The following is a 57,671-nucleotide window of genomic DNA, read 5'->3' as shown; positions in this document are numbered from 1 at the left end:
TATACTTATTCATTGGATTCCTTAGGACTTGCTCGTTATCCCTAAGCAGCAATAGGAATGTAAGCAGATGATTATCATTGAAGAACTTATTATTTTTAAAGGTATTTTTATTAGATGAACATAGAAAATTCAAGTATTGATCTATCATCACTTACACCTATGATGCAACAGTACATGTCAGTCAAAATGCAAAATCCGCATTCACTGATGTTTTATCGGATGGGTGATTTTTATGAGCTCTTTTTTGAAGATGCGCATAAAGCAGTAAAACTTTTAGGAATTACACTAACACATCGTGGTAAAGCCAATGGTGAGCCTATTCCTATGGCGGGAGTCCCGTACCATGCAGCTGAAGGCTACTTAGCCCGCCTTGTAAAAAAAGGTGAAACGGTGGTGATCTGCGAGCAAATTGGTGAGGTAACAGGTAAAGGTCCAGTTGAGCGCGGCATTGTTCGTATCATTACCCCGGGGACATTAACGGATGATGCACTAATTGCCTCTCATCAAAGTTCAAATTTAGTCGCGATCTGCTTACAACAAAATCAGATCGGGATTGCTTTACTAGACCTCAGTGCAGGTATTTTCAAAGTTCAGCAAATGGACTATCAGCTGGAACAATTAGCAATCGAACTTTCACGTTTAATGCCGAGCGAAATTTTGATTGATGAAGATCTTATTGATCCGAATATTGTCGAACAAATTAAACGTCAATTAGACTGCCCTGTCACTAAACGTCCAAACGTCGACTTCAATTTAAATAACGCACAAAAAACGCTGTGTGACCAATTTGCAGTTGCCACACTTTCAGGTTTTGGTATTGACCATTTACCTTTGGCGAAAGCTGCCGCAGCGGCTTTGATTCACTATGCAAAAGTGACTCAAAAAACTGCTTTACCACATATCCGCAGCATTCAACTCGAACAAAGTAGTGATTTTGTGGCGCTCGACCCCGTCACTCGTCGTAACTTAGAACTGATTGATCCCCTATTTGAACATGGTACTTCCCTGTTCCAACTAATCAATGATTGCCAAACTGCGATGGGTGGCCGTCTATTAAGTCGTACCTTAATGCAGCCTTTACGAGATACCGCTTTATTGGATGCACGTTTAGATGCATCACAAGCGATGCTGCAAGGCTATCATGAGTCTCCGATCCGCTTAGTTCTCAAAGAAATTGGTGATATTGAACGAGTGCTATCTCGTGTAGCGCTCGGCAGTGCTCGTCCACGAGACCTAGTTCAGTTACGTCAAACTTGTGCACAAATTCCCTATCTTCGACATGCACTTGAACCGATCATTCAGTCACACCAATCTAAGCTGATCGCTCAGTTAAATGATGAAATGGGTGATTTTCACGGCTTACATGAGCGTCTCATGTCTGCCATCGTAGAAAACCCGCCAGTGCTTTTACGTGATGGAAATGTGATTGCCGAGGGTTTCGACACTGAACTTGATGAACTACGTAAAATTCGTGACCATGCGGGACAATTCCTCATTGATCTTGAAATTAAAGAGCGTGAACAAACCGGAATTTCAACCTTAAAAATTGGTTATAACCGAGTTAGTGGCTACTATATTGAACTAACACGCGCTCAAGCTGAGCAAGCGCCTGATCATTATATTCGCCGCCAAACCCTAAAAAATGCGGAACGCTACATTACCCCTGAGCTGAAATCTTTTGAAGATAAAGTGCTTTCGAGTGAGTCACGTGCATTAGCGCGCGAAAAAATGCTCTTTGAGCTATTACTTGATGAGTTACGTGCAGATATTGGCAACTTACAAATGATGAGCGCCGCTATAGCGCAAATTGATTTACTGGCTAATTTTGCCCATCAAGCTCGATTACGAAATTGGTCACGTCCTGAATATAGCCCTGAAGTCGGGATCAAAATCAAAGCCGGTCGTCACCCAGTTGTGGAATCTCTGAGCAAATCAGCATTTACTCCAAATGATACTAGTTTGGACTTTAATCACCGCATGGCGATTATCACAGGGCCAAATATGGGCGGTAAATCGACCTTTATGCGCCAAACTGCTTTAATCAGCTTATTGGCCTACTGTGGTAGCTTTGTCCCTGCCCAATCTGCCATTTTAGGGCCGATCGACCGGATATTTACCCGTATAGGATCTGCAGACGACTTGTCTACTGGTAAATCCACCTTCATGGTGGAAATGACTGAAACCTCTCAGATTCTTCATCATGCAACCAATCAATCACTGGTACTGATGGATGAAGTTGGGCGTGGTACGAGTACCTATGACGGCTTATCTTTGGCCTGGGCATGTGTACTCGATCTCACCCGTCGCATTAAATGTTTATGCCTATTTGCAACACATTATTTTGAGCTAACCGAGTTAGGCAAAGACGCCAATATTGATAACTATCATGTCACTGCCCGTGAGCTAAATGGCAACCTGATCTTACTGCATAAAGTTCAACAAGGTCCTGCGAGTCAAAGTCATGGTCTACAAGTGGCAAAGCTTGCAGGTATTCCTGCGGCAGTGATCAAAGAAGCGCAAAATCGCCTTCGTATATTAGAAACTCAGCAAAAACAGCAACTCAATACGGCAGTACAAACCGATCTATTTTCGGCACTCACAGAGCCTGAAGTCATCGAACGCGTGGTGGAAGTTGAAAAAACATCGCCCGTACTTGATGCCTTAGCAGATATTGATATCGATAACTTAAGTCCACGTGAAGCATTACAACAGCTTTACGCTTTAAAGGATTTACTTAAGATCTAAATTGAGCAGAAGCGATAGATGAGATATGCAAAGAACACCAATGAAGGTGTTCTTTGCATTGACACCATTCAAATGTGTAACTTAGTGAATGTTTGCTATTTACTACTGCGGCTATTCAGCAATAAATTGATAAAAAATTAATGTTCTAAAATGTTTCATGCTTAAAATGCACATAAAAATATTGTTCGATAAACAGATGTAATTTAATTAGTTTTTGAGTATGATTCTCATTCATTGTGAAATTTACATAAATTGTTCAGTTTTTAGTGATTTTAACAGCACTGCATATAATAATTATCAATAAAAGGAATTGTTAGTTACCCTATTTTTTGCCTAAAATACACCATTAGTTTATTAGAACCATATTTTTTAGGTAGCTGTCGCCATGACCTTTGTTGTCACTGAAAACTGTATTAAATGTAAATATCAAGACTGCGTAGAAGTTTGCCCTGTTGACTGTTTCTATGAAGGTCCAAACTTCCTTGTTATTAATCCAGATGAATGTATCGACTGTGCGCTATGTGAACCTGAGTGTCCAGCTAACGCGATTTTCTCTGAAGATGAGTTACCTGAAGGTCAAGAAGTATTTATCGAACTTAATACTGAACTTTCTCAAAAATGGCCGAACATCACTCAAATTGGTGATCAACCTGCCGACCGTGAAGAGTGGAACGGTAAAGCTGATAAATTACAATATCTTGAAAAGTAATTTTACGCTTTCATGAAAAGATCAGCACATGCTGATCTTTTTTTATACTTAAAGCACACATTTCATTGCAAATTATTCAAATTTTCTCAATCAAATTGGATTAAAATAGAACGAGTTTATAAATAATTGATTTCTATAATGAAGCATTTACTCAAGGGATTATTGTCCGTTGCAATATTCCCTCTTGTTTTCATTGGTTGTACAACTACACCACAAAAACAAGGTCACACTATTACAACTCCCGACGGTAAACGTATTTACATACCTCAAGAAAAAGTGACGACCATCAGACAAGCCCCGCCTAAAGTGGTGCCTTATGCCTACAATTCGTGGGTCGCGTCTGTCGATAATTTACGTCGCGTTCGAGACTATGAAGTCTTTTTAGAGAAAAATGGTGTAGGCAATATCATTCCTTCATTTGAGTTGATGCGTACTGCACGTGACTGGCAAAAATGTGGTCGCTCAGAATATATGGTACCTAACCGTGAATTATGGCAAAACCAAATTGCAACCTTACGTGTCTTTAAATATTTAGTAGCTGCCAATATCTTAACGGACTTTGAAGTGACATCGGTTTATCGTGATTTGCCTTTGAACCAGTGTGCCGGTGGTGCAAGTTCATCTCGTCACCTATATAACTCGGCGATTGATTTCCGTATTGGACCTGCGTATCCACAGCCCGAAGACTATAGTTATATTGAAAATACCAAGTTCCGTTTATGCCAATTTTGGTCACAACATGGGCAAAGCCTCAATATGGGCCTAGGTCTATATGCCAGCGGACAAATTCATATTGATACTCAAGGCTACCGTACTTGGGGGCCTGATCACTCAAGTCGTTCATCAATGTGTAATTACTAAAACATTACATTGTCATACCAAGACCTCTTCGGAGGTCTTTTTTGTGCATAAAGTATACAAATACAGAACAATAAATTGCGATGTTAGTGGAAAGGTTTAAAATGCTTGCATCAATCACGAGGTGCGACAACATGCAACAAATGTGGACAGACATTGATGCTTACATCGATTCACATTTAATTCCTGAAGATCCAATACTGACTCAAACACTTCAACATACAGATGAACGTGGCTTTCCAGATCATCTTGCTGTAGCGGCCAATCAAGGCATGCTGCTACAAATGTTAATCCAAATGAACAAGTGTAAACGCGTTTTAGAACTTGGAACTTTTGCAGCCTACAGCACCATGTGGTTAGCACGTGCCTTACCTGAAGATGGTTATATTCTGACCATTGAAGGTCGTGATACACATGCTGCCCTTGGTCAAGAAAATATTGATAATGCAAAGCTTGCACAAACGATTGAACTAAAATGTGGTCGCGCGGCAGATATTTTACGTGCCCTTCCTGAAGATACCGAAGCTTTTGACTTTATTTTTGTCGATGCAGACAAACAGAGCTACCCTGAATATTTAGAATTAAGCCTAAATTTATCTCATTCAGGTACAGTGATTGTTTTAGACAATGTGATTCGTGCAGGTGAGATTCTGAATGCTGAAAACCATAAACCAAGCATTGAAGGTATTCGTGATATGTTCAAAGCTATGCAAAATCATCCGAAAATTTTATCCTGCACGGCACTTCAAACTGTAGGTTGTAAAGGTCATGATGGTTTTGCAATTGCAATCGTTAAATAATCTTAATCGAGGTGTTTTTTAGACATCTTGAGTAAAGGTATAAAAAATAATCAATACAGTATTTTATTTTCAAAACAATTACTTATAAACACTGCACACAGAGTTATCCACAATTTATGAGGATAACTCTGATTGTTTTTAAATCAACTCTGTTCGTTTGCTCAACTTATTTTACAACCAACAGTGGCACACTCGAATTTCTGAAAATACTGGTGGTAATACTGCCCAAGAAGAACTGATGGATTTTACTGTGACTAAACGCCCCGAGTACGATTAACTGAATGCCATGCTCTTGTTGATAGTCCAGAATATTTTCCGAAACATCGCCATAGCGGTATTCCGTCACCACATCGAGCCCCGTATTGGTTAAATAATTTTTTGGATCATCCAAGATTTGTGGGTGATCTCCAACATAGACCAAATGACATTGTAAAAGTTTGAGTAGGTCACTTTGTGCCACACGCTTCATTAACTCAACGCATTTAGGCGAATATTCATAGGCAAAAATAAAACGAGTCGGTGGTTTAAACGTTGGCCCTACAGTCATAACTGTACAACTTGCACCACGTATAAAGTTTTCAACATTACTACCAAGCGGCTTATTGCGCTCTGCTGAACGTTCACCCACGCGACCAATTAAAACAATATCGTCATCTTGCAACACATTAAAACTTTGCTCTAAGAAGTCGCCCTTTTCCTGAATATGGGTGGTTTGAATACCATGCTTATCTTGGATCATTTCAGAAATGTGTTTGAGCAAGTTATTACTATAATCTAACGCTAAATCACTTTGTTTTTGTTCTAACTCCGCGAGTTCTTTCAAGAGCATAGCATTACTTTCAAACCCAATCACTCCACTGATTTCACCTAAGTGATAACTTGCCGGATAGTAATCAAGTATTTGCAGTAAAACCAACTCACGGTGAGTTTGTTTAGCAACCCAAGCAGCAGCATCAGCTAGTGCATTAATGCATGGAGAAGAGTCGATACAGGCGATAACTCGTTTCATGATTAGCCCTCGTTTTATTATTGCTTGGCTATAAAATGTTGTTTGTTATTTTTAACTTATCACAACTCTGTTTCACTGTGCATGCATTTGTGTAAGCATAAAAAATATTTATGACCTATTTGGCGATTATTTATTCGCGATATCGAATGAGTTTTGCAGGATTTCCCGCAATGATTGCGCGCGCTTCGACATTTTTCGTCACCATACTGTTCATGCCGACTACAGCCTGCTCAGCAATGTGAATGCCATCCTTGATTCCAACATGCGCACCTAGCCAAACATCACGCTCTATCTCAATCCCTTGTGATCGTACAGCCTGCTGATAGATCGGTTGATTGACATCCATTCCATGATCAAAAGCGTATAAATGGCAATATGCCGCTATACGAACCTGATCGTGAATTTTGATGCCCACTCGCCCACCATCTAAAATACAGTGATGATTGATAGCCACTTCATTCCCTATTTCTATTGGGCCATGCAGGGTGCAATCTGCAGCGATAAAGCTGTTATCTCCAATGACAATCTTACGTCCCGGTTCAGCAAAAATATGAGCCAATGGCGATATAAAACAATTTTCACCAATTTCCACAGTTTCCATCGATTTGAGATAGTCTTGATATTCGTGTTGCCAAGCTTCAGCCCAACCACGATTTTTCGGTTTGAGTGACCAATACAACCAAGGCATATAATTCAGACGATGCTTATGTTGCTCTCGATATTTCAATAATGGATCTATTTCATTCACCTTCAGCAGCCTCGATGATATGCAATTGTTCACGTCCGCGAGTTATATCCTGAATTTTTAACTGTAGCGGTTGGATTTGATGAATTTGCAATGATGTAAGTACATTTACGCCCTGCGCTGTATAGTCTTCCTGAAATTCAATTTGCTGCTGATTGAGTTCATATTGGAAAATTGCCCATTCATTAAACTGACAACTAAATTGCACTTTTTTCTTCTCAATGAGTTCAATTTTTTCAGCCTGCAACAGACATTGACCGGCACAGCCACCATAGGCGCGTACCAAGCCCCCAGTCCCGAGCTTAATTCCACCATACCAACGATTAACCAAGACCAACACGTTGGTTAGGTCATTCCCTTCTATGGTTGCTAGAATGGGCCGACCTGCTGTGCCTGAAGGCTCACCATCATCATTAAAACGTACGGTATGTCCAATTTTCCATGCCCAACACTGATGTGTTGTTGAGATATCCTTATTGGCTTCGAGAAATTCTTTAACGGCTTGTTCATTTTCCACAGGAACTGCGATGGCTTGAAAACAACTTTTTTTAATGTCTTCTTCATATTCAAACTGTGCGGCGAGTGTAAATGGCATAACGTCTTTAGATCCTGTATCAAAGGACATTATAGCGTTTTTTGAAAGACTTACATCCACAAAAAAGCCTCCAAAACTGGAGGCTTGATTGGCACTGCGTTATTAACGTTCGCGAAGTGCTTCTTTGGCTTTATTGAATGGCTTGATTAAATATTCAAGTACAGTTTTCGAGCCGGTACGGATATCAACTGTCGCCACCATACCCGGAGTGATACTAAAACTTTTACCTTCTTTATTGCTTAATTTATCACTATCTGTACGGATATAAACACGATAATAGAACTGATCTTGTTTCACTTCATCACGTAACGTATCTGGTGAAATGACGGTCACTTTACCTTTTAGACCACCATAGATCGAATAGTCATATGCCGTAATTTTCACTAAGGCTTCTTGACCCGGACGAATAAAAGCAATATCTCGTGGTGAAATACGTGCTTCTACCAAAAGCTGTTCATCCAAAGGTACAATGGTCATCAATTTACCATTTTGCGGAATCACACCGCCCAATGTCATCACATCAATCTCTTTGACCACACCACGAACTGGAGATTTAAAAACGGTACGGCTGAGTGTATCCGATTTGCCTTTCACCACTTGTTGCTGTGATTCAATATCAGTATTGGCTTTCGACAATTCTTCCCGTGATTTCACCAAATATTGGTTACGGACATCATTTAACTGATTTTGTAAGTCATTCGCTGAACGCTTTAAACGAAGTACTTCAACTTCACTTGCTGCACCCTTAGCAACTAAAGGTTCAGTCATGGCCAATTCTTGTTGAACCAATACCAAAGCTTGTTTTAAGCCGGCAACAGATTCTTCCAAGTTTGCACGACGTGAATGATATAAAGCGGTTTCTTCCTTCACTAAAGCTGGAATCTTTTGAACATCTTCAGGAAAGGTTAATGGTGTACCATTCACTTCTGCACGTAAACGTGCTGCTGTCGCACGTGATGCCACAAGTAAAGACTCGGTTTCACCAACATTTGATGCGAAGCGTGTTGGATCAAGTTGCGCAAGGACTTGACCTTGTTCAACAATTTGACCTTCCTTCACATTCAACTTGGTTAAAATCCCTCCCTCAAGCGACTGAACAATTTGTTCTTTCGAAGATGGAATCACTTTACCTGTCCCTGTAGAGACTTCTTCTAATTTAAACAACCAAGCCCAAACTAAAAGGATTGCCAGACCAATCGTAATAATCCAAATGATTAAACTCGATTTCGGTAATGGTGGCTCTTTAAAGCTGACTTTGGTCGAGCGTTGTATTTCTTGTTTATTTTCACTCATGATTTAAGCCCCAGCTACTTTTTTCTGAGCATTCTGATTCAGAATTTGATCACGAGGCCCATCCATGACAATTTTACCTTCATTCACCACAATAATGCGGTCAACCAACTCAAGTACCGCACGGCGATGTGTTGCCACCACCATAGTTCGGTTTTGTAAATAACCTTTTAAATGATCGATCAACTGCTTCTCAGATACGTCATCAATGGCTGCTGTAGGTTCATCAAGCAATAGAATATTGGGTTGACGAATCAATAAGCGTGCAAGCAACAAAGCTTGGCGTTGACCGCCAGAGAAGCCTACACCACCTTCTAAAATGATATGGTCTAGCCCTTCTTTTTTCTCTTGAACAAAGTGAATTGCACCCGTAATTTTCAGTACTTCAATCAATTGATCATCCGTAGCCAACGGAGCACCCAAGGTCAAGTTTTCACGAATCGTACCATAAAATAACTGTGCATTTTGGTTCAATAGCCCCATATCACGGCGTACATCTGCGGGGTCAATTAAAGACAGCTCAATCCCATCTAATTTAACTTTGCCTTGTACTGGCGTTTGCATACCCGATAACAATTGGAGTAGCGTCGACTTACCAGCACCGTTACGGCCCAAAATTGCGATTTTTTCTCCAGCCTTAATTTCCAGTTTTGGAATTAAAAGACTTGGACGTGGGTCATCTTCACCATACTTAAATGACACACCATTGAGTTCATAATGACCATTAATTGATGGTCGATGAATAAGATGAGAATAATCCGGTTGATCGACAGGTTTCTTCATGAGCTCATCCAGACCGGCTTTTGCCACTTTAGCCTGTTGTAAACGACCTAATACCCCTGCCAGTGCAGAAATCGGTGCCAACATTCGTGAAGACAAAATCGAACAAGCCACCAAAGCACCTGTGGTCATTTCACCTTTCATCACAGCAAAACAGCCGACAAGTACAACAATTGCAAACGTTAGACCCTGAATTTTTTGCGTCCATGCCGACATTAAGCCCACGATTTTACGTTGACGCATGCTGACATCAGCAGACACTTCATTCATGTGGTTCCATTGGTTTTGGAAACGTGATTCAGCACGAAGTAATTTGATATCTTCCATACCTTGCACAGATTCAACCAATAAGGCATTACGAATCGAAGACTCGCGCATACCCATTTGTGCAAGTTTAGCCAATGGTTTTTGCGCCAAAATCCCTGGAATAATCATCAAAGGAACCACCAACAGCATAACCCAAAATAGATTGCCGCCAATTAACCAGAAGATGAACAGGAACAAGAAAAAAAACGGTAAGTCGGCAATCGCAGTAACAGTCGTCGAGGTGACCATCTCACGCACGCCTTCTAATTCACGAATTTGTGAAATAAAAGTACCCGTTGATTTTGAGCGTTCGCTATTTTTAATTCTTAATGCATGACCAAACACACGATCTGAAATTTTCAAATCGGCACGTTTACCAATAATATCCGACAAATAAATTCGTGAAACACGTAATGCAAACTCAAATATCGCTGCAATTAACACCCCACCCGCGAGTACCCATAAGGTCGGCACAGATTGAGATGGAATGACACGGTCGTACACATTCATTGAGAATAAAATGGTGGCTAGGGCCAAGATATTTGCCATTAATGAAGCAAACATAATGTCTATATAACGTTTCCAGTCTTTTAAAACGATCGACCAGAACCAATTTTTTTCAAACGGCTTGATGTATTCATCAACACGTGCATCGGGTACAGATGACTCTGGGCGCAGAATATATATATTGCGAACGCCATGGCTCAATCGCTCAATAGAGAAGACTTGAGATAAACCTTCATCTCCGCTCAATTGGACACTGGCATTACCGTCTACGTCGATGCGTTCTACCACACCCACTTCACCACTGATAAACTCAACCAATACAGGTAAGCGCCATGGATTGAGCAGATTTATGTCGTATTTGTTTTTACGAACACTTAATCCAATTTGGCGTGCCATAACTGCGACCAGTTCATCGGCATTTTTGTGTTGATCCCAATCCAACTGCAACCGTATACGTTCTTCAGAGGGTTCAATTCGATAATGCTTTGCAATATTCAGAACCGCTTGCAGCCACGGTTGATAATTTATTGTATTACTCATGGCTGAACTTCAAACCCCTGAATAGATATATTATTAAGTTCATAAATATTTCGTGAACGCCCTGTCACTTGGATGTACTGTGCAAGTGCAGAGTAAATATCATATTGCGATGTCACAATTTCTTGTGCGGCACTATGTATGGCTTGCTCTGCATTCAGTAGATCGACAACCGTTCGAGTTCCTAATTTATATTGTTCTTGATACAGCTCTTTGGTTCTTACCGTTGTTTCACGGCGCTGCACCAATATCGACATTTGACGCTTTTTATTTTCGATTTGTTCACGAATCATTCGGACTTGATCAATCACATCCAAATACACTGTATTTACTTGTGCTTTTGCTGCTTCTTCTGCATAGCTTGCGGCACGTGTTTGCGCTGCAATTGCACCACCTTGGTAAAAATTACTGGTGGCTTCCAACATGATTGAATTATATAAACCATCATCTTCATCATTATTTGGATTACGGCCATTCACCGCCTGACTCAGACTGCCTTTGACATTGAGTGTTGGATAAGCACTTAATTTTGACTGTTGCTTTTGCAATTTGGCAATTTCAACCCCAGCCTGTGCTTTCATCATGCTCGGAATCATCTTGAAGTCCGGATCCTCATATAAAGCCGCTGCAGTTAAGATCCGATCAGGTATCACCCAATTGATCTGACTTACATCAAAACCTAACAAGGTACGAAGTCGCTGTTGGTACTGTCGAAGTTGAGTTTCTTGCACAATTAAATTTGATTCCGCAGCTTCTAAATTTGACTTGGCTTGAATAGGGTCTGCTTGACTACTGATCCCTGCGGTTGCACGTAAATTAGCAATCTCAGCAATCCGACTCACACCGGCAATTTGTTGCTGCGCAATTTTAGCCACTTCTTGATATCGTTTAATGTTGATAATTGCATTTGCAACATCAAAAGAAACTTCATCTAAATTTACAAGTACATTAGCCTGCTCTTGTAACATTTTTGCTTCTTCAATGCCTACTGCACTTTTGGTTTTACCAAAGTCATATAACATCTGCGTCGCATTTAAAGATACCAACTGACGTCCACGCTCGCCTTTAGTCAGATCTGCAGTGCTCAATCCACCTGAAATTTGGGGATAATATGCAGCATTCGCAAGGTCAATATTGGCGTTTTGCGATGCAACTGTAGCAATACTTTGCGTGATTTCTGGACGTCTTTGGACGGCGATATGTATCGCATCAATAAAACTTAGATTCTTCGCTACCGTGTTTGGATTATAGCTGCCTTGTTGCGTTCGACCATAAGCAACGGCTGGCATTTCTTGGACACGTGAGGTATCTAAATTATATTTACTGAGTTCTGTGATGTTAATTTTTTCGGCAGAAGGTTTCGGCTTATTAGGTAAAAAAATCTTATCTAATGTCTTTTGAATGGTACTTTGTGCAGTGCTAGTATCTGCTGCATACACTGAACCAATGGAAAAAGGTAATAATAATATACAAAAGAAATTGCACTTATTTTTACGCGGACGCCCAACTTCTGGACCATTCATCTTTCGTAATCGCATGATTTTTGCAGGTCGTATTTTTAGTTTAAAGTAGACTGAATTCTTGTTAATTTTTTAGATTAATCGCTCAGTTTTTGTCATTTCAGACAATAACATAAACCCGCTGAATGAAACTAGCGCCATTCAACGGGAAATTTCTTATTTTATTCAATTAAACAGTAAAATCATCACCAAGATAAACTTTACGTACCGTTTCATCTGCAAGCACTTCTTCTGGAGTACCTTCTGCAATCACTGAACCTTCGCTCACGATATAAGCATGCTCACAAATCGCAAGGGTTTCACGCACATTATGGTCTGTAATTAATACGCCAATACCACGATTTTTCAATGTTCGGATAATGTCTTTGATATCACCCACTGAAATAGGATCAACCCCTGCAAAAGGTTCATCGAGCAACATAAATTTAGGGTCTGCCGCTAACGCACGCGCGATTTCCGCACGACGACGCTCACCACCCGACACACTCATACCAAGAGAATCTTTGATGTGTGTGATTTTAAAGTCAGCAAGCAATTCCGTTAGACGTTGCTGACGTTGTTGCTTATTTAGATCTTTACGGGTTTCTAAAATCGACATGATATTTTCAGAAATCGTTAATTTTCTAAAGATAGATGCTTCTTGAGGTAGATAACCAATACCTTTACGTGCGCGCTCATGCATTGCCAAGTCAGACAAATCAAGATCATCTAAATGAATCTCACCTTTATCCATACGCACTAGACCAACAACCATATAGAAGCTTGTGGTTTTACCTGCACCATTTGGACCAAGTAAACCCACAATTTGACCACTTTGCATGCTAAAGGACACATCCTTTACCACCCAACGCTTACTGTAGTTTTTGGCTAAATGCTTAATACATAAAGTTTGAACTTGCGAGGTCTGCTCCATTAATCACGTGCTCCTGGGAAGGACTTAGTGCTTGACGGCGGAATCACGATTTGTACACGACCTGAAGAAGATCCAGATTTATTTGGCGTACCTTCAGCAACGATATCGCCTTTATTCATACTGTATTTCAAGCTATTACCACGAATACTTGCACCATCTTGTTGCAACAAAGCACCACCCGTCATGGTGATAATACCTGTTTCAGCATTGTAGACGATTTTCTGTGCTTGGCCTTTCGCATAGCCTTTGGCAGGGTCAGTTTTTTGTTGGAAATGTGCTGGCCCACCCGTTGCTGTAATCGTACTGATCTCTTTTTTGCTGTTTAAGTTCGCAACGATTGAGTTTGCCTGAAGCTTCATCGAACCCTGTTCAATGATGACATTACCGGTATACGTCGTAATCCCAGTTTTTTCATTAAACGTTGCACGATCGGCAACCAATGAAATCGGTTGATTACGGTCGGAAGGCAAAGCAAAAGCTGCAACTGAACATAACGCCAGTGAACCGAGTAGCGCTGTACGTTTTAGGAAAGTTTTTGCAGTTTTTCGATTAAAATTATGGTTCATACTTTCCTCGAATATTAAAAAATTCGTATTGACCGTCGTTTAAATTTGCTTTTAAACCTTGGCTGACAAATTCGGCTTGTGGTGAAATCACCGTTACAGTCTTGTCCGTTTCTATTTCACGCTGTTTTGGAAAAGCAGTTAGTTCCTCAGTACGAAACTCCATTTGCCCTTCACGCATCAATTTTGTCGCAACCACATTGTCACTCAGTACGACTTTTTGGTTATCGTCCATACCATTGGCTTGTTTGGCAAAGAACGTGGCATCGACAGCACCATCTTGATAGGTCGATGCTTTCAGATTGACCAAATGAGAAGTTTGCTTTTGCAAATCCTGCTCAAGTCGATCGACTTGCGCACGAATATGCAATTTTCCCTGCTCATCAGTCTGCGTCAGGTTAATGTTTTCAGCTGAGTAAGTCATACTTTTCGAAGAGTCCGCCTGAAGCTTATTACCCTTTCCACCGAAATAGTAAAAACCACCGCTTACTGCAGCAATGACCACAGCTGTCACGTATAAAACTTTAGTATCCATAAGCGGAGATTCAATCCAGTGACTGCATCAATTTATTAATAAGGTGCACTTGCATATTTTTCAAGTAGTTCCTGGTATACACCTTTAGAAACTAAAAGCATATCGCAGATTTCACGAACAGCACCACGTCCACCCATCGCCTGCGTAACAAGATCTGCACGGCGACGTACTTCTAAATGTCCATTTGGTACGGTCACTTTCATCCCCGCAATAGCGAAGGCTGAAAGATCGGGCCAGTCATCGCCCATATATAGGCAATCTGAAGGATCAATACCAAACTGTGCGCAGGCTTCAGTCAAGGCAACGCCTTTATCTTCACGACCTTGAAAAACCAAGTCCACACCTAAGTCAGACATGCGTTTTTCAACAATATTACTTTTACGGCCAGTAATAATGATGACTTTGATACCCGCTTTTTGCACCAACTTCATGCCTAAGCCATCACGAATATCAAAAGATTTGATTTCATCGCCGCTATTGGTCAACGTTACAAATCCATCACTTAAAATTCCATCTACATCCAGTACCAGTGCTTCTATGTGACGCGCTTGTTCTAGCAATACATACGATGCCATTTTCTTAATTTACCCCAGCCTGAATCAGATCATGCATGCTGATAATCCCAATCACTTTATTGACATCATCAACAACTACAAATTGTGTAATTTTCTTTTCGTTCATACGTTCTAAAGCATGTACCGCGCGTTCTTCTTGTGAAATGGTCAAAGGATTTTTAATCATCACTTCTGAGACTTTCATATTCACGTCAAAGCCTTGCTGTTTATCAATCAAACGACGTAAGTCACCGTCGGTAAATATACCCAATAAGGTATCGTTTTCATCGACAATCGTGGTAAGACCCAAACGTTTATTTGAAATTTCATACAGAACTTTATTCATTGGTGTCTCTGGCGACACTTTTGGTAAGTCTTCACCTGTATGCATAAGATGCTTTACATGCAATAACAAACGTTTACCCAACGCTCCAGCAGGATGAGAACGTGCGAAATCATCTGAGGTAAAGCCACGTGCATCCAATAATGCAACTGCAAGGGCATCACCTAAGGCTAATGTTGCAGTGGTACTTGAGGTCGGCGCTAGACCCAAGGGGCAAGCTTCTTGAATATTACCCAAGGTCAATGCGACATCGGCATTTTGTGGCATTGGGCCTTTATTGTCGCCACTCATGGTAATTAGAGGAATGCCCAAATGTTTGATCAATGGCATCAGCATCATAATTTCATCACTCTTACCTGAGTTTGAAATTGCAATGAGCACATCACCTTTAACCAACATGCCCAAATCACCATGTCCAGCTTCACCCGGATGCATGAAGAAAGATGGCGTACCTGTCGAGGCAAACGTAGCGGCCATTTTACGACCGATATGACCCGATTTACCCATACCAGTAATCACTAAACGCCCTTTGCACTGTAAAATGATTTCGCAGGCTTGGCTAAAACGATCATCTATTTGCGTCGCCAATACTTGTAAAGCATGCTCTTCAATACGCAAAGTTTCTAATGCGACTTTCTGAAAATCGACTTGATTCGGCATATTTGGTGGATTCAAAGTTGTTATACCTTAAGCCGTGAGAGGTGCGCTCTCACTTTCAAAATAAAAAATTTTCACAATTTTATCATATCTATGCAAATAGCACGTTTCCAAATGTATAAGAATTCATGAATTATGCAGAAAAGATGCATTTCTTCATTTTTATCTTACGGACAGATAAATCAAATTCAGTATTCGAATTAGATTCAGCCCGAACCCAATGAGCCTTCTACGCTATTTTTAGCAACGCAAAGACATCAATCATTAAAAAATATCTGCTTTTTTGGGTTTTAACTTTATGAAAAAAAATGCTTAGGTTAAGATGAGCCATCTTTTGGTAGAAACAATTTGAAGAGCTATGCAACCTTTTGTTCTATATAACTCAGAGCAACGTAAAAAAGTAGAATTTGTACCTCGTAAAGAAGGTCATATCGATATGTATGTCTGTGGAATGACCGTGTATGACTACTGTCATATTGGTCATGCTCGAGTTATGGTTGCATTCGACTACATTATCCGTTTCCTGCGCAGTCAGGGCTGGAACGTTAAATACGTTCGCAACATTACCGATATTGACGACAAAATCATTGCCCGTGCCAATGAAAATGGCGAAAGCATTACTGCTTTAACCGATCGCTTTATCAAGGCCATGAACGAAGATGCTGCCAATTTAGGTTGTGCAGCACCTGATGAAGCACCACGTGCAACAGACTATATCGATCAAATGCAGAATATGATTGGTAACTTAGTCAACAAAGGTACAGCATATCCATCTGCAAATGGCGATGTTTATTTTGAAGTTGAAAAGTTTGCCAAATATGGTCGTCTTTCGGGTCGTAAACTTGACGATATGCAGGCTGGTGCTTCTGAACGCGTTGATGTAGAAGTAGAAAAGAAACATCCTTTTGACTTCGTGCTTTGGAAACATGCCAAAGAAAATGAACCTTCTTGGGCTTCGCCTTGGGGCAATGGCCGTCCGGGCTGGCATATTGAATGTTCAGCGATGTCGACCTGCTGCTTAGGCAACCATTTTGATATTCATGGTGGCGGTTCAGACTTAACTTTCCCGCATCATGAAAATGAAATTGCGCAATCTGAGGCATCTACTGGCGAACAGTATGTTAATTACTGGATGCACGTCGGCTTTATTAATGTCGATGGCGAAAAAATGTCGAAGTCTTTAGGTAACTTCTTCACTATTCGTGATGTGATGGATAAATTCCACCCTGAAGTGATTCGCTTCTTTATTGTGTCATCACATTACCGTAGCCCAGTAAACTTCTCTGACACTGCTTTAAAAGAAGCGAAAAATACCCTTTCCCGTTTCTATCATTCATTTAAAGCTTATCAGCAAGTCTATGGTGAAAAAACCGTAGAAACTTTGGATGATGATTTAGTTGAGCGCTTTAATGCCGCTATGCGTGATGATTTCAACACCGCAGAAGCAATTGCGGTATTGTTTGAAGTCAACAAAGAATTGAACCGTGCCGTAAAAGATGAAAATGCTGAACAAGCGGCTGTGTATTATTCGACATTGCGTCACTTAACCAATATTTTAGGTTTGGTTCAGCATAATGTTGATGAATTCTTAAAATCAGATATTGGTCAGGAAGCTCTAGGTCTCTCTGAAGAGCAAATTGAAGATTTAATTCAACAACGTAAAGATGCGAAAAAGGCCAAAGAATTTGCCAAAGCAGATGAAATTCGTCAATCTTTATTAGATCAAGGTGTTGTCCTTGAAGATACTCGTCAAGGTACTATTTGGCGCCGTGCTGATTAATTAAGCAAACAGAAGCATAGAGAGTTGACAGTTGTGTGAAATTCTCTATAATTCACCTCATTGCGGGAATAGCTCAGTTGGTAGAGCATAACCTTGCCAAGGTTGGGGTCGGGAGTTCGAGTCTCCTTTCCCGCTCCAGAATACGAAAAACCCTCATCGAAAGATGAGGGTTTTTTTATGTCTCAATTTTTCTTCAACGGCTTATTTTTAGATTTATTTACTCATGTTATGCACATAAAAGTAATTTCGCATTTAGGGATTGAATAAAGAGATTAGCCTTCGGCTGGAGGTACTCTTACGAAACGTTGTTTTTCATTCGGCAAAATGAGATGCGAAGCTTCGCAAGGAAACCATCTTGCGGTGCAATGCACCTCACCAACAAAACTCGTTCACTACCGTCAAATTATTCAACGTATCGCAAAAACATTTTTGATTAGAAGTCGTCCTGTCTCAAACAATTGCGCATGACATTACCGCGTATCTTTATTATTTGAAGCAAAGTACGCTTCTGATGTTACTGCGTCACCTCAGTTATTTATTATATTGTAGCGACGTTTATAGGCCTTAATTTTCCCCAACGAATAAGGCTTCCCCTATTGCCACACGACCTTTCACCTACCTGTTAAAAAATAATCTGATGAAATGCTCATCTCGCCAATTTTCCTCAATTTTTCTCCATAATTTTCCGTTATTCTTTGCCAAAATTACATTTGGACAACCAAATAATGCACGGCGCGCACACTACACTCAAACTGACCAGCTTAAGTTACGCATTACTTACGATCTCAACATCAATTTGGGCCGCAGATACTGTTCAAAATCCGCAAGAATCTGTAGCAGTTCAGCAAATGGAAGCTTTAACATTTGAAGTTCCGACAGCAAGCACTAAGCCCAAAGACCCAGATATCAGTGCTGTCGCAAAAACCATTGTAAGCCGTGATGAAATGTTGAAATTTGGCGATCAGTCAATCAATGATGCGCTGCGTCGTGCTGCAGGGTTTCAACTCCCCGGTGCTGGTGGTGGTCCACGTGGTGGTGCAGGTGCTGGCGGCATGCGTTTTCGTGGTGGTGGCGCACCCGTGTTCTTAATCAATGGTGAACCTGTACAGGGTGGTCCTCGCGGCGGCATGTCAGTTGTTGATAGCATTACACCCGAAATGATCGAACGCCTTGAAATCACAAAACAACCGAGCGTCGCTCAAGGCTCGGTTGCATCATCTGCAGTCATCAATATTATTTTAAAAGAACCATTGAATGGCACGCGCTTGAGTGGATCTGTACGTGCTGGTTATGGCCTAACCAAATCAAATACACGTGAAGAAGAACGTACAAATTTAAACTTTCAAATGGATGGCCGCTCGGACCCTTGGATCTATAGTTTATCTGGGAGCCAAATGTGGAATGATTCAGATACACTCACCCGTACACAAGATGCAACAGGAACGAAAACCCAGAAACGCATCACCAATCGTACTTCACAGATGTTAACTCCTCGTGTTGAATATCAGCTTGATGATCAACAAAAACTGGTCGCTGAAATGTTTTATCGCAACAATGAAAGCGAAGGTTCAAGTGGCTCCCAAGTCCAAAAAGATAAAAATGACAGCATTCGTCTCAACACACGGTATGAGCGTAAAGACCAAGGAAATTCAGACAAAATTCGCTTATCTATCGAACAGCAAAATGAAACTGAATTGACAGAATTTAGAGATTCTCAATCGTATATTGACGAACAAATTAATGAATATGGCTTAGGCTACGACGGTGTCCGAAAGTTCGACTCAAAACGGCAAATAAAATTTGGTACCGACCTACGTAGCAATGAACTTGAAAGCAATATTGCAGAGACCTTAGATGAACAATTATATGCTGCATATGTCGAAGGTAGTTGGAGATATACGCAGCGCCAAACATTAACTTTAGGTGTACGCCAAGAGTGGATTGATCGTTCAGGTTTAGTGGATTATCAAGATCAGCATTTGAGTCCTGTATTAGCACACCGTTTTGACTTTAATGACCAATGGTCACTTCAAACCAATTTGAGTCAGGCTTTTAAAAACCCACGTAGCAATCAATTGATGCCGACTGTTTCAGTTTCTACAGATAGCGATGCAGGGACACTAAACAACCCTGACCGTGGTGGTAATCCTGACTTACGACCTGAAACTATTAATGCTTACGAAACAACCCTAGGCTATAACACCCCTGCTGGCGGCGTAAATATCACTGCTTATTATCGAGAAATTAATGACTATATCGAAAAATCGATCCTGTTAGAAAATGCTACAGGCGGTCGTTGCGAAACAGGAAATACCGATTGCCGTTTTGTCGAACGCCCATATAACCAAGACAGTGCAACTACTTATGGTGTAGAAATTGCTGGACGTTATGCACTGAAGCAAACGGAGAATGGCCATTCATTTATGTTGAATGCTCAGCTTTCAACTGTACGTGCAAAGATTGAAGAAGCTGACGGCTCTGATCGTTTGGCAAGCGATGTTGCACCTTATACCGCTAGTGCAGGTTTATCTTACAACTATCAACCGTGGCGTATTGCAACAAGTGTGAACCTCAATTACACCCCTGAATATACACGTGCACTGAGTAACGAACCGTACAATCGCACCAGCAATGAACGTGTTAACATGGATGTGAGTTTTACTAAACGCTTTGATCAAAATTGGTCTGCATCGGTGAATGCACGTAATATTCTCAGCTCAGATTATAAAGAAGTGTTAAAAGAACAAAGTTCTGGCGCGCTATACCAATCTCGTATCAATGAAGCAATTCCAAGCTTTATGTTTACCTTAGAAAAGAAATTCTAAACCGTTTCTAATAGACTTCTAAGAGATTCAATATAAAAAACCGATACGGATATGTATCGGTTTTTTATGCGTACACGACCGCAAACTAGCGCTCAATTGCCTTCAGCATTTTCGCAATTTTTAGGGTATGTTCCTTCTGTCCTTTTTTCTCTAAGACTTTTTGCTCAACCCACCATAAATATTCAAAAATTTCTGATTCACTTGAATCCTCTTGAATTAATTTAAAAATATTGGGCAAATAATCATCATACTCATCACGTAAAGCAGGAATACGGCGAATCCCTAACGGGTCCCATTCCTTTAATAAAATTTTATGTATCGCATGCAAGAGACTGGCATCTCGATTATGTTTTGACTGCATACAAGTTCCCTGGCTTATATTTTTTTACTTTTAAAATCAGTTATCTAATTATGTGATGATATTAAAAGAAAAATGAACTGTTGTTTGTCGAAGATTTCATCATACGCATCTCTAAACGCTTTTCCATTGGTTTTTCATCTTTTTTTTATACTAAACCAAAGCTTTATCAAAATTTCATGCACTTTTTCTCATAAATTTTACCAATAAAGCCTTGCGGGATCCCTTAATTCACAGCACCAAAGTTTTAAATGCTAAGTTCAACGAACGAACCTAATCATTCAAAGAAAAAAACAATATGCTTCAGCCAACTTCTATATTTATCTCTTTTCGCAATTGTGAAAAATTTACAGTTTTCCTTTTTAATCTCCGACAATTCAAGCTACATTCTATTTTGAAATTTTAATCCTGAAAAATCCCTATGAGTACTGCATTAAACGAAACCATTTACGTCATTCAACACCTTGCATTTGAAGATTTGGGTTCATTGGAAGATGTATTTTACCAATTGGGTTATCGGGTGAGATACTTCGAAGCTGGTGTCGATGACCTGAGTAAAGCTATGCAACATACAGGGCTTACCATCATTTTGGGCGGCCCGATCGGAGTTTATGAAACTAATGACTACCCTTTCCTACAAAAAGAACTAGACTTACTTAAAGTACGTTTAGAGAGTAATTTACCGACTTTAGGCATTTGCTTAGGTGCTCAGCTCATTGCGCATGCATTGGGAGCGAAAGTCTATGCAGGTCATAGCAAAGAAATCGGTTGGAGTGCCTTGGAGCTTGATGCCATTACTAACAATATTTTAGCGCCATTAGATCAAGTGCCTGTACTGCATTGGCATGGTGATACCTTTGATTTACCTACAAATGCACAGTTACTCGCCAGCTCAGCAATTTACCCAAATCAAGCGTTTAGCTATGGGCCCAATATTTTAGCCCTACAGTTTCATATTGAAGCAGAAACACAGGCCATGGAAAAATGGCTAATTGGGCATACATGTGAATTACATAAAGCACAAATTAACATCTCAAATTTACGCATGCAAAGCCAACAACAAGCACCTCATTTAGAACGTGTTGCTCCCCTTATTTTGCAGCAATTTTTACAACAACTTCAGCTTTAAAACAGCTATTAATTTAATGCTAAATGGCTTATAACAGTTGCACTTCAAAACGTATAAGCCATTAGAATGACTCCCTTACTCAGCATTGCGCTCATCCACTTTTTTGCTCTCATCAGCCCAGGCCCAGACTTCTTTTTTGTCACTCAAAGTGCTATTCGACAATCCAGATCACATGCATTATTTGCCGCGTTAGGTATTTCACTCAGTATTTTAGTTTGGTCAATTTGTGCAATAAGTGGCTTACATTTTCTATTTCAGAAAATGGCTTGGTTACAACAATGCCTCATGATTTTGGGAGGCCTATATCTTTTATATTTAGGCTCTCAGTTATTAAAGTCTGCATGGAGTAAAGACCTCGGCACAATAACAAAACCAACCGAGCAAGCCGTACAGAAAAAATCGCCTTTGACGCTGTTATTTCAAGGTTTCTTGACCAATATGGCCAATCCTAAAGCATTGGTTTATTTCAGTAGTGTATTTTCCATTGGGATCAGTGCAAATGTTAGTATTTTCGAACAGAGCTCTTTATTGGCTTTAGTCTTTATTGAAAGTCTGATTTGGTTTGCATTGGTTGCGGTCTTATTCTCAGCACCTAAAATGACGCATTACTATCAAAAATTTAGTAAAAAAATTGACGCAATTACCGGTGGAATCTTCATCAGTTTTGGCTGCCTATTGCTGCTCAATCGCGATTGATCACACCAGTTAAATATCTTCAAGACATAAAAAAGCACCCAAATGGGTGCTTTCCTAACTTAGCTGAGGGAGCTAAATCTTATTTCGCTGCTGCCTTTGCTGTAGACACAGCGGCTTCAGTCGTAATATTTACCGTAATTTTGTCGCCTACATTCGGTACATATGCACCTACGCCAAATGCTGAACGATCAAAAGAAGTCGTTGCATTGAAACCAATCGTTTCTGCTTTGGTCATTGGGTGCACGGCTTGCTTGTTCAATACAGCGTCCAATACCACTGGTTTAGTCACATTTTTAACTGTTAAATCACCCGTGATTTTGTATTTAGTTTTGCTGATCGCTTGAACTTTTGTACTTTTAAACGTGATATTTGGATACTTTTCAGCATCAAAGAAATCAGCTGTTTTTAAATGATCATCTAATGCTTTGACATTGGTATTTAAGCTTGATAATGGAATCGTCACGTTCACAGACGAATTTGCAGGTTTTGCATTATCGACATTAATTGTCCCTTGAATGTCACTAAAGTTTGCAGAAGGCGTTGAGAAACCAAAATGATTCCAAGTAAATACTGTTGCTGTATGAGTAGGATCAATTTGATAGGCAACAGGTTTTGCCATAGAAATTGTTGTAACTGATGCAACCGCCAAACCGATTGTTAATGCTTTAAAGTTCATGTTTTTATCTCACTTTCGAATACCATTAAGTCTATAGATTTTTAGCCGTATTACAGCTTTAAAGATAAAACGTTTTGTAGCATGTTTAGAACGATAGTTTTGTAAAATCTGTAGCAGCATCTACAACCACTCTCAATTATTAAATTTCCCATATATTTCAAATAATTAATAATTTAATTGATCCATGAGTTATTTATCCTAAATTTAGGAAACATCAACCCATCTGAGTCGTAGGTTTTCAAAACAAATCCACTTAAGATTTTTAGACATCATAAAAATCTGAGTACCGAAAAATGACAGAACAATCGCTGGCTATTGAAAAAGCCTTAAACACTAAAACGCCCAAAGATGTCGTTTTAGCATTTCTCATGAATACGTCAAAAGAACTCGTTGAAAATGCAACTCAGCTACTGGTAGCTGAAGACGCGGCGTATGTTTCCTTAAACTTCAGCAACCCAGAACTTAAACAAATTGAGCCGTGGGCTGGGTCTGGAACAGGTAGAGACATTTATATATATACCTTTGCCAATGTCGGCACTTACTGGAATATCGATGAATTTCAAATCACGGATATGATCGCTGAAGATGAAACTGTAGCTGTATTTGGTCAATTCACCTACACCTCAGTCTATGCAAAAAATACTTTCACCTCGCCTTTTTCAATTAAAGCCAAAGTTCAAAACGGTTTAATCAGCTTTTTCCAATTTATGGAAGATACCTATGCCTCAGCCTCATCGTTCCGCGTAGGTGGAGAATGGATCATTCAGCAAGAAGCCGACTCAGCTAAAAACTTTAAAGTTTCAGCTTAAATGCTCAGATCCAGCAGCTCTTCACGCAAGAGTTGCTGTTCATTTAGAATAGCCTTTTACATTGAGTTAATGACAGCGATATTGGATAAATCCTGTTTTTTTCGCGATTTGATCATACAGTTTTTGCGCAGTTTCATTATCCTGATGCGTAAGCCAATACACACGGTCACACTGCCGCTGATCACAATATTCTTTCACTTTCGCGATCAGCGCCTTGCCGATGCCCTGCCCGCGATAATCTTCATGGGTATATAAATCCTGCAAATAGGCATAAGGCTGTAATGTCCAGCAGCTCTCATGTTCAATGACATGCACGATCCCAACTACTTGATGATCAATCACAGCTGCAAAGCCATACATATGTTCGCAGTCAGCAGCATTTAACCTGTGCCACGTTCGCTCAGTCACTTCATCTGGCACCTGACTTTTATAAAATTTTAAATACAGCTCCCAAAGCGGCTGCCATTGGTTTTTTGAAATTTCTGTTAAATTTTTAATCTGTATTTGCACGTTTGATGTCTTTTTTAAATGAGCACTGGATTTTTATAACTGAAATAAAGCTTCATGTGTTTAAAACACTTTATTTAATGCGCTCTTTTTTAGTCTTGATAAGTCTTGGATGGACTTTTTCTTATCCGTTTTATAAATACGATCGGCAAATAAAAAGCCCGAACAATCGGACTTTTTAACCATTTAGCTTATAGCTTCTCAACCAAAATGCGGTCAACCTGCTTCAAGCCTGTATGCTTTTCATGGTTCTTACGGCGAATCTTAATCACTTTGTCTTCTTGCAAATCTTGCAGCATCAATTCTACTGCAACCATGGCTTCAAGCTCTAAGTCCGTGCCTATCCATTTCTGTTCACCAGCATCCATCAGTACAATTTCATCATTTATCTGATCGTAAAGGCTCATCGTTTCCTCACTTGGGGCAACATTGCACCCGTGGCTGAATACTGCATGAATGAATTAATTTTAAACCAATGCTTTAATTCATTCGTTACAAATCGTTATTTCACAATTAAAAATAAATTTAATCTCTGCAATAAAAAACGCCCCTTCTCTGGGGCGTCTTTTTTACGGTTAATCTTTACAGATTAAGCGGTAATTTCTTTCACTGCAGCAACAACAGCATCAGCTGTGATACCGAAGTGTTTGTACAAGTCTTTTGCTGGAGCAGATTCACCGTAAGTCGTCATACCGATTACACGGCCGTCAAGACCTACAAATTTCCACCAGTAATCCACATGCGCAGCTTCAACCGCAACACGAGCGCGGATCGCAGCTGGAAGAACCGCTTCACGGTAAGCAGCGTCTTGTTTTACGAATTCTTCAGCACATGGCATAGAAACCACACGTACGCCTTCTAACTGTGCGTAAGCATCCATTGCCAATGAAACTTCTGAACCTGTTGCAATGATGATTGCTTTCAACTCACCTTTTTCTTTTGCAAGTACATAACCGCCTTTCGCTACGTCAGCAATTTGATCTGCTGTACGAGTTTGGAATGGCAAGTTTTGACGAGAGAAGATTAACGCTGTAGGGCCTTCGCTACGTAACAATGCAGATTTCCAAGAAATAGACGCTTCAACAGTGTCACATGGACGCCAAGTGTTTAGATTTGGTGTACCACGTAAAGATGCAATTTGCTCTACAGGTTGGTGTGTAGGACCATCTTCACCTAGACCAATTGAGTCATGGGTATACACATGAATCACACGCTGTTTCATCAATGCAGACATACGTACTGCATTACGCGCATATTCCATGAACATTAAGAATGTTGCTACATAAGGAACGAAACCGCCATGCAGCGCTACACCGTTCGCAATTGCAGTCATACCGAATTCACGTACGCCGTAATGAACGTAGTTACCCGCTGGGTTAGATTCAACGCCTTCTGCGCCTTTCCATAAAGTCAGGTTAGAGCCTGCAAGGTCAGCAGAACCGCCTAGAATTTCTGGAAGCTGCGGCGCAAATGCTTGAATGGCATTTTGGCTAGCTTTACGAGTAGCGATTGTTTCAGCTTTAGCATTTACTTCAGCAATATAAGCATCCGCTTTTGCTGCGAAGTCAGCAGGAAGGTCACCAGAAAGACGACGTTTTAGTTCAGCTGCTTCTGCTGGATATTTAGCAGCATAAGCAGCAAATGTGTCGTTCCAAGCAGATTCAGAAGCAGTACCTTTGGCTTTTGCATCCCAAGCTGCATAAACATCAGCAGGAATTTCAAATGGACCTTCTGTCCAGCCCAAAGCTTCACGAGTTAAAGCGATTTCATCATTACCAAGCGGCGCACCGTGGCAATCTTCTTTACCTTGTTTGTTTGGTGAACCTAAACCAATAATGGTTTTACAGATAATTAAGGTTGGTTTCGCAGTTTCAGCTTTTGCTTCAACAGTTGCCGCACGGATTGCATCTGCATCATGACCGTCAACTTTAAGCACTTGCCAACCGTATGCCAAGAAACGCTGTTCTGTGTCGTCAGAGAACCAGCCTTCTACTTCACCGTCAATCGAGATGCCGTTGTCATCGTAGTAAACAACTAATTTACCTAGACCCAAAGTACCAGCCAATGAACATGCTTCGTGAGAAACACCTTCCATTAAACAGCCGTCGCCCAAGAAGCAGTAAGTGTTGTGATCTACAACTGTGATGTCATCTTTGTTGAATTGAGCCGCTAAAGTTTTTTCAGCAAGTGCAAAACCTACAGCGTTTGCAATACCTTGACCCAATGGACCAGTCGTTGTTTCGATACCCGGTGCATAACCCAATTCTGGGTGACCTGGAGTTTTAGAATGCAATTGACGGAAAGATTTCAAATCTTCAATAGACAGGTCATAACCTGTTAAATGCAATAACGAATATTGCAACATAGAGCCATGGCCGTTTGACAATACGAAACGGTCACGGTTTGCCCATTGTGGGTTTGCAGGGTTGTGGTTGAGGAATTCACGCCATACCACATCAGCAATATCTGCCATCCCCATTGGAGCACCTGGATGTCCTGAATTTGCTTTTTGCACAGCATCCATTGCCAATACACGAATTGCGTTTGCAATACGACGTTCGTTAAGCGGGGTTGTCATAGGTCAGAGTCCAAACAAATGGTTTAAAAGAGTAAGATGAATAAGAATTCAAAGATGTGCATATTGTCTTAAAAAAAGCGGAATGGGTAAAGCCTCAGGGGCAAATTTTCGCTAATTATTCCTGCACCACCTGTATTTTGGGCGCTTATTGCTCAATTTCAAGCCTATGCATGTCGTTTATTTTGTATACAGTGACGCTTTTATATGGCGAATCAATGACAACGCAATGCATATTTAGAGTTTGGTGGTGAAAGCAAACGCTCTGTAATTGATAAAAGTCCGATACATCGAAAGGCAATTGCAAATAAAAGTGGTAGTCAAAGCTTGTCTAAATAAATGACCATTTGAAATATGAAATACTTTCAATAATTAAACCCACTATGGTTTGGGTAACTCAAACGTCGTACTCATCCCTATGAAATCAGCACTTATCCAATATACTCACGGTTTCACATTCAATACTTTAGATCCCACGACATGTAGCAGGTAAATTTCGCTGCGAAATATCATCCGATTGACAATTCCAAGCACCATTTAAACCATCTGGAATACTAAAATAGATCTGCTTTGAGCGAAGAGCAAAATTGACATCTGTTGATTTAAACGTAAAAACCACTGAACACGTTCCTGCCACATCAGTAATTTCACTACTCGCAATATACTTGGTACTGATACTTTCATTCAGCGCTGTATTCAAATCTACACAGTTTTGTTCCTCTGAATAATTTTCAATCAGTTTTAATTTATAGGGTGAAATCATTGTTAATACTTCAGCCACTTGCGCCCGAGCGACATAGCCATTGTAAGATACAGTAGCAATTGCAGCCAAAATACCGATGATTGCCACCACGATCATAATTTCAATGAGTGTAAAACCAGACTGTTTCATTACGTTTCCCCATTCAACGTAATGACAAATAGGCAATTTGCATACCAAGTCTCAAAAGCCCGCATTTATTGTGTTTTATTTTTCAAATTAAACGATTAATTGTCATGAACAGTCATATTCTGACAGTTCATGACATTCATCATTGATAAATCACAGGATACTGATTTGATTTTTTCTTATAATTGATTCACTTAAAAAGCCAATTTAGGCATTTTAACGCCTAATCACATTGTTGCTTGTACCAAAGCCCAATATCTCTGTTTTATCTCATCATACAAAATTAAAATGAGAAATCCATAGCTCATATCAATTTTTTAGATGCCTATATCAATTAAAAAGTCATTGAAATGAATTAATTTCATCCAATTTGGTCATGTTAAGCTAGTCCTAAACGCTTTCTCGATGTAACATATTGCGTCTTTAAATTTAACTGTGATAGGACTTATGCGCGAGTACGCTGTATTTACCTCGGAATCTGTAAGCGAAGGCCATCCGGATAAAATGGCTGACCAAATCAGTGATGCTATTTTGGATGCAATCTTAAAAGAAGACCCATATGCACGGGTTGCTTGTGAAACGCTTGTAAAAACGGGTGCGGTTGTACTTGCCGGTGAAATCACAACAACTGCAAATGTTGACTTTGAAGCGATTGTTCGTAATACCGTAAATGGTATCGGATACCATCATTCAGATCTTGGCTTTGATGGTTCAACTTGTGCCGTGATCAACATGATCGGTAAACAATCACCTGAAATTGCTCAGGGTGTTGACCGTCAAAAACCAGAAGATCAAGGTGCGGGCGACCAAGGCTTAATGTTTGGTTATGCAAGCCGTGAAACTGATGTGCTTATGCCAGCACCGATTTCATATGCGCATCGCTTAATGGAAAAACAAGCTGAACTACGTAAACAAGGCAAACTTGCTTGGTTACGTCCCGATGCAAAAAGCCAAGTAACATTTGCTTATGAAAACGGCATGCCAGTTCGCTTAGACGCAGTTGTACTTTCAACTCAGCACGATCCCAAAATTACTCAAGCTCAATTGAAAGAAGCGGTAATTGAAGAAATCGTGAAAAAAGTGATTCCTGCTGAAATGTTCCATGCAGACACTAAATTCCACATCAACCCAACAGGTATGTTCGTCATTGGCGGCCCTGTAGGCGACTGTGGTTTAACAGGCCGTAAAATCATTGTAGATACTTACGGTGGTATGGCTCGTCACGGTGGTGGTGCGTTCTCTGGTAAAGATCCATCAAAAGTTGACCGTTCTGCTGCTTATGCAGGCCGTTATGTTGCTAAAAACATTGTGGCTGCTGGTCTAGCTGACAAATGTGAAATTCAAGTGTCTTATGCGATTGGTGTTGCAGAACCAACATCTATCTCGATCAACACATTCAATACTGCAAAAGTATCTGAAGATTTGATTATTGTACTTGTACGTGAACACTTTGACTTACGTCCATACGGTATTACTCGTATGTTGAACTTAATCCAACCGATGTACCAACAAACTGCTGCGTATGGTCACTTTGGTCGTGAAGGTTCTGATACCGCATTTACATGGGAAAAAACTGACAAAGTGGAAGCGCTTAAAGCATCTGCTGGTCTTTAATCTTAATAGATTAATTTCTCAAAAAAGCCTGCATTGATTGCAGGCTTTTTTATGCCCCATATGTCCATAACTAAAACATCTAGGATAAAAATAACTAGTGTAAAAAATATTGACTAAAATTTACGCCAAGCTTATTCATAAAACACCAAAATAATTTAAGAACAACATCATGCCCTTTCCATTAGACTTAAAATTTATTACTGCAACTGAAGAACAATTAGGATTTAAGTTTCCAGAAAAATATAAAGCCAAAATGCAAATTGAAAATAGTGGCGAATTCGGCATTAGCTTTTCTAGTGCGGATGAATTTAAAGATGGTGATGACATCGAAGCTTGGTGGCTTTTTCCCTTCCAAGACACCAGCGATGTGAAAAGAATAAAACGTACGATGAATCATCTAGCCGCAGAACATCAAACTATAAGTAAAATTGAAGACTTCCCTGAAAACAGCATTGCCATTGCACATAACGGTGATGGCGATTATTTATTGATGCGTACGGTAGACGATACACAATTGGGGGAAGAAATATATTTATGGCGCCATGAAGACAGTGAATTTATCTATCTACTTGTGACTTCAATTGAAGAATTATTTAGACAAAACCCTTAACGCTATAAGTAGATATAAAGGCTTTTAAACTACAAAATATGCTGGATAAAATTACACTAAATCAACAATTTTTGATCGATTTTTGAATATTTTTTCAGCTAATATAAATTCAGCCCATGCTACGGGCATAACAAAAAAAGGAAAGATCAAAATGAATAAATTACTTGTTGCTTTAGGTTTGGCTGCAACTGTTGCACTTGTTGGCTGTAATAAAGACAAAGCGCCAGAAACAGGTGCAACAACTGGTGAACACCTAGAAAACGCTGCTGACCAAGCAGGCCATGACATTGCTGATGCAACTTCAGAAGCGGCAACTGCGACAGCTACTGCTGTAGATAATGCTGCAACTGCAACTGCGACAGCAGCTGACAATGCTGCAGAAAATGCTGAAGCTGCTGCACACAATGCAAAAGAAGCAGCTAAAGACGCGACTGCTGCAACTGCAGGTGCTGTTGAGCAAGGTGCAGCAAACGTGAAAGAAAAAGCTCAACAATAAGCATTCTTAAAAAAAAGCACCTTCGGGTGCTTTTTTTATATCTGTATTTTATTCAACTTACTGTTTCAATCTATTTTTAACTTGAAATTTAACTGATGTCAGGTCAATCTTATGAGGTCATATAAATAACAAATTTAGAGAAAAGAATGTCTTATTCACATCATACCGAAAAACATTATATGGAACGTACAGGTTGGCTACGTGCATCTGTACTCGGTGCAAATGATGGCATTATCTCCGTCACTAGTTTAATTATGGGCATGGCTGCAAGTGGTGCTTCTAGCCATACCTTACTCATTACATGCATTGCAGGACTCATCTCTGGTGCAACCTCTATGGCGGCGGGCGAATATATCTCTGTGAAATCTCAAGAAGACGTCGAAAAAGCAGATCTTCACATGGAGCATAAAGAATTACAACGTAACCCAGATATGGAGCTTAAAGAGCTGACTCAAATTTATGTAAATCGTGGGTTAGAGCCGAACCTAGCACATGAAGTTGCAGTCCAATTAACTGCCCATGATGCACTAGAGGCCCATGCACGAGATGAAATTGGAATCCATGACAATACCGCAGCAAAACCCGTTCAAGCAGCACTCTCATCGGCTTTAGCATTTTCAATTGGTGCGCTATTTCCGATGGTTGCGATCTTGATCAGTGCTGACATGCATATTGAAAAAACTGTTATGGCCGTTGGCGTAATTTCCCTAGCACTCCTCGGTGCCTTGGCCAGTTATGCAGCTGGCACTTCTATGTTGAAAGGCAGTCTACGTGTTGCGCTTTGGGGCATTGCAGCCATGCTTTTTTCTAGTTGGATTGGTTCTTTATTTAATGTAAATCCAGTTTAATGCCCACTTCATCAGTTTTTTAAATATATTAAATCAATTATACACAGCAATGATTGTGTGATTTTTCAACAATATTCATTTTTACAATATATAAAAACCGTAAAATAGAGATACATTTTTTAAGCTTTTTTCTCCATGTCTGTTATTGCTACGCCAGCCAATCGATCCAATATATCGATTTGGGTGGCTTTTGTTTTATTAATTTTAGTTACCATTGGTGCTTATCTGATTGTAGGCGTTAACCAAGCATTACTATTTTTAATTGGTGGTGCTTTGGGTATGACCCTTTATCATGCGTCTTTTGGTTTCACCTCGAGTTGGCGTGTCTTTATTAAAGAGCGTCGTGGTCGTGGCTTGCGTGCACAAATGATCATGTTGGCATTGGCTGTACTGCTCTTCTTCCCTGCTTTAGGTGCGGGTGAATTATTTGGCAACCCCGTCAAAGGTAACGTTAATCCTGTTTCAATGTCCGTGATGATCGGTGCCTTTATTTTTGGTATTGGTATGCAACTTGGCGGCGGCTGTGCATCAGGGACCCTGTACACTGTGGGCGCAGGTAGCGCACGTATGATTGTAACGCTGATCTTCTTCTGTACAGGTTCATTGATTGCAACTTCGCATATTCAATGGTGGTTTGACCTTCCCCACTTTGAGCCGATTTCTTTAGTCAAAAGCTTTGGTGTAGTCCCTGCACTGATTTTAAACTTTGTGCTCTTTGCAATGATTGCCGCAGCAACAATTTACTTTGAAAAGAAACGCCATGGTCAGCTTGAAGTTGAACCGCAAGCCAAGCAACACGGCTGGAAACGTTTTCTACGTGGTCCATGGCCATTGGTTTGGGGCGGAATTATCATGACTTTACTGAACTTTGCCACACTCGCACTTGCAGGCCGTCCTTGGGGCGTGACCTCTGCCTTAGCCGTTTGGGCCGCAAAATCAGCAAGTGTCATGGGGATCGATGTCGCATCTTGGGCATATTGGCAGCAACCTGCAAATGCTAAAGCACTGACCGAGTCATTATGGTTTGATATCACGTCAATGATGAATTTCGGCATCATGCTCGGAGCTTTACTCGCAGCGAGCCTAGCAGGCAAATTTGCACCGAACTTTAATATCCCAAAACGTTCACTGCTAGCGGCTGTGATCGGTGGTTTGATGTTGGGTTATGGCGCACGTTTAGCATACGGCTGTAACATTGGTGCATATTTCAGTGGTATCGCTTCAGGTAGTTTACACGGCTGGTTATGGTTAGTATTTGCCTTCATTGGGAACGGTATCGGCGTCAAATTACGTCCAATCTTCTTCCCTGGCGAACGTCCACAACCGGAAAAACTAACAGGCTGCTAATTTCTGTAAATAAAAAGCCCCTCAAATGAGGGGCTTTTTTTAATCTGCTAGTGCAGCTTTTAGATTACAACCATATTGCATAGTTTCTTGTGCCTGCTTATACGTGGTATAGCGATTGATAATAAAATCATAAAATTGGTCTGCATTCGCAAATACCTGACTCAAATCTTCATTTGCGGCATTTGGTAGTTTAACGTCTTTCACCAAGGCTAAGTTAACATGTCCGAGATGATACATTTCAGCAAAATAATGATTCATTACTTCGCAATAGGCAATTTTGGAGCTTTTTAAAGCGGTATTGGCAACAAAATGCTGATTTAAAGTTTTTAAGTTCTGAACATCTAAAGCGGATTGATCTGAAAAAGCCATACTTTCTACTTTTTTTAGTTGGCTAAAATCTGTTGCTAGAGTTTGATTTAATTGTTCAAAGCGTCGTTGTAATCCAGCAGTATCAGCAACTTGATAACTTTTCGGATCGAATGTTTTCTTTTCTTGCTTATTTGCAGAACACGCCGTGAGCGTCATTGCCGTCAGAACGGTCGTAACAAGAAATAATTTCATCAAGGTCTCACTTAAACAATCAAAAGCGCAATCATTATGCCCGAAAATTGCCAGATGATTCGCACCTAAATCGCTTTTTCATTCATATAACGCCAATAACGACGTGGCACATACTGCACATGTAATTTCATATTACGTCGGGCTTCAATATTGACACTGCTAAAATAATCTTTCCAAAGCTGATCATATAAAACTTCATCATCATCCAGTTCGATATTGAAAGATTGACTATGGCCGGACTGTATTTGCCCATCTATGGTTGTGGCATCCATATCCACTTGATGCACCTGTTTTAAGTCATAGTAAATGCCATAGTTGCGTTTTTCATCGTAAATCAACCAACGCTGATCTTGATAGCGTGCCTTAAAATGCCGCTCGATCAAAGGCAATACATTAAAATCAGGTGAGACTAAACTAATAAACAAACCATCCTGACATTTTTTAAAACGCACAAAAGCTTCCATACGATGTTTTTCACGTCCCACTTGCTTCGCCCATTGACTCAGACCCAATACGTCTGCATGACCATAATTCTTTGATACATCTCGCTGCTGCTGAAACACATACACTGCAAAATTAAAGCAATGCTGAAAAGCCTGCTGCTGCTCGGATAAAAATGCATAATAAAACTGTTTCAACGCACGATCAGATGCTTTGAGTTTTAAACCCTGCCATACCCGCTGTGCATGTTCATCATGACTAGCCACATCAATGACTTCGGCGAAAAGACCTGCCTGCACTTGCCCATCTGTACAAATCTGAATGTCAAATTGCTTAAATTGAAAGGCCCGAAAAACACAACTTAACAATCCTGTCATCGTGCCATCAAAGACATAAATACTCACGACTGTATCCTAAAAACCTAAGTTCAATTGTGGAGAAATTTGCTGCGTATATTTCGACTGGCCACTTTGCAAGATCTGCTGACGTATTTGATGTGGCTGTTGATCTCGAATAAATTTTGGAGAATCTTCACAGCGTATAAAATGTTGTGCTCTGTTGTAGGAAATACCCATACGTTTTAATTGGTCGATATGGATTTTCCCAAAACGTCGTGCTTGAACAATTTTTTGAGCAGAACGTACACCAATACCCGGCACACGTAAGATCATTTGATATTCAGCACGATTGATATCCACGGGAAATTGCTCGGGATGACGCAGTGCCCACGCTAATTTAGGGTCAATATCCAATTCTAAATTTGGATGCTCTTCATCGACCAATTCCGTCGCTTCAAACCCATAAAAACGCATCAACCAATCACTTTGATACAGCCGATTTTCTCGTAATAAAGGTGGCGCAGACCCCACAGCTGGCAGCGCACGCTCCTCTTCATTAATTGGAATATAACCCGAGTAATACACACGCTTGAGCTTAAACTCTTTGTAATGACGGTCTGCCATCAGTATGACATCACGGTCAGACTCTTGATGTGCGCCCACCACCATTTGCGTCGTTTGTCCTGCGGGTACAAATTTAGGAACTGTGCGTATTATTTTTCGTTCATCTTTGAATTGAATCAAACGATCTCGCACGATACCTAAGTCTTTTTGGACTTCAACATGACTTTTTTCAGGTGCAAATTTTTTTAAACCATCTTCTGTCGGCATTTCCAAATTAATGCTCATACGGTCGACATATAAACCTGCTTCGGTAATGATTTCCTGAGATGCCCCCGGAATGGTCTTCAGATGAATATAACCATTAAAATTTTCTTCTAAACGCAGTTTTTTTACCACCTGCAACATACGTTCCATGGTGTAATCCGCCGATTTAAAAATCCCCGAACTTAAAAATAGCCCCTCAATATAGTTCCGACGATAAAAATTCATAGTCAAATCGACCACTTCCTGTACCGTAAATGCTGCGCGCTTTACGTCGTTACTTCGACGGGACACACAATATGCGCAGTCAAAAATACAGACATTGGAAAATAGAATTTTTAATAACGAAACGCAGCGACCATCTTCAGTATAGCTATGGCAAATACCGTTTCCAGTATTACCCAGACCTTTGTCTTTATTTTGGCGCTTACTACCACTCGAAGAACATGAGACATCATATTTGGCAGCATCGGCTAAAATTTGCAGTTTTTCACGGATACGTTCAGACATGGGAGAATTATAAAATTTAAAGTGAACACAGCATTATTTTAAAAGGATCCACCTCAAAAGTCGGGTCATACATCATTACTACGACACGAGGTGTCGCTTAATTTCAAGTACAACTTTCGTTTAAGAATAAGACCATTTTGATAAGAAATAACGAATATTATTTGCTTAATTTCACTCGCTTGGGCAAAGTATTTAGAGTGATTGGAGTATGCACATGACTTTATTAGAAAAACTTGGCATCAAACACCCTATATTTCTTGCCCCAATGGCAGGTGTTTCTACACCTGAACTTGCTGCAGAAGTGTCAAATCAAGGTGGACTTGGTTCACTGGGTTTAGGTGCAAGCAGTGTTGAGAATGCACGTCAACAAATATTACAAACTCAAGAACTCACTGAACAACCTTTTCAGGTCAATTTTTTTTGTCATGACACAGTAGAACTCGATGAACAAGTTGCTGCCAAATGGATCATGCAATTTAAATCACGCTTTGCTCAATATAATGCAGAAGCTCCAGAAGCACTGAACTGTATTTATCCAAGCTTTAAAGATAATGACCATTTTCTAAACCTCTTACTGGAAACGCGCCCCAAAGCGGTGAGTTTTCATTTTGGCATTCCGCACCCACATCAAATTCAGGCCTTAAAACAAGCGGGTATTTTGACTCTAGTTTCTGCAACCAATTTAGCAGAAGCTAAACTGATTGAAGCTGCGGGTATTGATATCGTGATTGCTCAAGGTATTGAAGCTGGTGGTCACCGTGGCATTTTCAATGAAAACTTCGATAGCAGCGTTAAAACTCGTGACTTAGTTCAGCTCTTGAAACGCCATATTCAATGCCCCGTTGTTGCAGCTGGTGGCATTATGAATGGACATCAGGCCTATCAAATTATGGAGTTGGGTGCAGATGCTGTTCAACTGGGCACTGCTTTTGTGCAATGCAAAACATCAAATGCAAATGAGGCTTATCGCAAAGCACTATTTGATGCGCCCATCACGCAGATTACATCAAGTATTTCAGGCCGGCCTGCACGTGGCATTATCAATAACTGGCACACAGATATTGATACGCCGACTCGCCCAACCGTTCCGGCTTACCCATATAGCTATGATTTAGGCAAACAATTACATGCAGCAGCCAGCAAGCATGGCGTACATGAATATGGTGCATTTTGGGCAGGAACTAATGTCTCTCAAATACGTGAATTGGAAGCACCCGACTTGATCAATCAATTGGTTTTAGAAATGCGCTTTAACTAAGACCTCGCTCAACGGGTCATTCAAACATGAATGCCTAATAAAAAGCCCTCAACATTGAGGGCTTTTTATTAGGCACTTATGTCCCGTCCTGAAATAAGTTTACACCTTAAGAGACTTATTTTATGGAACATGCACAAGAACAACGAGTTAAACGCACACAACGTGATTATAGCTTCGCCTTTAAAATGATGGTTGTACATGAAGTAGAAAAAGGGCAAATTACTTATAAACAAGCTCAGGCAAAATATGGTATTCAAGGAAGATCAACTGTGCTGGTATGGTTACGCAAGCACGGACAACAGGACTGGACTTCGAATATGCCGCCTTCTTCTAAACGCCAATTAACACCCCAACAACGAATCCGCCAATTAGAAAAGCAGTTAGCCGCAGAAAAGCTTAAAACTGAATTTATTCAGGATGTGATTTATCACATTGATAAAGAATGTGGGACTGATCTTGGAAAAAAGTATACCGAGCACGTTTCAAAGATTGGCAAAGCCAAAGAGGACTAAGCGTTTCACATTATTGTCAGTGGTTGGGAATCACCCGACAAGCTTATTATCAAGCAGAAAAACGTGCTCAAATGACTGCACAAGCAACTGAACAAATACTTGAGTTGGTTATGGAATATCGTTGTCTCATGCCAAGTATCGGAACACGTAAGTTGTATTGGCTTATTAAAGGCAAATTGTTGCAGCGTGGTTTAAAGTGTGGACGGGATCAGTTATTTAAAATATTGAAAGAGCATAATTTATTGATTCGCCCCAAGCGTCGCTATACAAAAACTACGGATAGCAAGCATTGGATGAAGAAGCATCCAAATTTATTAAAGGATTATTCAGCAGTGCAAGCCAACGAAGTCTTTGTCAGTGATATTACTTATGTTGAGAGTGCTGAAGGCGTACATTATTTATCATTGGTGACAGATGCTTATACCCGTCAGATTAAAGGTTATAAGTTATCGAATGATATGCGTGCGGAGAATGTTGTGCAGGCACTACACATGGCGATGCAGCATGTGATAGATCGGGCAGCCAGGATGATTCACCATTCAGACAGAGGCTCTCAGTATTGCTCTGAACTATATCAATCGGCATTACGCCATTATGGGGTATGTCCATCTATGACAGATGGAGGAGACTGTTACCAGAATGCATTAGCAGAGCGGATTAATGGAATATTAAAGCAGGAGTTTTTAACTACACGATGTCAAACCATGAAGGAGTTAGATCACTTAATTGCGGAATCTATCATGATTTATAATTGCTATAGACCACATTTAAGTTTAAATATGAACACCCCGAATCAGACGTATGAGCAAACTAAAACCGAGCTAATTGCTTAACTCGGTTTGAAGTGGAATACTGTCAATCTATTTCAGGACAAGACATTATTTCAAATCAATCTAACTAACTTACAGCGGCCTACTTTGTATCACATTGCACAGATCTATTTCGTTTGACTTTAAGTTACTTGGTTTCAAGCAAATTGACCTGATCAACTTGAACATCACTCATGATCTGACCATGATCGAGTAGGTGATTGAAATAGTCCTCGACGACTTTATATTGATCTGCTGTAGATTCAACTTTATACATATTTTGGCGGAACTCATTACTAGAACGTAAACCTTTGGTGTACCAAGCAATATGTTTACGCGAAATTCGACAACCTGAATATTCACCATAAAAACCATACAATTCAGACAAATGTCCGAGCAGTACGTCACGAACTTCCATAATACTTGGTGCAGCCATATGTTCACCTGTCGTCAGGTAATGTCCTATTTCACGGAATATCCATGGGCGACCTTGAGCTGCGCGACCAATCATGACTGCATCGGCACCAGTATAATCCAATACATATTTGGCTTTTTCAGGTGTATCAATATCACCATTGGCAATCACAGGAATATTGATCAACGATTTCACATCTTTAATTAAGCTATAACGCGCCGTATTCAGATACATATCTTCACGTGTACGACCATGAAGCGCCAATGCAGCAATCCCAGCTTCTTCGGCACGCTTCGCAACGCGCATAATGTTTTCATGACCATTGAGATAGCCCAAACGGGTTTTTAAGGTCACAGGCACATCAACTGCTTCGACCACAGCATCTAAAATACGAGCCACCAAGTCTTCATCTTTGAGCAGCGCAGAACCTGCCAACTTATTACAAACTTTCTTCGCCGGACATCCCATATTAATGTCGACAATTTGCGCACCATTTGCCACTTGATAGCGAGCGGCTTCAGCCAGTTCAGCTGGATCTGACCCTGCAATTTGAGCTGAGATAGGTGCTATCTCACCATCAAAATTGGCACGATAAAGACTCTTTTTACTCATGCGTAAGGTCTTATCTGCCGTCATCATTTCACTGACAGCATGACCTGCGCCAAAGTATTTGCAAAGTGTACGAAATGGGCGATCTGTAACCCCTGCCATAGGTGCCACCCACAGTTTTCTCTCGATGGGACGATCGAATAATTCTTGAATGACATTGTTTTTACTCAAAATCTTTTAACCTCGTTTAACTTCGTTTAGTCGCTTCGTATTGACTTTTAATGCTCTTTAGTTGCAACCTATTTGCACCACGAAATTTCAATGTTGCAAATTTATAGGTACAGTCACTAAGCGACAAACAAAAGACGGTACAACTCGGTATAGAGCTCAAGTCCGCGTACAACTTCAAGGCTCCCCAGAATTCAAGCAATCCAAAACATTTAGCTAAAAGTCTTTGGCTGATGAGTGGATTAAACGCGCAGAGGCAGAAATTGAATTGCACCCTGAAAAAATGTTGAACCCTGAGGTGCAACTTAAGCAAAAACACTCAGAGAATTCATATTTCAGTATTTGGATGAGGCGGACAGTTTTGCTAGGACAAAAACAGGAGCACTACAGCATATCGCTAGTTTAGATATTTCTGAAAAGAATATCTATTATTTAACGCGACAAGACTTTTCTGATTACGCCGCTTCTTATAAAAGTATTAATCTTTCTGAACACCAACATTATCTGCATCAAATTCTAATGACATTTTCTCATATAGCTTGCTTTCAGCTGCATCTAAGCGAGCTTTTGCGGCAGCTAATGGTTTCCGGTAATAAAGATAGCTTTTCATATCTTTATCACAGCTATCCAGTTTTTCCTCACAATCACTATCATTCCTTTTGGCTTCTCTAGACTCTCTGATTATTCTGTTGTAATTATTTTTGGCTTCGTACCATTTAAATTCAATTACATTATGAGCATTTGATGGTTCATCTTTAGCATAGCAGTTCACTGATGCTAGGAAGCAAATTGTTATTCCGTTAATAATTTTGGTTAGATAATGCACTTTTGATGCTCGTTAAATTGGATGTTATTGTAAATAGTAACGTAATCTAACCCACCTGCCATAGGTGCCACCCACAGTTTTCTCTCGATGGGACGATCGAACAATTCTTGAATGACAGGATGTTGACTCAATGTTTTAACCTCTAGCTATATTTAGCAAATGATGCCCGAACCGCATTCGAAATCTTCGAAGCCACATTCAACAATGCTAAATTCAAATCTATGTTCGCAAAATCTGTTGAGCGTAAAAACGTTTCAAGGCAATGATTATGCAATTGAATGATGACAATGAACATCAACATCGTTCAACGCTTAAATTGAGGAATTTGAAGCTTCGGAATTGGACGGCAAATTTGCAATGCGATAGTTTAGTAATTCCAAACAAAAATTTCTACGCTTTTGCTTAAGAGTCGTTAAAACTTACTCATCATCCATATAGCTTACGCACTATCAATTCAACATCAGACTTTCTGCGTATCTGCCTGCACAGGTGTTACTATAGAGGGTAATGCTAAAATCATTGAAAACTTAAACCCTATAAATTCACATCAGTGAGTTGAACTTTATGAAAAAATTGAAAATTTTCTCTTTTATATTTTTTGCTACTTTTCTGACTGCCTGCCAACAACCGAATGACGAGGTGGCTGCAGCTGAAAGCCAAAACGCTGATTTAACAACGGAACAAGCGACTCAACAATTTGAGCAGTCAGATGCGCAAATCAGTCAATACCTTGATGTTTTAGATGCTCCAAGTACATCGATCAAGGAAAAAACCCAAGTCTTATGTCATGACTACCCTCATGAATATAAAACTAACTACATGCCTGCCATGCTCAAACTCGCAGCCCAAGACTATACTCAAGATAAAATGTTGAATGATTTGAAGATTGCACAGGACTATTACAAAGAAAAACTCAAAATTGAATGCCCTGCTGAATAATCTCCCTTTCATCATGGCGTCATATTTCAGCGATAAATTGTTATTAAGCGAAAAGTGTGTAAGTTTCGCTGTAATAACAATGTAAAATACACTTCCCGATTTATTCGGGTTTTTCTTTTTAAAGCCTTTCAAATATTAAACGACATTTGAATGACACTTATTATTTTGTAATGGATTTCAAACTATTGATTTATTTTGATAAGTTTTTCGCAAATGTTCACAATCTAGACACATAACAACTCATTTTAATTACACTTTTATCATGATTAATACATTAAGTTGTTTTTTCCAAAAAAATAGACTGAAGATTGAATCATGAAAACTTTAAACAAAGTACTTTTCGCTACACTTATCTCTGCTGCTGCTGCAACTACATTTGCTGCTGAAGAACAAAAAGTTGAAGCTGCTGCATCTGAAGCTCAAACAACTGAAGTTGCTCAAGATGCAACTGAAGCGGCTCCTGCTTCTGAAGCTGTTGCAAAATAATTGAGCAAAAATTTAAAAGCCCACAGATTGTGGGTTTTTAAATTCACAGACATTTTAGATCTGTCGCAGCTTTCAATGAATTTGATTTCAATTATTTAAAATATAAACGTTGAATTTGACGTGCCCGCCGGTTTAAACCCAATACTTTTTTTCTTTGTAAAATGTCTTCTTCACTAAATCCCAAGTGCTGGATTAATTCAGACATAGCTAAATCTGCATGTTCGATCAACACGGCATCTTGTTCAGTTGACCAAATCACGTTTGATACCTTTAATTTGTGCTGGCGTTTTAAATTTCTCATTTGCACAGTATAAAATACTTTAGACACATCAACAAAAAGCCCACCCGATGTGAGCTTTTTGCACAGACTGAGTATTCATCATCTATTGGATTGAAATATAGATTTACTGAACGATGATGTTAAAGATTTTCATCCTTCGTGATCATCACTGAGGTTAAAATTGGAACGGCAAAACAAGGTAGTAAGAGTAAGATCCAATATTCCACCATCGGTTTAGCCACAACAAAGTTAATAATGATTGCCCCCAATACCATAACTAACGCAATCAAACCCAAGAAACGACTGAAAAATTTAGCTGGCATAATAATCCCCTTAAAAAATTTATGGATTTCAGCTAGTATATACCTGCATTTTTTATAATCTGTTGAAAATGATATTGGAATATTCATCTATTTAGCTCAAAAAGCATTCTTTTTCCAATCATCCTGACAGAACTGCTTGTTTTTACACGCGTAGATCTCCATAAATAGATTGACAGTCCCCTATGAGACATATACATATTTATTCATTACTTATGTATTTTGCATAGTATACTGCACCTGCTTTGTCGCCCCCATATGGCTGAGTTTATTGGAAAATATGAACAAAACTTTTTCGACCCCATTATGCTTTAAATCCCTTTCTGTACTGGCTTTATCCATTGGCTTGGCTGCCTGTGGTAATGGTTCATGGTGGAGCAAAGATGAACCCACTATGGAAGCGGAACAGATTAAAAAAGCCATTCCACCTCGCGTGAATGAACGTCTTTCATGGGCCAATGATATCTATGACATTAGTGATCAGCTCGGTATTCCGACCACGAAAGAAAATGTCTGTACGATTGTTGCTGTGGTCGATCAAGAGTCCAATTTTGTTGCTGACCCACATGTGCCGGGACTCGGTGAAAAAGCCGTTAAAGAAGTTCAAGATCGTCTTGAAGAAAAGTTTAAAGATAAATTGGGTGATGATATCGGTGGCACAGTCGCTGGCTATTTCCAAGATGTGTTAAAAAATCAGCCAAGTCCAGAAGATAACTATCTGAGCCAAATGCGCCGTGTTCAAACTGAACGTGAACTAGACGAGTTATATCGTGAAATTTTTGACTATATGTCTAAACATTATCACGTGAGTGCTTTGACGGGCGCAGCGAAACTGGTTGGACAAGATATTGGTGAAAAGCTCAACCCCATTACCACTTTGGGTTCCATGCAAGTTCATATAGGCTATGCCAAAGACCACAAACGCCAAGGTGGAAATATTGCTGCTCTACGTACTGACATGTATAGCCAATATGGCGGTTTGTATTACGGCATCCACCGTTTAATGATGTATCCAGCTGAATATGACAAACCGATTTATCGTTTTGCAGATTATAACTCGGGTCGTTATTCGAGTCGTAATGCGGCATTCCAAAGCATGTTGAATGACTTAACCCCTGCTGAGCTCGGCTTAGATGGTGACCTCTTACTTTATAATAAAGATGGTTCTCCACGTTCAGCAAAAAGCCAGTCTGAAACTGCGCTGATTGCCGTTTTTGCAGAAAACAATGTAATTGCAACTCCACGTCAAATTCGTTCAGATCTTAAAAAAGAAAAAGATCAGGACTTCGAAGATACTTTGACGTATAAAGCGGTCAAAAAGTTGTACCAAGAAAAGACTGGTAAAGAACCGTTTTATGCCATGATGCCTGAAGTCGTAATTTCTGGGCCGAAATTAAGCCGTGATTACAATACCAATTGGTTTGCCACACGAGTCGATGGACGTTATCAAACATGCATGCGCCGCATCAAAAACCTAAAACTCTAGCCTTATTCGATTTTGACGGAACCCTGTGTAATAAAGACAGTTTTACAGGGTTCATCTTCTATTCCCTGCCTAAACGGCATATCGTGCGCCAAGGGATTAAAATTCTCCCTTGGATTCAAGGCTATTATCTCAAGCTATATCCTGCCCATGCAATGCGTCCTCGCCTATATGCCGCAATGTTTAGCCAAGCCAATCATGAGCAGGTTTTAAATCAAGCAGCACAATATGCTGAACATTTGATGGCGGAACTCAATCCTTCGCTATATGAACAATTACAGCAACACCAAAAACGCGGTCATGAAGTCGTATTGGTTTCTGCATCCGTCGATTTATATCTTAAACCTGTGGCCGAAAAGCTCGGGGTCAAACTGATTTGTACCGAAACAGCAGCCAATGACCAAATACTGACTGGTTTGTATCAAACCTTAGACTGTAGTGGTGAGCAAAAGAAAATTCGCGTTTTGGAGCAATTTAACCTTCAAGACTATGAGCATGTTTATGCCTATGGAAATAGCGATGAAGACCTCGCCATGTTTGAATTGGCCACCCACCATTTCATGAATGGACAGGATAAGTGCCTACCAGAACTCGACTAAAGTCGAGTAATTTAGTTTGGTTTATTAATCAAAGTTAACAATCACAAACTTAAATTTAAGTCGCTCTAATATATGGGTAAATTTTGAAAATTCTGCTTTTATTTTGACTTTATAGTGTGCTATTTTTCTCATTAATTAGAAATAATGCGGTCAAATATTAAAAGCGGGAAAAGAATATGAATCAATTCAATCCACCGAAATATGTCAAAGGCCTCCATATTAAATTTGGCGAAAATCCATTTGTACTCCTTGCTCAATTTGCCTTCTCAGCCACTCGCCAGATGTGGACGAAAGAAGAAATTGAATTGGTCATTCGTATGGCTAAAAAAGGAAATTATATGAATTTGATTAAGATCCTCAAATTACATATCAAAAAGTAAAATAGATATTTCCCCAAAGTTAATATAAAAAAGCCATGCAATTGCATGGCTTTTTTTCCCGTAAATTTAGTGTAGCGTTTATTACTTTTTAAATGGAAATGCATATTTCACAATACGTTTTAGTACACTGCCGTACTGTTTCACTAAGCTTGCGTTGTTATAGTTCAAACCATATTTTTCACATACGGCCTGTACTTTTGGCGCCATTTTACGATAACGACGCGCAGGAACATCAGGGTATAAATGGTGTTCGATCTGATGGCTTAAATGCCCTGTCAAAATGTGAAATGCTTCTGAACCGGTAAGATTTGAAGAACCACGAATTTGACGCATGTACCAATGTCCACGACTTTCATTTTCAAGTACTTTTTTCGGGAAAACTTCAACATCTTTGGTGAAGTGACCACAGAAAATAATACTAAACGTCCAGATATTACGAAGACCATTTGCCACTAGGTTCCCTGTGAGCACAGGTAATGCTGCCGGCCCTGCAATAAGCGGGAAGAACACATAGTCTTTAAATAATTGCTTGCCGATTTTGGCTTGCATTGGCTTCCATTCTTCTTTGGTCTGCTGCTTTGTTTTGCGACCTTTAAAGTATTTACCCAATTCAAGGTTTTGAATGGCAACACCCCATTGGAACAATAAGCAAAATGGAATGCTATAAATCGGTTGTAATAGATAGCCCGGCTTCCAACGCTGTTCTGGGAACAAACGAACGAGACCATAACCAATATCATCATCCATACCTTTAATGTTGGTATAGGTATGATGTTTAAAATTGTGAGTTTGGCGCCAGTTATCTGCTGTCCCTACGATATCCCATTCGTAGGTCTGACCATTGAATTTAGGATCATTCATCCAGTCATATTGACCGTGCATGACATTATGACCCAATTCCATGTTTTCCATGATTTTGGCAAAACCTAAAAGACCTGTGCCCAAAATCCACGCTGGTGGGAACCAACCTGCAAACAATAAAGCACGACCCGCCATAGATGAATAACGAACTGTCGAATACACACGGCGAATGTATTTCGCGTCTTTTTCACCTAAGTCATCTAAAACTTCTTGCTTAATCGCATCAAGCTCACGCGCAAGTTCGTCTAATTGCGATTGGGTTAACTCACGGTTTTTGGGATTTTTAAAATATTCAATTTTTACAGGCATGTTCATATTTTTCTACCTTATAAATCAATAACAAGATCTGACTGTGCTGAGTTCACACAAATTTTGAGTAAATTACCCGGCTCTGTATTTTGGCTACCATTGACCATATTTTTAGTCGAACCTTCCACTTTATTGCAGGCACATTTATTACAAATGCCCATACGGCAACCGTGATTTAGTTTGATATTTTGCTGCTCAAGACTGGCTAAAATTGATTGGCCTTTTGGAATACTGACGGTTTTATTGGATTGTGTAAGTGTGACATTCACAAAGCCAATCTCATCCGTTGCAATTGGGCTCATGCTAAATGCTTCACTCATAAAGCATTGTGCATGATCAAATAACGCTTCGGCCTGAGTGACGAAACCCGATGGACCACATGCAAACACAGTACTGTGCTCAATGTCGTCAATTTGAGCAGCGTGAGCGGCATTTAATCGTGGATCAGCAACTTCTTCTTGGGTAAAGAAAATTTGAAATTTAAAGTTTGGATATTGATTTGCCAAAGCTTCGAAGCGTAATTTGAATGCGGCATCATCGTGATACTTAACCCAATACATTAACTGAATTGGTTGCTCCGCAATTTTCTTGGTTTTGCTCATCGTTTTCAACAAACTTAACATTGGCGTAATACCACTACCCGCAGCCAATAGTAGCAACGGCGCAGAATTTGACACCAAAGTCATATCACCAAAAGGCTGACCAAATTCTAAGATATCGCCCACTTGCGCTTGTTCTACGAGCCAAGTACTCACAATACCCGTATTCACTTTTTTTACACTAAGCAATACGTGTTGATCATCTAACTGAGTCAAACTATAAGTACGTTCGTAACGGATACCATTTACGCGAGCAAAAACAGGATGATGCTGACCAGCTTCGCCAATTTTAAATAAACGGTTCACCTGTATGGTTAGGCTGACCATCTCATTTGCTGCATTTTCTTTTTGTACAATTTTGCCGAGTGCCTGATTACCAGACCATAACGGATTAAATTTCTGCAACCAGAAATTTACCGCATTGACGTCTACAACACTGTCTTTGATTGCGTTTAAAGGCTTTTTCGCTTTTTCGAGTACATGCATAATCAAATACAACTCATGGGAGGTTTTTAATTATTATACACATGTATATATATTTGTATATACGCTTGTGCATTTAATCGACATTTTCACAAAAGCTATTAGCAGACGCTATAATATGTTAATGTTTTTAATCTATTAAAAAATATGACTCAGTCTGCACAGACGAATATGGTTAACATGTACCAGGAAGAATTACATTCTGAAGCTGAAACTCCACTTGCAGTTCGCACTGTAGGCCGTAAAGCAACGATTACCAAGGAAGAACTGTTTCAGGCAGCGCTTAATTTAATTGGTCCACAAAAAAGTATTTCATCACTGAGTTTGCGTGAAGTTGCACGTGAAGCTGGCATTGCTCCAAATAGTTTTTATCGTCACTTCAAAGATATTGATGAATTAGCCATTGAGTTGATTGATCGAGCTGGCGGTGTGTTACGTCAAATTTTGCATGAAGCACGCCTTCAGGCATCACGCCAAAGCAGTATTATTCGTAGTTCAGTTGAAGTATTTATTCAGCAGCTAGATGCCGATGAAGGCAACTTAAGCCTGTTGCTTCGTGAAGGCTATACTGGTTCGCATTCCTATAAAAATGCAGTTGAGCGTCAACTTAACTATTTCCAACAAGAATTAAGAGAAGATTTAATCGTCCTAGAACGTTTAAATCAGAGTAAGTTGGCTCATCCTGACATCGTGGCACGTGGTATTACCCAATTGGTGTTTAACATGGGTGCAAAAGTCATTGATCTACCGACAGAACAACGCAAAGAAGTTGCCGAACAAACCATGATTATGATTCGTATGATCCTGGAAGGCGCTCGCCATTTAGATGAAGCACAGATTCGCTAAAAATTAGCGGTCAAAAAAAGGAGACGTTCAGGTCTCCTTTTTTATGAGCAAAATTTATTTTTCTAATGCTGTAAGTACTGCATGACGTGTAGCGCTGTCTGTTTCGGCTGCTCAAGTGGAAACATGTGCCCACCATCAACCACACTATAATCTATACCATAGGTTTTCTTCATTCCGTCAGGCAAACCTTGTTTATAAAAATGGCTGTTATCTGCCGTGATCAGGTGTACAGGCATTTGAGGGGCTTTTCGTGGAGTACGCCACCACCATGCAGGCACTGTACGGAAGATTTGCGCTTCCACGGCTTTTGGAATGCTGAGGGTCACGCCACCGCGTTTTTCATCAGCGCGAACACCTTGTGCAAAATAATCCTCAAAACATTGCGGATCAAAACTTTTAAATAAACGATTATTCCGTAGTGCCGTATAGGCTTCATCCAAATTTGGCCAATGGTCATTACGCTTCAATGTAATTGCCGCCGGGGTAAGTTTATCGACAGCTTTGAGCTTTAATTTTTGCATACCTTCAAAAATGGCAGACTTAGGACCGATTACGAAAGGTGGATCCATAATAATCAGTTGTGAAAACAAATCTGGACGTTTATAAGCCGCCATCAGGGTGACTAAAGAGCCAAAAGAATGCCCAAGCCCAATCACTTTTTGTTTTGGAAATTGGTGCTCGATATCTGCTATGACTTGATCGACCAAATATCGCCAATCTTTGGTGATCGGATAGCGCTCATCCATACCAATAAGCGGAATCACCTTCACATCAAATTGCGGTGCAAAGTAGGATAAAAACTTTCGATAACTTGCAGCAGGAATACCATTGGCATGGGTAAAATGGATCGCGCTTTTCATCTAAAACTCATCCAATCAACTGATGATGCCACATCATAAAGAGATCAATACGATTTAAACAGGACTCAATGAGTTTATCTAGATGACCTCAAAGTCAGTTTGCAGATTATTTTTGTGAACCGACCATTGATTGATTCGGTAAAAATGTTGCGCCACAAGTGGTTTTATCTCCAGCAACCACAACACCTCGCCCCTTTACCGTTGTACTTTGATCTGCCGCGATCGCAGCCACAGTCGAATTACATTTCGGGCAATAATGTTTCATGCCGTTTAAATGCACCGCAATACCATTAATCACAAATGAAGGTTCACATTCTGAAACCACACCACCGTGTGACGTTTTACTACCTAAAGTAATTAAGGATTTCATATTTTTATTTTCTTCTAACGAACCGCTGAAATTTGAAGCATTTTAACGGAACTGCCCTCAACTCGCCAGCATCGACGTATAAATTTAACCAAGCCAAAACTTTACTTAACTAAATCATCAAAACACGACATTAAGACAGTTCGTGATCAATCATTTAAGTATGATGCTATCGCTATATGTCCGAATACATTTAATAATTTCACTTTCATAATTCAATCGACACCAACAACGACAGTTTATGTCGCGATGCCGATTCTTTTACTAATCAAAGCATGTATATTGGGTCTAGCAATGAGCATGAAGCATAGCGCCCTATTTTACAATTTCAGTATTTAACTGAGCTTCGAATCAGAACAAGGTGTGTTTCTACACCATGATTAACTTTAGATCGTTCATAGATTGAACACATTATTCAAAACCATTTTTAGAAAATTTTAGATTCGATAAATAGCACCATTTCATTTTATAGCGCCGATAAATAAAGCATAACCATTCTATTTTCAGGAGGTTTTATGATTTTAATAAATGACTTTGATTTAACTCAACCGCAAAAAGTCATCGTGTTAGACCATACACTGGATGAAACAACCCTATTAACAGAAATACTGGCCTTGTGTAAGACCGCAGACCCAGAGCTGATCGTGGCGGCAAGCAAAGAAGCTGATTTAGTCTTACGTTTATTACCTGAAATACATGATTATTGCGGTGCCATTGCCTTAAAACAGCCGCTATGTAATGACATCAATTTTGATTTACTTACTGCTCATTATGCAACACGCAGCCAAGCAGAACGAAGTACGATCCAAATTCAGTTAGCAAAAAATCATCCGGACTATACAAAGCTCGATGGCATATTTTATATGTTGGATGAACATGAAGATTTTGATCAAGCTGTAGAATTGCTGAAGAATAGTTACTTTTTTTATGCCGATGTCGACAATTTAGATTAAAAATAAACAATACAAAACCTAGACTTAGCTTAAATCTGTCGTGATTGATTTTGTAGTTATAAATATAGCTATAAAAAAAGCACCCGAAGGTGCTTTTTTGAGAATTTAAAATTATGGCTTAACCACTACCATAATTTGAATCGCTTCTGGTGTAACCGCCAGACCATCAAGCAGCGTTAAACCTTCTTTTTGCAGTTTTTGTAAACGTGCAATTTCGTCTTCACGAATACTTGGGTTGAACTGCTTCAAATAAGTTAAACGGTCAATTTCATATTGCCATTTGCTACCGTAGATTTCTTTGGCTTGTTGTTTAAAGCCCGGTAATGCACCACGAGCAATTTCAAGCGCTTGCGTATAACGCTGTTCAATGACATCACGACGCGCCTTAACCACTTGGCGGCAACTGTTGCCATCAAGATGATGTAAATAAGGACGTAAAATTTCAGGTGCAATTTTTTGCGATAAATCCTGACCTTTTTCGCTCAGTAATACACGAACCAACTGTTGTGGCAAACTTGACGGCAAATTCAATGCTTTCGGTGCAACGACATCGACTTTAAACCACACTTCCATTAACACAGAACCTTGCGGTAAAGCGGCCGATTTCAATACAGCAACGTTGGTACTACCAAAGCCTTGCGTATTAATCATTTCCATCACACTTTCAGTGAATGGATGCTCAAGTGTTAAATATTGAGCATCTTCACGGATCTGTGCTTGGTCACGATAGAACGTCGCCGTCATACCTTCTTCGTCCAAAGTCAGACCTTGAACTTGCATTTGATCCGTTGGCTTGATGATCACGGTACCATTACTTTGCTCATCAAAATCAATGTTTGTAGACGCCATAAAGCGTTTCATAAACATTGGCAAAGTCGTGTTGTCATCATAATCTTCAAGTGCAGTCACAATTTCTTGTGCCACGATTGGACGGCAAGAGTTGTATTCAAGTAAACGGTCACGACCTTCTTGAAGTTCAGCTTCAAGCGCTTCACGTTGTACACTCACCGCTTCGAGCAGATCTTCAAACTCTTGGCCTTTATCTGCCAACAAACAATCTTTCAGATTGACGATGAAGTTTTCTTGTAAGGTTTGCGCAGTCGGCGAGATATTACAGAAAATATTTAATGCTTCGTTATACCAACGGAACATACGCTCTTGAGCAGTACCAACCAGATAAGGCACATGAATTTGAATACGATTTTCTTGACCAATACGGTCTAAACGACCAATACGTTGTTCAAGTACATCTGGGTTTGCAGGCAAGTCAAACAAAACTAAGTCCGATGCAAACTGGAAGTTACGACCTTCAGAACCAATTTCTGAACATAGTAAAATTTGCGCACCGTATGACTCTTCAGCAAAGTAAGCTGCTGCTTGGTCACGCTCTAATAAGCTCATGCCTTCATGGAACATCGCTGTACGAATACCCGCATGCAAACGAAGTACATTTTCTAAAGACTCAACCACTGGACCACTACGTGCAATCAATAACACTTTTTTGTGTTTCAGATCTGTACGCAGACGTTCCATCAACCACATCACACGTGGGTCGGTTTCCATCCACGAGCCATCAAGCTGCGCTTCTTCAGGCCACATTTGTTCACGTAGTTTGCCATCTTTAGACCAGTTTTCTGGTGCAGGTAATGGTGCAGGCTGACAGTCACGACCTGGGAAGCCTTGAATCGCTTCACGGGTATTACGGAATAAAATACGACCAGTACCATGACGGTCTAATAATTCGTGAATGGCACGGAAGCGTTGTTCTGGCTCGTCAGTAATTCGATGACCTAATAGGCTTTCAATCGCTGCCAAATGCCCTTCTTCGAGTGGGAGATCAGACATAAGCACTTCAGCAATTTTAGCTGTTTGGTGATACTGCTCTTCTTCATCCAAGAAACGATCAAGCGAACTAAAACGTTGTGGATCAAGTAGACGTAAACGAGCAAAGTGACTTTCCACACCTAATTGTTCAGGTGTTGCGGTTAATAACAAGACACCCGGAGTTTTTTCAGCAAGTTCTTCAACAAGGTCATAACGGTCATTGCCGCCTTCTTCTTCTGACCACATTAAATGATGGGCTTCATCGACCACGAGCAAATCAAAACCAGCTTCAAGCGCTTGTTCACGCAAGTCATCATGGTCGATCATCAAATCGACACTCGCAATGATGCATTGTTCAGTTAAGAATGGGTTGAGGTCTGGATCGTGTTCTTTAATCGAAGCTGTACGCGTCAAGTCAAATAATGAGAACTCAAGATTGAAACGACGACGCATTTCAATCATCCATTGATATTGCAATGAATCAGGTACTAAGACCAAGATACGTTCTGAACGACCCGTTTTGAGTTGCTGATGAATGATCAGACCGGCTTCGATGGTTTTACCCAGACCAACTTCGTCAGCAAGTAATACACGTGGAGCAAAACGTTTACCCACTTCATGCGCAATATACAGTTGGTGTGGAATGAGACCCACACGTGAACCTACCAAGCCACGTAGAGGGCTAGACTTCATATTGGCTTGAAGAAGCAGTGCTTCGATACGCAGGTCATACCATTCTTTATAGTCCACTTGGCTTGCAAGCAAACGATCTAATGGTTTTGCTAACTGAATACTTGCACCAATACGTGTTTCATTCAGTGCTTTACGCTCTTCTGTGCCATCGGCAAGTTTACGTACCGCGTTATAACGAACCACACCACCACGGTCTTCAAGAGATTCAACAGTCCAAATTTGACCTTCTTGGTCTTGGACTTCGTCATTTACATTGAAAACAATACGAGATAAAGGTGCATTGTGACGGGCATAGACACGAGTTTCATCACTTTTCGGGAATAAAATGCTGACCGATCGCTCATCAACATCAATAAGAACACCTAAACCCAGTTCCGTTTCTGTATCTGATAACCAACGTTGACCAATAGCAAACTGCTGCAATTTTTCCACCTTTTTCTCAAGTTCGGTCTGAAAATATTATGCTCAAACTGTGAACGTTATTTGAGCAAAAATCTAGACCATAAAGCAATATATTTTGACATAAAGCCCACTAAATAGTGAGCAGAATTCTTAGGGATTTAAATGATTTTCCTAAAATGGTACGGGACAGTGAAATTCCACTGTTTGCTCAGTTTCAGGATGGTTAAAACTCAAGCGCTCAGCATGTAAACATAAGCGCGGCATCAGCTGCTGTTGCTCAGGTGTTGCATACAAAGTATCACCTACAATAGGATGACCTAAATATTGCATATGAACACGAAGCTGATGTGATCGACCGGTAATAGGCGTTAACACTACACGTGTTACGGCTTGCCCCTGAATCTCAAAATGTTCAGTGGCTTTCCAATGCGTAAGCGCAGGCTTATTGTGTGCAGGATCGGCAATATGCAGTGGCGGATGTTCTGGGTCATATATGACCGGTACATCGACAGTACCTTCACCTTCGAGCGTACCCGCAACCAATGCCTGATATGTTTTTGAAGTTTGACGTTCTTGGAACTGGCGTGAAATTCGATTTTGCCCTTGACGGGTTAATGCAAAAACCAAAATACCTGAGGTATCACGATCCAAACGATGGATGAGCAAGGTATTCGGTTCAATTTTTAATAATCGATTGATAACACAGTCTTGTAAATCTGCTGTTTTTCCCGGAACTGTGAGTAAACCTGCTGGTTTATGGATCACCATAAAGTCAGTGTCACGATGTATCAGGTGTTCGGTTAGAAAATTACTCAAAGTTCAATCCAGTTCTGATCTCGAAAAACAAGGCGGCAATAATAAAAAGCTTAGCCAACAATTACAATGCACAAAGGCATATTTCCCGACGTATTTTCCGATTTAGAACAAAAATAATTCCAATTGGCTTTGTTTAGTCTGTACTGAGCAATTTTTCTAGCAATGCTTTTAGACTTGCATCATCTAAAAAGTCTTCATAACGGATGTTAGCACCATTGGCACGCCACAACCCAATTAAGCTGACCATGGCAACGGAATCTAGTCCATAACTGCGTAAATCCAATAAGGGATCTATTTCCAATGCCTCCATATCTAGCTGTTCTGCGATAGCCAATAATATGCCTTTGGCTGACAAGACGAATTCAGTTGGTGCTGACAGATTCCAAAGCCGCATCAAATTATAACTACTCATGTGATGAATCCCTTGGCCTGACATGGAGTCCACCCACTGAATATGCTGCTCCTGATTATTCATCGCAATCGCATCATCAACGATACAGATTTGCTCTGTTACGCTATATAGATGCGGCAAGATCTGTTTCAGCATAGGCGTGATTTGCCCTGCAAAGATGAGCTGCGGGTGTGTTGTTGCATATTCACCGAGCTGCGGCATGCCTTGAAGTAAATCATCACCATATAAATCGACAATAGGAATCTCTAAGGCTTTGGCTTTATTGGTCAGCTGGATAATATTTTCCATCAGCTGCGTATCCTGTATACCCTGCTGCATGCGTAGATTTTGCAGTCCTGCTAATACCAATACTGACTGTGTTGAAGACAGCTGCCATTTTGCTTGAGATGGTGAAAATTGGATTTTTTTAGGCATGGGATAAAGCATGGGAGGCTCTAAAAAATATTTAACGATTCTATGGATAGGCTTTGTTGCATAAATATGTAAGCATCTGATTTAAATAAATTTAATTTTGGATCAAAAAATAATCAAAACCTTTAAAATCATATAGTTATGAAATCTTTGTGCAACAAAGCCGATAAATTGCTAAAATTCAATTTAGTTAAACTAAAACAATCATCCTGCTTGCATCAAAAACTTCTCAATCGCCTGCTGTGCAATTTCTGCATCCTGAAATGACTTTACCCCAGACACGCCCATTGCACCCACCAATTGCCCTTCGTACATAATCGGCTCACCGCCTTCCAGCATGCCTGAAAAGGTATCCATGGTCAGAAAACCCATCTGACCACTTTTGATGATGTCTTCAAATAACTTTGAAGGACGACGGCTAATGGCTGAACATTTGGCTTTTTCTAAGCATAGATTTGCTGTCATTGGCGATGCACCATCCATTCGTTTCATCGCCAATAAATTGCCTGTATCATCCATTACCGCAATGCTGACATTAAAACCATTTTCTACTGCATAAGTATGTGCTGTGTTTAGTAAAAATTCTGCATCTGCTAAAGTTAAATAATGCTTGGTTTTCATTTAAAAATCCTTTTCTTAAAAAACTGAACTTATAACAACAAAAAAGCCCACAGCAGGCTGCGGGCTTTATTCTAAAGCAGAATTTACCGATTTAAATGAAAATTACTTCATTTCAGCAAAAACTTCTTTCGCCATTTCAATGGTAAATGCAATATCTTCATCGCTATGCGCGCTTGAGAAGAAACCTGCTTCAAATGCTGAAGGTGCTAAGTTTACACCGCGCTGTAACATACCGTGGAAGAAAGTACGGAAAGCATCTACATCACATTTCAGAATTGAATCAAAACCGGTGATTTCAGTTTGATCAGTGAAATAAATACCGAACATGCCGCCCACTTGCTGCGTAAAGAACGGAATGCCCGCTTCGTCTGCAGCTGCCTGTAAACCAGCAAGCAAACCTGCCAATTTTTCAGTCAAAGTTTCATAGAAGCCCGGCTGACGCAAATGTTTAAACATCTCAATACCGGCACGCATAGCCAATGGGTTACCAGACAATGTACCTGCTTGATAGACCTTGCCCAGTGGTGCAATGCATTCCATCACTTCGCGTTTACCCCCAAATGCGCCAACTGGCAGGCCAGCACCAATAATTTTACCCAACGTGGTTAAATCAGGTGTTACGCCATAATGTGCTTGCGCACCGCCAAGACCGACACGGAAACCTGTCATTACTTCATCAATGATAAAGACCGAACCATGCTCATCACACACATCGCGAATTGCTTGCAAGAAACCCTCTATAGGTTTCACCAAGTTCATGTTGCCTGCAACTGGCTCGACAATTACACCTGCAATTTCTGAACCGAATTTTGCAAAGCATTCTTTAAGCATCGCAATATCGTTATACGGCAGTGTTAAGGTATGTTTAGCGAAATCAGCTGGAACACCTGCAGAAGTCGCTTCACCCTCACCTTTAGTAAGTAGGCCAGAACCCGCTTTCACTAAAAGCGAATCTGAATGGCCATGGTAGCAGCCTTCGAATTTTACAATCTTGTCACGGCCGGTGTAGCCACGAGCAAGACGGATGGCGGTCATAGTCGCTTCAGTCCCTGAGTTGGTCATACGAACCAATTCAATAGACGGCATAATTTCGCAAATAATATCCGCCAAAGTCGTTTCATGAACGGTTGGCGCACCAAAACTTAAACCATCAACAGCCGCTTCTTGAACCGCTTTAATAATGTCGGGCTGCGCATGACCTAAAATCATTGGGCCCCAAGAGCCGACATAGTCGACATAGCGTTTTCCGTCTACGTCATAGAGATATGCGCCTTGCGCTTTTTCGATAAATACCGGTGTACCGCCTACACCATTAAATGCGCGTACAGGAGAGTTTACGCCGCCAGGAATATGCTTGCTGGCTTGTTTAAATAATTGTTCTTGCTTAGCAGATAAGCTCATAAAAATTCTCTACTTATTCAATCTAAAAAATAAAATTAAGCTTGTTCAGCAAAAAGCTCAGACCATTCATAAACACGACTGCTGACAGCAGACATTGAACGACCTAATACATCACTAATCACAGCACAAAGATCAGCACCCGCTTCAATCACTTCAGCAGAATTTTCTACAGTTAAACCACCAATTGCACAAATAGGTACATTTAGTTTCGCTTTGGCTTGTTTTAGCGTTTCTAAGCCAATATTGCCTGCTTCAGGCTTAGTTTCAGTCGCAAAAATGGCGCCAAAAGCCACATAGTTTGCACCGTCTGCAATCGCCTGCTCAGCCAGTTCTAAAGAATTATTACAGCTTCGACCGATCAAAACATTTTTAGGTAAACGTGCTACAGCTTCAGCAATTGAACCGTCATCTTGCCCTAAATGTACACCCACACCATATTGAACTGCAGTTTCTAAATCGTCATTAATAACAAAAGGCACTTTGTATTGATTACACATATTTTTCATGTATTCAATTTCATAAGCCTGATCTTCCTTTGCCACTTTTTTACGGCGATATTGCAAAACAGCAACTTCATAAGTTGCCATCGCGCCTTCGAGTTTGGCTAAAAGCAATTCGATAGGATCATCATTGGTAATGAGGTATAAACCACGCATAGTTCAATCACAACTTAAAACTTTTGAATATTATAACGATTAGGTCTATGAAATGTTGCTTGGGGCATAAAATTTTAATGCTTTGCCGCTGAGAAAGTTATATTCCTTTTCACAGGACTGCTTATATAAATGTTTAATTGAATTTTCTGTAGAAAATGGCAAAAAATACCTATTTTCAGGTATAGAACAAAACTGATACAAATTATTTAATACTGCAACAGAAGAACACAAAACGCAGCGCATAAAAACACAACACTTTATAAAAATAATAAT

57 protein-coding genes, 1 tRNA gene and 2 pseudogenes are annotated in these 57,671 nt (G+C 40.1%); 25 read left to right on the top strand and 35 right to left on the bottom strand.

What is annotated here, in order from left to right; translation table 11 throughout:
- Nucleotides 1–114 precede the first annotated feature (114 nt).
- From mutS to FTT72_RS05130, 4 genes are all read left to right on the top strand, one after another.
- On the top strand, nt 115–2,745 hold the full coding sequence (gene mutS / locus FTT72_RS05145; protein ID WP_180177968.1) for a DNA mismatch repair protein MutS: 2,631 nt from the start codon (nt 115–117) through the stop codon (nt 2,743–2,745).
- 385 nt (nt 2,746–3,130) lie between these two features.
- A complete protein-coding gene (fdxA, locus tag FTT72_RS05140) occupies nt 3,131–3,454 on the top strand; it encodes a ferredoxin FdxA (protein WP_004651686.1) in 324 nt (107 codons plus the stop codon).
- A gap of 138 nt (nt 3,455–3,592) precedes the next feature.
- Nucleotides 3,593–4,315 (top strand): D-Ala-D-Ala carboxypeptidase family metallohydrolase, encoded by a 723-nt coding sequence (locus FTT72_RS05135; RefSeq protein WP_078188751.1) that lies wholly within the window; start codon nt 3,593–3,595, stop codon nt 4,313–4,315.
- Nucleotides 4,316–4,446: 131 nt separating this feature from the next.
- Nucleotides 4,447–5,112 carry an O-methyltransferase gene (locus FTT72_RS05130; protein ID WP_168377631.1) on the top strand — a complete coding sequence of 222 codons (666 nt, stop codon included), beginning with the start codon at nt 4,447–4,449 and terminating at the stop codon, nt 5,110–5,112.
- A 166-nt stretch (nt 5,113–5,278) separates the two neighbouring features.
- On the opposite strand, the gene FTT72_RS05125 is transcribed toward FTT72_RS05130, so the two are convergent.
- The 11 genes from FTT72_RS05125 to FTT72_RS05075 form a co-directional block, all read right to left on the bottom strand.
- Entirely contained in the window at nt 5,279–6,121 is an 843-nt protein-coding gene (locus FTT72_RS05125) for a universal stress protein (protein WP_180109141.1), read from the bottom strand.
- Between the two features lie 130 nt (nt 6,122–6,251).
- Nucleotides 6,252–6,869 (bottom strand): acyltransferase, encoded by a 618-nt coding sequence (locus FTT72_RS05120; protein ID WP_180177967.1) that lies wholly within the window; start codon nt 6,867–6,869, stop codon nt 6,252–6,254.
- Nucleotides 6,862–7,461, bottom strand: coding sequence for a YigZ family protein (locus tag FTT72_RS05115; RefSeq protein ID WP_180177966.1), 600 nt, complete (start codon nt 7,459–7,461; stop codon nt 6,862–6,864). Before FTT72_RS05115 ends, FTT72_RS05120 begins: the two co-directional genes overlap by 8 nt.
- A 102-nt stretch (nt 7,462–7,563) precedes the next feature.
- A complete protein-coding gene (locus FTT72_RS05110; RefSeq protein ID WP_078193562.1) occupies nt 7,564–8,754 on the bottom strand; it encodes an HlyD family type I secretion periplasmic adaptor subunit in 1,191 nt (396 codons plus the stop codon).
- Between the two features lie 3 nt (nt 8,755–8,757).
- Complete coding sequence (locus FTT72_RS05105; RefSeq protein WP_180177965.1) at nt 8,758–10,884, bottom strand: type I secretion system permease/ATPase; 2,127 nt, start codon at nt 10,882–10,884, stop codon at nt 8,758–8,760.
- On the bottom strand, nt 10,881–12,404 hold the full coding sequence (locus FTT72_RS05100; protein WP_180177973.1) for a TolC family protein: 1,524 nt from the start codon (nt 12,402–12,404) through the stop codon (nt 10,881–10,883). Before FTT72_RS05100 ends, FTT72_RS05105 begins: the two co-directional genes overlap by 4 nt.
- Before the next feature lie 166 nt (nt 12,405–12,570).
- On the bottom strand, nt 12,571–13,314 hold the full coding sequence (gene lptB, locus FTT72_RS05095) for an LPS export ABC transporter ATP-binding protein (RefSeq protein ID WP_180177964.1): 744 nt from the start codon (nt 13,312–13,314) through the stop codon (nt 12,571–12,573).
- Entirely contained in the window at nt 13,314–13,880 is a 567-nt protein-coding gene (gene lptA / locus FTT72_RS05090) for a lipopolysaccharide transport periplasmic protein LptA (RefSeq protein WP_111883783.1), read from the bottom strand. Before lptA ends, lptB begins: the two co-directional genes overlap by 1 nt.
- A complete protein-coding gene (gene lptC / locus FTT72_RS05085) occupies nt 13,870–14,412 on the bottom strand; it encodes an LPS export ABC transporter periplasmic protein LptC (protein ID WP_078188761.1) in 543 nt (180 codons plus the stop codon). The genes lptA and lptC overlap by 11 nt, the downstream gene beginning before the upstream one ends.
- Nucleotides 14,413–14,447: 35 nt before the next feature.
- On the bottom strand, nt 14,448–14,987 hold the full coding sequence (locus tag FTT72_RS05080; RefSeq protein ID WP_078188762.1) for an HAD family hydrolase: 540 nt from the start codon (nt 14,985–14,987) through the stop codon (nt 14,448–14,450).
- 4 nt (nt 14,988–14,991) lie between these two features.
- The gene (locus FTT72_RS05075; protein ID WP_078193567.1) at nt 14,992–15,969 is read right to left on the bottom strand and encodes an SIS domain-containing protein; all 978 of its coding nucleotides are present in this window, start codon (nt 15,967–15,969) and stop codon (nt 14,992–14,994) included.
- A 355-nt stretch (nt 15,970–16,324) separates the two neighbouring features.
- Between FTT72_RS05075 and cysS the strand changes: the two genes are divergently transcribed.
- The 3 genes from cysS (at nt 16,325) to FTT72_RS05060 (ending at nt 20,571) form a co-directional block, all read left to right on the top strand.
- Entirely contained in the window at nt 16,325–17,746 is a 1,422-nt protein-coding gene (cysS, locus tag FTT72_RS05070; RefSeq protein ID WP_180177963.1) for a cysteine--tRNA ligase, read from the top strand.
- Between the two features lie 62 nt (nt 17,747–17,808).
- A tRNA-Gly gene (locus tag FTT72_RS05065) sits at nt 17,809–17,884 on the top strand.
- Between the two features lie 587 nt (nt 17,885–18,471).
- Entirely contained in the window at nt 18,472–20,571 is a 2,100-nt protein-coding gene (locus FTT72_RS05060; RefSeq protein ID WP_180177962.1) for a TonB-dependent siderophore receptor, read from the top strand.
- 85 nt (nt 20,572–20,656) lie between these two features.
- Here the strand turns inward: FTT72_RS05060 and FTT72_RS05055 are convergent, their stop codons facing one another.
- Nucleotides 20,657–20,932 carry a hypothetical protein gene (locus FTT72_RS05055; RefSeq protein WP_078193570.1) on the bottom strand — a complete coding sequence of 92 codons (276 nt, stop codon included), beginning with the start codon at nt 20,930–20,932 and terminating at the stop codon, nt 20,657–20,659.
- 418 nt (nt 20,933–21,350) lie between these two features.
- Between FTT72_RS05055 and FTT72_RS05050 the strand changes: the two genes are divergently transcribed.
- Together FTT72_RS05050 and FTT72_RS05045 are read left to right on the top strand one after the other, a co-directional pair.
- Nucleotides 21,351–22,058: a glutamine amidotransferase gene (locus FTT72_RS05050; RefSeq protein ID WP_180177961.1), complete on the top strand. Its 708-nt coding sequence runs from the start codon at nt 21,351–21,353 to the stop codon at nt 22,056–22,058.
- Between the two features lie 66 nt (nt 22,059–22,124).
- Entirely contained in the window at nt 22,125–22,754 is a 630-nt protein-coding gene (locus FTT72_RS05045) for a LysE family transporter (RefSeq protein WP_180123618.1), read from the top strand.
- Nucleotides 22,755–22,833: 79 nt separating this feature from the next.
- On the opposite strand, the gene FTT72_RS05040 is transcribed toward FTT72_RS05045, so the two are convergent.
- A complete protein-coding gene (locus tag FTT72_RS05040; protein WP_078188771.1) occupies nt 22,834–23,430 on the bottom strand; it encodes a YceI family protein in 597 nt (198 codons plus the stop codon).
- A 293-nt stretch (nt 23,431–23,723) separates the two neighbouring features.
- Between FTT72_RS05040 and FTT72_RS16265 the strand changes: the two genes are divergently transcribed.
- Nucleotides 23,724–24,239, top strand: a complete 516-nt coding sequence (locus FTT72_RS16265; protein WP_257233399.1) for a nuclear transport factor 2 family protein — start codon at nt 23,724–23,726, stop codon at nt 24,237–24,239.
- Between the two features lie 66 nt (nt 24,240–24,305).
- Here FTT72_RS16265 and FTT72_RS05030 read toward each other — a convergent pair whose 3' ends face one another.
- The 5 genes and pseudogenes from FTT72_RS05030 to FTT72_RS16390 all read right to left on the bottom strand — a co-directional run.
- A complete protein-coding gene (locus FTT72_RS05030; RefSeq protein ID WP_180059067.1) occupies nt 24,306–24,749 on the bottom strand; it encodes a GNAT family N-acetyltransferase in 444 nt (147 codons plus the stop codon).
- Nucleotides 24,750–24,937: 188 nt separating this feature from the next.
- Entirely contained in the window at nt 24,938–25,153 is a 216-nt protein-coding gene (locus FTT72_RS05025) for a hypothetical protein (protein ID WP_078188774.1), read from the bottom strand.
- Between the two features lie 182 nt (nt 25,154–25,335).
- On the bottom strand, nt 25,336–27,324 hold the full coding sequence (tkt, locus tag FTT72_RS05020; protein ID WP_180177960.1) for a transketolase: 1,989 nt from the start codon (nt 27,322–27,324) through the stop codon (nt 25,336–25,338).
- Nucleotides 27,325–27,787: 463 nt separating this feature from the next.
- A complete protein-coding gene (locus FTT72_RS05015; RefSeq protein ID WP_373683988.1) occupies nt 27,788–28,102 on the bottom strand; it encodes a pilin in 315 nt (104 codons plus the stop codon).
- A 14-nt stretch (nt 28,103–28,116) separates the two neighbouring features.
- Nucleotides 28,117–28,213: pseudogene (locus FTT72_RS16390) on the bottom strand (prepilin-type N-terminal cleavage/methylation domain-containing protein); the annotation flags it as partial.
- Between the two features lie 444 nt (nt 28,214–28,657).
- On the opposite strand from FTT72_RS16390, the gene metK reads away from it, so the two are divergent.
- The 5 genes from metK to FTT72_RS04990 all read left to right on the top strand — a co-directional run bounded on the left by metK (nt 28,658) and on the right by FTT72_RS04990 (nt 33,125).
- A complete protein-coding gene (gene metK, locus FTT72_RS05010; protein WP_180177959.1) occupies nt 28,658–29,824 on the top strand; it encodes a methionine adenosyltransferase in 1,167 nt (388 codons plus the stop codon).
- 169 nt (nt 29,825–29,993) lie between these two features.
- Nucleotides 29,994–30,434 (top strand): SMI1/KNR4 family protein, encoded by a 441-nt coding sequence (locus tag FTT72_RS05005; RefSeq protein WP_180064239.1) that lies wholly within the window; start codon nt 29,994–29,996, stop codon nt 30,432–30,434.
- A 151-nt stretch (nt 30,435–30,585) separates the two neighbouring features.
- Nucleotides 30,586–30,930 carry a hypothetical protein gene (locus FTT72_RS05000; protein WP_078188782.1) on the top strand — a complete coding sequence of 115 codons (345 nt, stop codon included), beginning with the start codon at nt 30,586–30,588 and terminating at the stop codon, nt 30,928–30,930.
- Between the two features lie 146 nt (nt 30,931–31,076).
- On the top strand, nt 31,077–31,778 hold the full coding sequence (locus FTT72_RS04995) for a VIT family protein (RefSeq protein WP_180088210.1): 702 nt from the start codon (nt 31,077–31,079) through the stop codon (nt 31,776–31,778).
- Between the two features lie 135 nt (nt 31,779–31,913).
- Nucleotides 31,914–33,125, top strand: coding sequence for a YeeE/YedE family protein (locus FTT72_RS04990; RefSeq protein ID WP_180177958.1), 1,212 nt, complete (start codon nt 31,914–31,916; stop codon nt 33,123–33,125).
- 39 nt (nt 33,126–33,164) lie between these two features.
- On the opposite strand, the gene FTT72_RS04985 is transcribed toward FTT72_RS04990, so the two are convergent.
- The 3 genes from FTT72_RS04985 to FTT72_RS04975 form a co-directional block, all read right to left on the bottom strand.
- Complete coding sequence (locus FTT72_RS04985) at nt 33,165–33,686, bottom strand: hypothetical protein (protein WP_180177957.1); 522 nt, start codon at nt 33,684–33,686, stop codon at nt 33,165–33,167.
- 65 nt (nt 33,687–33,751) lie between these two features.
- Complete coding sequence (locus tag FTT72_RS04980) at nt 33,752–34,531, bottom strand: TIGR03915 family putative DNA repair protein (RefSeq protein ID WP_180177956.1); 780 nt, start codon at nt 34,529–34,531, stop codon at nt 33,752–33,754.
- A gap of 9 nt (nt 34,532–34,540) precedes the next feature.
- Nucleotides 34,541–35,800 carry a putative DNA modification/repair radical SAM protein gene (locus FTT72_RS04975; RefSeq protein ID WP_180040075.1) on the bottom strand — a complete coding sequence of 420 codons (1,260 nt, stop codon included), beginning with the start codon at nt 35,798–35,800 and terminating at the stop codon, nt 34,541–34,543.
- Nucleotides 35,801–36,014: 214 nt separating this feature from the next.
- Here FTT72_RS04975 and FTT72_RS04970 point away from each other — a divergent pair, with 214 nt between their 5' ends.
- Both FTT72_RS04970 and FTT72_RS04965 read left to right on the top strand, forming a co-directional pair.
- The gene (locus tag FTT72_RS04970) at nt 36,015–37,058 is read left to right on the top strand and encodes a nitronate monooxygenase family protein (protein ID WP_111883795.1); all 1,044 of its coding nucleotides are present in this window, start codon (nt 36,015–36,017) and stop codon (nt 37,056–37,058) included.
- Nucleotides 37,059–37,180: 122 nt separating this feature from the next.
- Nucleotides 37,181–38,403 (top strand): IS3 family transposase gene (locus FTT72_RS04965; RefSeq protein WP_180177955.1). Its coding sequence is split into 2 segments (ribosomal slippage): nt 37,181–37,517 and nt 37,517–38,403, totalling 1,224 coding nucleotides; the frame shifts between segments, so codons are not numbered across the junction.
- A 124-nt stretch (nt 38,404–38,527) separates the two neighbouring features.
- Here the strand turns inward: FTT72_RS04965 and dusB are convergent.
- Nucleotides 38,528–39,574 (bottom strand): tRNA dihydrouridine synthase DusB, encoded by a 1,047-nt coding sequence (dusB, locus tag FTT72_RS04960; protein ID WP_180111066.1) that lies wholly within the window; start codon nt 39,572–39,574, stop codon nt 38,528–38,530.
- 103 nt (nt 39,575–39,677) lie between these two features.
- Between dusB and FTT72_RS16255 the strand changes: the two are divergent.
- Nucleotides 39,678–40,033, top strand: a pseudogene (locus FTT72_RS16255) (site-specific integrase); the annotation flags it as partial.
- Between the two features lie 16 nt (nt 40,034–40,049).
- Here FTT72_RS16255 and FTT72_RS04955 read toward each other — a convergent pair.
- Nucleotides 40,050–40,397: a hypothetical protein gene (locus FTT72_RS04955; protein WP_168377460.1), complete on the bottom strand. Its 348-nt coding sequence runs from the start codon at nt 40,395–40,397 to the stop codon at nt 40,050–40,052.
- A 564-nt stretch (nt 40,398–40,961) separates the two neighbouring features.
- On the opposite strand from FTT72_RS04955, the gene FTT72_RS04950 reads away from it, so the two are divergent.
- Both FTT72_RS04950 and FTT72_RS04945 read left to right on the top strand, forming a co-directional pair.
- Complete coding sequence (locus FTT72_RS04950) at nt 40,962–41,336, top strand: hypothetical protein (RefSeq protein ID WP_180134792.1); 375 nt, start codon at nt 40,962–40,964, stop codon at nt 41,334–41,336.
- Between the two features lie 315 nt (nt 41,337–41,651).
- Nucleotides 41,652–41,822 carry a hypothetical protein gene (locus tag FTT72_RS04945; RefSeq protein WP_171262568.1) on the top strand — a complete coding sequence of 57 codons (171 nt, stop codon included), beginning with the start codon at nt 41,652–41,654 and terminating at the stop codon, nt 41,820–41,822.
- Between the two features lie 91 nt (nt 41,823–41,913).
- On the opposite strand, the gene FTT72_RS04940 is transcribed toward FTT72_RS04945, so the two are convergent.
- The gene (locus FTT72_RS04940) at nt 41,914–42,081 is read right to left on the bottom strand and encodes an acyl-CoA thioesterase (protein WP_373683444.1); all 168 of its coding nucleotides are present in this window, start codon (nt 42,079–42,081) and stop codon (nt 41,914–41,916) included.
- 161 nt (nt 42,082–42,242) lie between these two features.
- Nucleotides 42,243–42,425 (bottom strand): hypothetical protein, encoded by a 183-nt coding sequence (locus tag FTT72_RS04935; RefSeq protein ID WP_168377709.1) that lies wholly within the window; start codon nt 42,423–42,425, stop codon nt 42,243–42,245.
- A gap of 277 nt (nt 42,426–42,702) precedes the next feature.
- On the opposite strand from FTT72_RS04935, the gene FTT72_RS04930 reads away from it, so the two are divergent.
- From FTT72_RS04930 to FTT72_RS04920, 3 genes are all read left to right on the top strand, one after another.
- Entirely contained in the window at nt 42,703–43,908 is a 1,206-nt protein-coding gene (locus FTT72_RS04930; protein WP_180107390.1) for a DUF1615 family protein, read from the top strand.
- Nucleotides 43,875–44,504, top strand: coding sequence for an HAD-IB family hydrolase (locus tag FTT72_RS04925; protein ID WP_180048883.1), 630 nt, complete (start codon nt 43,875–43,877; stop codon nt 44,502–44,504). The genes FTT72_RS04930 and FTT72_RS04925 overlap by 34 nt, the downstream gene beginning before the upstream one ends.
- Before the next feature lie 176 nt (nt 44,505–44,680).
- On the top strand, nt 44,681–44,884 hold the full coding sequence (locus tag FTT72_RS04920; protein WP_078188800.1) for a hypothetical protein: 204 nt from the start codon (nt 44,681–44,683) through the stop codon (nt 44,882–44,884).
- Between the two features lie 81 nt (nt 44,885–44,965).
- Here FTT72_RS04920 and FTT72_RS04915 read toward each other — a convergent pair whose 3' ends face one another.
- Nucleotides 44,966–46,060, bottom strand: coding sequence for an acyl-CoA desaturase (locus tag FTT72_RS04915; RefSeq protein ID WP_168377711.1), 1,095 nt, complete (start codon nt 46,058–46,060; stop codon nt 44,966–44,968).
- Nucleotides 46,061–46,071: 11 nt separating this feature from the next.
- Complete coding sequence (locus tag FTT72_RS04910) at nt 46,072–47,139, bottom strand: ferredoxin reductase (RefSeq protein WP_180022037.1); 1,068 nt, start codon at nt 47,137–47,139, stop codon at nt 46,072–46,074.
- 168 nt (nt 47,140–47,307) lie between these two features.
- Between FTT72_RS04910 and fabR the strand changes: the two genes are divergently transcribed.
- Nucleotides 47,308–47,982, top strand: a complete 675-nt coding sequence (fabR, locus tag FTT72_RS04905; protein WP_372491111.1) for an HTH-type transcriptional repressor FabR — start codon at nt 47,308–47,310, stop codon at nt 47,980–47,982.
- Nucleotides 47,983–48,044: 62 nt separating this feature from the next.
- Here fabR and FTT72_RS04900 read toward each other — a convergent pair whose 3' ends face one another.
- Both FTT72_RS04900 and FTT72_RS04895 read right to left on the bottom strand, forming a co-directional pair.
- Complete coding sequence (locus FTT72_RS04900) at nt 48,045–48,842, bottom strand: alpha/beta fold hydrolase (protein WP_180054492.1); 798 nt, start codon at nt 48,840–48,842, stop codon at nt 48,045–48,047.
- Nucleotides 48,843–48,948: 106 nt separating this feature from the next.
- Complete coding sequence (locus tag FTT72_RS04895) at nt 48,949–49,212, bottom strand: PAAR domain-containing protein (protein ID WP_078193592.1); 264 nt, start codon at nt 49,210–49,212, stop codon at nt 48,949–48,951.
- A gap of 512 nt (nt 49,213–49,724) precedes the next feature.
- Between FTT72_RS04895 and FTT72_RS04890 the strand changes: the two genes are divergently transcribed.
- Entirely contained in the window at nt 49,725–50,162 is a 438-nt protein-coding gene (locus FTT72_RS04890) for a hypothetical protein (RefSeq protein ID WP_180054494.1), read from the top strand.
- 111 nt (nt 50,163–50,273) lie between these two features.
- Here the strand turns inward: FTT72_RS04890 and rapA are convergent, their stop codons facing one another.
- The 6 genes from rapA to thiE all read right to left on the bottom strand — a co-directional run bounded on the left by rapA (nt 50,274) and on the right by thiE (nt 57,398).
- A complete protein-coding gene (rapA, locus tag FTT72_RS04885) occupies nt 50,274–53,111 on the bottom strand; it encodes an RNA polymerase-associated protein RapA (protein WP_180003802.1) in 2,838 nt (945 codons plus the stop codon).
- 141 nt (nt 53,112–53,252) lie between these two features.
- Nucleotides 53,253–53,897: an RluA family pseudouridine synthase gene (locus FTT72_RS04880; protein ID WP_180003800.1), complete on the bottom strand. Its 645-nt coding sequence runs from the start codon at nt 53,895–53,897 to the stop codon at nt 53,253–53,255.
- Nucleotides 53,898–54,030: 133 nt separating this feature from the next.
- Nucleotides 54,031–54,735, bottom strand: a complete 705-nt coding sequence (locus FTT72_RS04875; protein WP_180003798.1) for a phosphopantetheine-binding protein — start codon at nt 54,733–54,735, stop codon at nt 54,031–54,033.
- A gap of 189 nt (nt 54,736–54,924) precedes the next feature.
- Nucleotides 54,925–55,341 (bottom strand): heme-binding protein, encoded by a 417-nt coding sequence (locus FTT72_RS04870; RefSeq protein ID WP_180003797.1) that lies wholly within the window; start codon nt 55,339–55,341, stop codon nt 54,925–54,927.
- A gap of 102 nt (nt 55,342–55,443) precedes the next feature.
- The gene (hemL, locus tag FTT72_RS04865) at nt 55,444–56,742 is read right to left on the bottom strand and encodes a glutamate-1-semialdehyde 2,1-aminomutase (protein WP_180116630.1); all 1,299 of its coding nucleotides are present in this window, start codon (nt 56,740–56,742) and stop codon (nt 55,444–55,446) included.
- 35 nt (nt 56,743–56,777) lie between these two features.
- Nucleotides 56,778–57,398 carry a thiamine phosphate synthase gene (gene thiE / locus FTT72_RS04860; protein ID WP_078188828.1) on the bottom strand — a complete coding sequence of 207 codons (621 nt, stop codon included), beginning with the start codon at nt 57,396–57,398 and terminating at the stop codon, nt 56,778–56,780.
- Nucleotides 57,399–57,671 lie beyond the last annotated feature (273 nt).

Origin of the sequence: Acinetobacter sp. YH01005, assembly GCF_013420465.1 — a bacterium.
In the GTDB taxonomy this organism is placed as follows: Bacteria; Pseudomonadota; Gammaproteobacteria; order Pseudomonadales; family Moraxellaceae; genus Acinetobacter; species Acinetobacter amyesii.
The sequence above is the reverse complement of the archived record's forward strand: the minus strand, read 5'-3'. Positions and strand labels throughout refer to the sequence as shown.

Coding starts and splice junctions, on each gene's coding strand:
- mutS (WP_180177968.1), top strand. CDS start 115: ATGAACATAGAAAATTCAAGTATTGATCTATCATCACTTACACCTATG.
- fdxA (WP_004651686.1), top strand. CDS start 3,131: ATGACCTTTGTTGTCACTGAAAACTGTATTAAATGTAAATATCAAGAC.
- FTT72_RS05135 (WP_078188751.1), top strand. CDS start 3,593: ATGAAGCATTTACTCAAGGGATTATTGTCCGTTGCAATATTCCCTCTT.
- FTT72_RS05130 (WP_168377631.1), top strand. CDS start 4,447: ATGCAACAAATGTGGACAGACATTGATGCTTACATCGATTCACATTTA.
- FTT72_RS05125 (WP_180109141.1), bottom strand. CDS start 6,121: ATGAAACGAGTTATCGCCTGTATCGACTCTTCTCCATGCATTAATGCA.
- FTT72_RS05115 (WP_180177966.1), bottom strand. CDS start 7,461: ATGCCATTTACACTCGCCGCACAGTTTGAATATGAAGAAGACATTAAA.
- FTT72_RS05110 (WP_078193562.1), bottom strand. CDS start 8,754: ATGAGTGAAAATAAACAAGAAATACAACGCTCGACCAAAGTCAGCTTT.
- FTT72_RS05105 (WP_180177965.1), bottom strand. CDS start 10,884: ATGAGTAATACAATAAATTATCAACCGTGGCTGCAAGCGGTTCTGAAT.
- FTT72_RS05100 (WP_180177973.1), bottom strand. CDS start 12,404: ATGAATGGTCCAGAAGTTGGGCGTCCGCGTAAAAATAAGTGCAATTTC.
- lptB (WP_180177964.1), bottom strand. CDS start 13,314: ATGGAGCAGACCTCGCAAGTTCAAACTTTATGTATTAAGCATTTAGCC.
- lptA (WP_111883783.1), bottom strand. CDS start 13,880: ATGAACCATAATTTTAATCGAAAAACTGCAAAAACTTTCCTAAAACGT.
- lptC (WP_078188761.1), bottom strand. CDS start 14,412: ATGGATACTAAAGTTTTATACGTGACAGCTGTGGTCATTGCTGCAGTA.
- FTT72_RS05080 (WP_078188762.1), bottom strand. CDS start 14,987: ATGGCATCGTATGTATTGCTAGAACAAGCGCGTCACATAGAAGCACTG.
- FTT72_RS05075 (WP_078193567.1), bottom strand. CDS start 15,969: ATGCCGAATCAAGTCGATTTTCAGAAAGTCGCATTAGAAACTTTGCGT.
- cysS (WP_180177963.1), top strand. CDS start 16,325: ATGCAACCTTTTGTTCTATATAACTCAGAGCAACGTAAAAAAGTAGAA.
- FTT72_RS05060 (WP_180177962.1), top strand. CDS start 18,472: ATGCACGGCGCGCACACTACACTCAAACTGACCAGCTTAAGTTACGCA.
- FTT72_RS05055 (WP_078193570.1), bottom strand. CDS start 20,932: ATGCAGTCAAAACATAATCGAGATGCCAGTCTCTTGCATGCGATACAT.
- FTT72_RS05050 (WP_180177961.1), top strand. CDS start 21,351: ATGAGTACTGCATTAAACGAAACCATTTACGTCATTCAACACCTTGCA.
- FTT72_RS05045 (WP_180123618.1), top strand. CDS start 22,125: ATGACTCCCTTACTCAGCATTGCGCTCATCCACTTTTTTGCTCTCATC.
- FTT72_RS05040 (WP_078188771.1), bottom strand. CDS start 23,430: ATGAACTTTAAAGCATTAACAATCGGTTTGGCGGTTGCATCAGTTACA.
- FTT72_RS16265 (WP_257233399.1), top strand. CDS start 23,724: ATGACAGAACAATCGCTGGCTATTGAAAAAGCCTTAAACACTAAAACG.
- FTT72_RS05025 (WP_078188774.1), bottom strand. CDS start 25,153: ATGAGCCTTTACGATCAGATAAATGATGAAATTGTACTGATGGATGCT.
- tkt (WP_180177960.1), bottom strand. CDS start 27,324: ATGACAACCCCGCTTAACGAACGTCGTATTGCAAACGCAATTCGTGTA.
- metK (WP_180177959.1), top strand. CDS start 28,658: ATGCGCGAGTACGCTGTATTTACCTCGGAATCTGTAAGCGAAGGCCAT.
- FTT72_RS05005 (WP_180064239.1), top strand. CDS start 29,994: ATGCCCTTTCCATTAGACTTAAAATTTATTACTGCAACTGAAGAACAA.
- FTT72_RS05000 (WP_078188782.1), top strand. CDS start 30,586: ATGAATAAATTACTTGTTGCTTTAGGTTTGGCTGCAACTGTTGCACTT.
- FTT72_RS04995 (WP_180088210.1), top strand. CDS start 31,077: ATGTCTTATTCACATCATACCGAAAAACATTATATGGAACGTACAGGT.
- FTT72_RS04990 (WP_180177958.1), top strand. CDS start 31,914: ATGTCTGTTATTGCTACGCCAGCCAATCGATCCAATATATCGATTTGG.
- FTT72_RS04985 (WP_180177957.1), bottom strand. CDS start 33,686: ATGAAATTATTTCTTGTTACGACCGTTCTGACGGCAATGACGCTCACG.
- FTT72_RS04975 (WP_180040075.1), bottom strand. CDS start 35,800: ATGTCTGAACGTATCCGTGAAAAACTGCAAATTTTAGCCGATGCTGCC.
- FTT72_RS04970 (WP_111883795.1), top strand. CDS start 36,015: ATGACTTTATTAGAAAAACTTGGCATCAAACACCCTATATTTCTTGCC.
- FTT72_RS04950 (WP_180134792.1), top strand. CDS start 40,962: ATGAAAAAATTGAAAATTTTCTCTTTTATATTTTTTGCTACTTTTCTG.
- FTT72_RS04945 (WP_171262568.1), top strand. CDS start 41,652: ATGAAAACTTTAAACAAAGTACTTTTCGCTACACTTATCTCTGCTGCT.
- FTT72_RS04935 (WP_168377709.1), bottom strand. CDS start 42,425: ATGCCAGCTAAATTTTTCAGTCGTTTCTTGGGTTTGATTGCGTTAGTT.
- FTT72_RS04930 (WP_180107390.1), top strand. CDS start 42,703: ATGAACAAAACTTTTTCGACCCCATTATGCTTTAAATCCCTTTCTGTA.
- FTT72_RS04925 (WP_180048883.1), top strand. CDS start 43,875: ATGCATGCGCCGCATCAAAAACCTAAAACTCTAGCCTTATTCGATTTT.
- FTT72_RS04920 (WP_078188800.1), top strand. CDS start 44,681: ATGAATCAATTCAATCCACCGAAATATGTCAAAGGCCTCCATATTAAA.
- FTT72_RS04915 (WP_168377711.1), bottom strand. CDS start 46,060: ATGAACATGCCTGTAAAAATTGAATATTTTAAAAATCCCAAAAACCGT.
- FTT72_RS04910 (WP_180022037.1), bottom strand. CDS start 47,139: ATGCATGTACTCGAAAAAGCGAAAAAGCCTTTAAACGCAATCAAAGAC.
- fabR (WP_372491111.1), top strand. CDS start 47,308: ATGGTTAACATGTACCAGGAAGAATTACATTCTGAAGCTGAAACTCCA.
- FTT72_RS04900 (WP_180054492.1), bottom strand. CDS start 48,842: ATGAAAAGCGCGATCCATTTTACCCATGCCAATGGTATTCCTGCTGCA.
- FTT72_RS04895 (WP_078193592.1), bottom strand. CDS start 49,212: ATGAAATCCTTAATTACTTTAGGTAGTAAAACGTCACACGGTGGTGTG.
- FTT72_RS04890 (WP_180054494.1), top strand. CDS start 49,725: ATGATTTTAATAAATGACTTTGATTTAACTCAACCGCAAAAAGTCATC.
- FTT72_RS04875 (WP_180003798.1), bottom strand. CDS start 54,735: ATGCTTTATCCCATGCCTAAAAAAATCCAATTTTCACCATCTCAAGCA.
- FTT72_RS04870 (WP_180003797.1), bottom strand. CDS start 55,341: ATGAAAACCAAGCATTATTTAACTTTAGCAGATGCAGAATTTTTACTA.
- hemL (WP_180116630.1), bottom strand. CDS start 56,742: ATGAGCTTATCTGCTAAGCAAGAACAATTATTTAAACAAGCCAGCAAG.
- thiE (WP_078188828.1), bottom strand. CDS start 57,398: ATGCGTGGTTTATACCTCATTACCAATGATGATCCTATCGAATTGCTT.